Raw genomic sequence first — 57,671 nt, 5'->3', positions numbered from 1 at the left:
CCCAGAACGTCTCGCAAAGTTGTAAGCGCTCGGCTCACCTTTGATTGGGTCGTACTTAGCTTCTCTGCTACTGCACTACCATTTTTAAGTTCAACTAAACCAATAAATACCTGCAAAGTAAAATAATCAAGCCGACTGACTTGTTTCAACATTAGTCCTATCCTTTTGCTAACGATTGATATAGAAAAACTCCCCTTTTCTAATGGGGGCTTGCAACACAACGCATCAGTGGCTAAAGCTCCAATATATGATCTGTAACCATCCTTTTTAGCATCTAGACAAAACGAATACAGAGCGGCTTGTCACAATCTAATACTCAACTATACACCTTAATTTTAAATTTATATTTACCCTTTTAAATCAGGTTATTACCTATAAAAGTAAATACTTAAATAGAAAGATTTAATGCCAATGCTAATCATTTACATAGTGTTCGCATTCGCTTTTATAATGGTGGGTATTTCAGAAAATATTTGCTTCAGAGTGCTGGTATTAACAACAAAAATGACTCATTAAGGGGCAAAAAGTAGGATAAATAGAAGGATAGCGGGCATTATTTTGGCAATAAAAAGCCTGATGTTTAAATCAGGCGTTATCTTAGTTCATCAGCCTTAATGAACATGTCTAAAAAATCGGTTTGTTATTTCAACCCTGCTAACGCGGCCACTAATGCTATTTTTAGCTCTGGGTTTCTAAGTTCCTGCTTTTCCATATCAAAGTTATCGAAAAAGCTTGGGATAGAAAGCGAACCTTTTACATCGGCTGCAAAGTACGGTGCTGAACCAGAAGCCGCAGCCAGTACTGAGGATGCGCCACCAGGTCCAGGTGAAGTTGCAAGTAATACCATAGGGGTATTCTGGAACACTTTCATGTCAATACGTGAGGTCCAGTCAAACAAGTTTTTATACGCGGCAGTGTATGAACCGTTATGTTCAGCAAAAGAGATAATAATGGCATCGGCTTCACCTAACTTAGCAAAAAATGTTTGCGCAAGCTCCGGCTGACCTAATAGCTCCTCTCTATCTTGGCTAAAGATTGGCATCTCAAAATCATTGATGTCTAAGATTTCAACTTCAGCACCTTCGACTAAAGAAGCCGCGTAAGTGGCAAGTTGCTTGTTGATTGACTTAGTGCTGTTACTCGCTGCAAAGGCTAATAGTTTCATATTCTGACTCTCTATTCTGTTAACGCTACAGTTAAATCTGCAGCATATTAGGGTAAATTGTCGAAGTAACGATTAGCGACAATCCGATAGAGATAAGTGTATATTACAACTCATACGTGATTAATAACCTTAAAAGATAATAACTATTTCCATATGACTCTTAATAAACTGTTTGATGGCGTAGTAATATTTGCTCAAGTCGTAAAGAGTGGCGGTTTCTCTGCGGCGGCCGAAGCCATGGGCCATTCAACCTCTTATATCAGTAAAGAGGTGAATAAACTCGAAGCACGCCTCGGCGTTAGGCTACTCAACCGAACGACTCGCTCTATCAGGTTAACGCCTGAGGGTGATGCCTATTATCAACAGTGTCAGCAATTGATTACCGACGCCGAGCTGGCGATAGGCTTAATCACCCAGCATGATGTCAGCCCCCGAGGAATATTAAAACTAAGCTGCCCGATAGGTTTTGCGCAAAATCACCTTGAGCCCATCATTTCTGAATATCTGCAGCGCTACCCTAACGTCAGCTTAGAGTTGGACTTAAGTGATAAACGCACTGATGTGGTTGCCGATGGTTACGATCTTGCTATTCGAGCATCATCACAGCTTGATGAATCCAGCCTTATTTGTCGCAAGCTTTATTCCTGTAAAGCCTTTACTGTGGCTTCAAAAAACTATATTTCACGCCATGGTAAGCCTTACCATCCACGCGAGTTAGCCAATCATAATGGGATCTGTTATTCCAATCTAAAATCGCCGAGCCGCTGGGATTATATCGATAATGATGGTAAATCCTTCTCTGTAGATGTGCGTCCTAAAGTCCTCTGTAACAACGGCCATATGCAACTGGCGATGGTGCTTGAAGGTCATGGCGTAGCCAGGCTACCAAGCTTTTATATGCAAGAGGCGTTACAGAGTAATCAACTTGAAGTGCTGTTTGATAACTTTCCAACAATCGACGTTGACGTTTTTGTGATCTACCCGAGTCGAAAACATTTATCGCCAAAAGTTAGGGCCTTTATCGATCTCGCAGCTGAGAGATTGGGCTAACGTGGTTACACAAATAAAGCCGCGAACGCGGCTTTATGATCTCGCTATCTGTATATTTGAGTCATCACTTATCTTTCATCGATAGCTCATCCACTAACCTATATACGGTGTAAGTGGTGGAGTGAAAATTATCAGACCACGCTTTTAACGCCGCCCCAGCTTTAGCTTCATCACCCATATGGGTCGCTAATACTTCCGCAAATGACTTGTCTGGCGGCGTCATGCCAGCGTAATTGTTGTAGGGAATAACTAAACTAAGTCCCCCTTCACCACCAATAGAATCAGCCCATGACCAAGAATATGGCCACTTCATCGCCTTAGCATTGTCACTTAACAGCTTTTTACCCGCGGCAATACCTTTACTACTGCCCATCTTCTCTCGGTAATTGGTGACTGCAAAATACTTAAACTCTTCACTGTCTTGTGGCCAGTTACTATTTTCGATGTCTAAACGGCTGTAAAAGTGCTCATAATGATGAATATACTGCGCCACATTTGCGTACCAGTCATCGAGGATCTTGTTATCGGCCTGCCACTTTTGATAGCCATCAACATCATTCCACTGAGTACAACAGTAGCGAATAATATAGCGGTCCATGCCGGTGCCGATTGTAGGCCGATAGACTTTCCATGCTCTTGGGTCACCTTGACTTGCACGGAACTGAACATGTTTTATAAACGCGGTTTCAAATGCAGACTCTTGGCCATGGTTAGGTACCATAACCCATACATCAGCAAGTGAATCAGGCTTTGCATCAGCGGCAACGGCGGTATTCATCAACGCCATCATCGCCAATAAGCTACAGGTGAATATCTTAAATAGAATCTTTTTCATTTCTATAATCCTTTCAGTGAGTGAGTCGCAATCACGTCAACATTAAAAGTTAAGAAAACACATTAGAGAGAGTATGAGATTTGAAACATGCCAACATAATTACGCATAAAGCCTAGCAACTATTACTCAATTTGCGAGATCCTAGCGCATTTATTCGTCGCTAGTGGTAGATTTTATTGTTTTCAATTGAGCATCAATAACTGAATAAAAAGCGAGAACATGAGCGTAATACACTGTCTGTTAGAAGATCATTTTCAGCTTAGTAAGTAACGCTAACAATACTCAGCAGTAATGATTTTTTGTGTGACTAAAAAACCTTGAAGTCGCTGGTAAATCAAATTGTTAATACTAATGAGCAAACTTTAAAATATTTACTTTAAAGTTAAAGCTATCTATATCTATAATGAACATGGCTATGTCATACCAGCGCTAGCGTGGCTGAGCTTTAGCTAATATAGGACAGCGTAAACCAAGGTTAAAAACATTTTTAACCTTCAGGGTATTTCAATCGCTAAAACGAACATTTTCAGCTCTACTTTTAATCATTTGAGCTTACCACTAAAACTAAAATAATAATTGGATGGGATCGGTGCTAAAAAAAATACTAGCAATGACCAGCTCGACACAGATGTTAGTGGCCATGTTTTTGGGTTTCGGCGTTGGCCTATTCTTTGGTGAATCCGTAAGCTGGATGGGCACAATTGGCACCAGCGTGATATTACTCATGCAAATGACCGTTCTCCCTTATATCGTGGTCTCGCTGGTGGGCGGTATCGGTAAATTACAAAAGAATACTGCCAAGCTTATTTTCAGCCGCGCGGGACTTATCATGATACTGCTCTGGGGACTGGGGTTGCTCACAGTCGCCTTAATGCCACTTTCATTTCCAGTCGTTGAATCAGCTGCTTTCTTCAGCACCAGTAGCATTGAACCTGTAACCCCCATCAACTATTTCAAACTCTATATTCCATCAAACCCGTTCGAATCTATGGCGGGGGGCTATGTGCCCGCAATGGTGGTGTTCAGTATCGCCATGGGGCTTGCACTTATTGGCATGCAGGGCGAAAATAAACAGCAAATTTTAACCTTTATGCACACCAGTTCAGAGATATTTTCTCGCATCACTCAAGGCTTGGTCAAAGTACTTCCTATCGGAATTTTTGCCATGTCAGCCTCCGCAGCAGGCACTATGGGGGTTGATGAGTTTGCCAGTATGCAGGTGTATTTAATCAGCTACTTTGTGCTCTGTCTGCTACTCACCTTTTGGATTTTGCCGTGGATTGTCGCCTCTTTAACCCCTATCACTTTTGCACAAGCGCTACGGGTCTCAAAGGCGAGCTTAGTGACCGCATTTGCCACAGGGAACATCTTTATTGTTATTCCAGTGATTGTGGAAGAGTGCAAGCAGGTCATGCGTGAACACGATAAATTGAGTGAAGATGGCGCCACCTTGATAGAAATTTTGGTTCCGATTGCGTTCACGTTTCCTAATATTGGCAAGTTAACCGTGATCCTCTTTGTCCTCTTTGCGGGTTGGTTTAATGGCACGCCTGTTGATATCAGTAGTATTCCATCACTTTCTATTAGTGGCTTATTATCGCTATTTGGCAGTGTGTATGTGGCGATCCCCTTTATGCTGGATCTGGTCCATTTACCGTCAGATCTATTTCAGCTATTTGTGATGTCTGGCTTTATCACAGGAAAATTCAACTCCATCGCCGCCGTGATGAACCTGTTTGCACTGACGCTACTCACTGCTGCATTGTTTGAAAAGCACCTTACACTGCGTCCAACTCAATTGCTCAAAATGGGCTTGGGGATCGGCATAAGCCTTATTTTGACCTTGGTTGTATGCCGCGTGGGCATGGGGCTATTTATTCATAGCCCAGAGACCACCAGCGGCGTTATTGCGAATATGCAGGTGGCCGATAAAGTCCCAACAAAGGTCAGTAAACAGTTTCCGGTGATAGGAACAACTCCGCGATCCCCCATTGCTGGGATTAAAGAGATCCGCAGCAGAGGAATACTTAGAGTCGGCTATATACCCAGTAATGTGCCCTTTAGTTACTACAATAACACTGGCCATCTTGTTGGTTTTGATACAGCTATGGCGACTAAGCTCGCGGAAGATCTCAACGTTAAAGTCGGGTTTATTCCATTCAAGAAAAGCAAACTCGCTCAAGCGTTAGACGCGGGTTTTTTTGATATTGCCATGTCTGGTTTAGCCATGGATATTGAGCAGATGGATGCACTCAGCTATAGCAACCCGGTACTGGAGCTGAACTTAGCTCTGGCGACAAAAGATCACTTGGTAAATACCTTTAAAAGCACTGAAAAAATATTGGAACTGGACGCAGTCACTATCGCTTATGTAGAGCACAGCGACGTCGTTGAAGATGCTCGTTTAAAAGCGCCAAATATTAAATTTGTAAAAATAGACGGCTATAAAGATTTCTTTAGACAGAAAAAAGATAAATACGATGCAGTGGTGATCAGTGCTCAAGCAGGCTCAGCCTGGACACTATTCTTCCCAGGTTACGGTATTGCTTTGCTCGAAAGTAAATCACGTTACCCAGTAGCATACGCCGTTGCCCAATCAAACCAATCACTACTCAACTATGTCAATAACTGGCAGCGCTTGCGCAAAGTCGATGGTCACCAAGATGAGATCTATAACTATTGGATGCTGGGACAAGGTGCTGTTGAGAAGCTGCCTCGCTGGTCGATCATTCGCGACGTACTGCATTGGGTAGAGTAAGCCAGCAACGGCAGCGTCAAGCTGCCACCTTGGCTCTTTAATCAACACGAAAACTAATACACTAAAAAATTAACTCGCTCAAAATTACAGAAACTTGGCCACTTCATCGGGGGTAAGGTAGCGCCATTGAGCAAGTTCAACATCAAGTTGCAAGCTGCCAATTTGTTCACGGTGAAGACCATTAACTCGATTACCTACGGCGGCAAACATTCGCTTTACTTGGTGATACTTGCCTTCAGTGATCGTCAGCAGTACTTCATTTTCAGTCACAACCTTAAGATGCGCAGCCGCAGTAAGTTGTGACTCATTTTGCAGTTGAACACCCACTAAAAATTTAGCCGCAACATCGTCGCCAATAGCATCGCGCAGTGTGACTCGATAAGTTTTTGGGCACTGTTTTTCCGGTCTGATGATTTCAAATGACCAACGACCATCATCGGTCAGCAATACTAATCCAGAGGTGTCAGCATCTAAGCGTCCCACAATATGCAGATCCTCAGCTCTATCCACATCAATGCAACGAAATAGGCTCGGGTAATCACCATCGACATTCGAGCTCAAAGTATCAACGGGTTTATGCAGCATGATATAGCGTGAAGGCCGGGCGACTAATCGCCTGCCTTGCCAAACAACAGAGTTGTTCTCATGCACTTGAAATCTAGCTTCGGTAATAACCTTGTCATTCACGCTCACCTCGCCCAGCTCAATACATTGAGTAGCTGCAATACGGGTTAGCTCAGTACTTTTACACAAAAACTTATCAAGACGCATACAGATAAACATTCTTCTTTATAAATGACAGTAGAGGTTAACAGCCATCGGTGAAATAAGTAACTCTATAACGGTTTTCACAGACCGCTCTTTTTATAATCTGTTTGCGCGCCACTACAAAATTAGATTCATATCTACGGATAGGCTGGATCAACTCATAGAATATTGGCGAAACAAATATTTTCAAACAAGCCACGATAACAAGCTTAACGTTACTGTTATCTTCGCAGGTACTGCTATTAAGCAGAGGCGATTTCAGGCACAATATAGCTCGCAAAAATAGCATATAAGAAAGCACCTAATACTTTGTCGTAAACGCTTAGGAACCCTACATGACGCAGCTTACCCTACTGACACCAGACGATTGGCACCTTCATTTTCGTGATGGAGATATGTTGCAAGAAACCGTACCAGCAACCGCAAGATTGTTTAATCGCGCTATCGTGATGCCCAATCTGTTACCTCCTATCACAGATGCAAAGCTTGCCATTGCATACCGTGAGCGGATTTTAGCTGCTCGTCCAGCAGGTTCTAATTTTGAACCTCTAATGACCATTTTCCTAACCAACAATACGACAGAGCAAGACATCATCGATGCTAAAGCCGCGGGTATTGTTGCAGCAAAGCTTTACCCAGCGGGTGCCACCACCAATTCTGATGCGGCAGTAAAAGCGTTAGATTCGCTATTTCCTATATTTGAGGCAATGGCCAGACACGGTTTACTGCTGCTTGTTCATGGTGAAGTGACTGAATCACATATCGATATTTTTGATCGTGAAGCTCTCTTCATTGAGCGCTACCTAGCGCGTATCGTTGATGCCTTCCCAAACCTTAAAGTGGTGTTTGAACACATCACCACTAAAGAAGCTGCAGACTTTGTCATGTCAGCCGCAGATAATGTAGCAGCCACGATTACGCCACAGCATTTACTGCTTAACCGTAATGATCTACTGGTTGGTGGCGTGCGCCCACATAATTTCTGCTTACCGGTTTTAAAACGCAGTACTCATCAAGAAGCGCTGCGCGCTGCTGTGGCGACGGGTTCAAGTAAGTTCTTTTTAGGCACCGACTCTGCCCCACACGAAAAGCACCGTAAAGAATCTGCATGCGGCTGTGCAGGTTGTTATAGCGCTTGGAGCGCATTAGAGCTTTATGCTCAGGTGTTTGATGACTTAGGTGCGTTGGATAAGCTTGAAGGCTTTGCCAGTACTCATGGTCCAGACTTTTATGGTCTGCCACGCAACACGAGTACCGTCACGCTGATAAAAGAGACTTGGACAGTACCGTCAGAGATCATTCTGCCAAACGGCAACCCTATCGTCCCTTTCTTCGCTGGTGAAAAAGTTAATTGGAAAGTGAAGACCGCTTAACGGATCATTTTCACTGTCAGCCAGTTCGAGACCAAGCCCGCTAATGCGGGCTTTTTTGTCTCTAATATCAATATAATCTGTACTTTACTCTCGGCCTAACGCCTCACCCAAGGGTTCAAAATAATCAATCAACACACTGAATATTTGCTGTCGATGTTCGATCGTAGGATAACCGCCAGCATCAAAAAGGTCTGAATGTAAGGTTTCATCCACTAAATAAGGATTACTAATATCAGCATAGGATTCGATACAAGATTCAAACGCGCGCGCCATTAATTCGGTTGGTTTTGAAAAGTACTGCGTGCCATATTGCTTATCTAACGCAATCGCGCGGCAGACATAGTCATGCCCTTCCTCACCATCGTCGCTAAGCATACTCACTTCAAATACCCGTTCTAAGCGTTGGTTTAACGGATGTTTAATCGGCTTTACATCTGCAATCCAACTATGACTCGCAAAAGAGATTCTATTAGATGAGATATGAAATGATTTTGGAGCGATATAATGATCAAAGGCATGCCAAAACTCATGCGCAAGTGCCCCAGCACCCGCATTTTTAGCCAGTGCCAGTTCACGTCTATCCGGCGCATAATGCGCCTGCACTCCTTTTTGGCCACCGGTACCAAAAGCAAGGTTAAGTGTTTGCCGTAAACCGAGCGCTTTAGGCGGTAGCTTTAAAATAAAAGCAAGGTCCGCTAAGGAGTCAAAGATCAGATTTGCCGCTTTATCACGCTCCGCATTTTCTACCCACTTGCCTAAGCGGATATGACCTAAGCCAAACACCTCTTTGACATCAACAAAACTGACTTGCTCATCAAAACGGTAATCAGGACCAATGCGATGATATGCCTTAGACTTTAACACTCACTCTTCCAACTAACTTATATTCACCCATTATAATCAAGCAGCAAAGCGAGTCACTGACTATTGTGTGTTTTGCTTGCGCCACTGCAAAGGAGACAGCTGCATCCTATGTTTAAACGATTTAGAAAAAGCACTCACATCGCTAAAGCCCAACACCTCAGATAACAAGGTAATGTCAATTTGACTTGAGGTTAAATGCCAACAGGCAGAACTCACTCTAACGTCCATCAATAACTGCTTAAATGTTAGACCTTTACATCTTAAGCGCCGTTGAAGGGTGCGCCTATTCATATTCAACATTGACGCAATTTCATCAATATTCGCATCCCCCATCCCCATCGTTTGTAAAACTAAAGTTTTAACCTTACGCTCAATATCATCACCAAACTGTCCAATGAGGGCCTCTAAATAACCTTCAACTTGAGCTTTATCTTGCGCTGAAATCGATTGCGATTTCTGTGCTAAATAACTGTTATCGAGGACCAGTCGGTCATTTTCCTGATTAAACACCACAGAGCACTCAAAGTATTTTCGATATACCGCACTATCAGATATTGCGGTATGGGCGAACTCAAGTCGGTCCAATTTTACTTGAGGGCCAATAAGTGTTTTAACTAAGCCTAAACACACACCAAAAGATAACTCCTTGTACTGCTTTGCATGGCTTATATCTTGGAACACTTGATAACGTTCGATAAACGCCGATGAAGCAAACTCACGCAACATCCAATATTCACCCTGACTATGTATCGCCATATAACGCTGCGCATGAATCAAGGCTGCTCTCACTGTTTGGCTTGTCTGCATTATCATGCCTACCGCACCCAACATCTCAAGCCCTTGTGTCGCCGCTAAACGTAAACCAAAGTCTTTGCAATTTAACTGTTCTGCGCTCAGTTCAAGCAAGTTAATCATGTCCGCAACGGCAATCATATTATCGGGGTTAACAATGTCTTCAGCGGTTAAAGCGCATTGTAAAAGCAAGTGTTCAGCATCACCTCCCAGTTCGGTCACTAAGCCATCAAACCCCACTAACGAGCCACTACGAATGAGATAATCTTGCTGCATCAATACGTCACCTATCAACTAACTGTGATTAGATAATCGCCAATTTGTCACCAAATGACAAGAATGTTAATTAGCTAAGCCTTAATCTGAATGTGTCGAATCGATAAACATAATAAAAACGATTAACAACATTCGGAGTTTTCAATGTCTGCATACGATACCATTATCAAGGGAGCTCGCTATTTTGATGGCACTGGCGCAGCCTCATCTATTCAAAATATTGCGATAAAAAACGGCAGGATAGCCAAAGTATCTAGCTCAAACATTAGTGAAACCGGCTGCGATCATATTATTGATGCCGAAGATAAATGGCTGATGCCCGGTTTTATCGACACCCACACACACTATGATGCTGAGCTGATTGTCAGTCCGAGCTTATCGGAGTCAGTTCGCCATGGCATCACCACCGTTTTGGTCGGTAGTTGTTCATTGAGCATGGTGTGCAGTGAATATGAAGATGCCTCTGATATCTTTACTCGAGTTGAAACCGTTCCTCGTGAAAAAGTGTTGCCTATTCTAAAAAAATACAAAACCTGGCACACACCAAAGCAGTGGGTGACATTTGCTAAAAACCATCCGCTAGGCCCCAATGTCGTTAGCATGCTAGGCCACAGCGATATGCGAGTCGCCGTTATGGGTTTACACCGTGCCACTGATCGCAATGTAGTGCCCACTGAAGCTGAAATGGTACAGATGGAACGCCTGCTAAAAGAGTCTCTAGAGATTGGCTTTTTAGGATTATCAACCATGTGCCTTAAATGGGACAAACTTGACGGTAATCGTGAATGGTCCAAAAGCTTACCGAGCACCTACGCTAAGTGGAAAGAAGTTTCCCGCCTTAATAATTTAGTGCGCCAATATGACCGGGTGCATCAAGGGGCACCCAACGCAGCCGCCATTCTGCAAATAAATCAATACATGCGCGAATGCATCGGCATTTTCAAAAAGCCTTTAAAGACCACCTTAATTAGTCGAATGGATCTAAAAGGCAGCGTCTATTTGAGTAAAATCACCAACCTAGCCGCTCAAGTCACCAACTTCTTCAATGGTGATTTTCGCTGGCAAGTGCTACCAACCCCCTTCACTGTTTACGCTGACGGTATCGATGTGGTGTTTTTTGAAGAGTTCGGTGCCGGCGAACTGGCATTAGATCTAAAAGACAAAATAGCCCGTAACGCATTACTAAAAGATGAAAAATATCGCCGTGACTTTAGAAAATTCTACGGTGAAAAACTCAGCCCTAGAGTCTGGCAACGCGACTTTGGTGACGCCATTATTCTCGACTGCCCAGATGAATCCATCGTGGGTAAAAACTTTGCCGAAGTAGCCGATAAAAAACAGATCCATGTGGTCGACCTATTTCTCGACCTCGTTGTGGAATACGGTACTGATCTTCGCTGGTACACCACCGTCGCGAACCACCGTAAGCACATACTTAAAAACATGGTCAAAGATAAAAAGTCTTTAATCACCTTTAGCGATGCGGGTGCTCATATTCGGAATATGGCCTTTTATAACTTGCCATTAAGAATGCTAAAGCTCGTCAATGAAAGTATCGATGAAAACCAAGCCATTATGACAATGGAGCAAGCGGTATTTCGTATGACAGGCGATCAAGCGCAGTGGTTCAACATTGATGCCGGGCGCATTCACATGGGTGATAGAGCAGACATAGTGATTATCAATCCCGCCAAATTTACCCAAAACCTAGAGCAAGTCAGTTGGGCAGACATGGAAAACTTTGACCTACAACGCTTAGTTAACCGAAATCCGGGGCTAGTCGAACAGGTATTTATCAACGGGAATCTGGCCTGTGAACATGATGAGATCCACCCTGAACTTGGAAAAAGTATGGAGTACGGCACCTACTTGCCAGCCCATTAAATGCGCCTCATTGACTCAATAAAATACGGATATTAATTATGATAAGCATGATAAAAAGCCTGATTGTCAGCTCTATACTCATCAGTACCGCTAGCGCCGCAGAGCAACCCAATATTCTGGTGATATTTGGTGACGATATTGGCTACAGCAATATTTCCGCCTATAACAACGGCATGCTTGGCTATCAAACGCCAAACATCGATAGCATTGCCAATGAAGGCGCAATGCTTACCTCCTATTATGCAGAGCAGTCGTGCACTGCTGGTCGTTCGGTATTTATTACCGGACAAATGCCTGTTCGCACCGGACTCAGCAAAGTCGGCTTACCTGGTTCTAGCCAAGGAATACAGCCTCAAGATATAACCTTGGCGCAAACCCTTAAAGACTTAGGCTACGCAACCGGACAGTTTGGAAAGAATCACTTGGGCGATCGAGATGAGATGTTACCGACTAACCATGGTTTCGATGAGTTTATGGGTAACCTCTATCACTTGAATGCTGAAGAGGAACCTGAAAATGCCGATTACCCGAAAGACCCGGCCTTTAAAAAACGCTTTGGTCCGCGTGGCGTTATTCATTCCTACGCAGATGGAAAAATTGAAGATACCGGCCCGCTGACAAGTAAACGTATGGAAACCGTAGACGATGAAACCCTAGCAGCAGCCAATGACTTTATCAGCCGCCAAGTGAAGCAGAAAAAGCCCTTCTTCGTTTGGTATAACAGCACGCGAATGCATAACTACACTCACGTCAGCGATAAACATTCAGGTGTAACGGGCTTAGGAGACTACGCTGATGGTATGGTCGAACACGATAACCTGATAGGAGAGTTGCTGGCCCATTTATCCTCACTCGATATTGATGATAATACGCTGGTGATCTATACCACCGATAATGGCCCAATGAATGCCACCTGGCCAGACGCTGCCACAGGTCCCTTTAGAGGTGAAAAGAATACTGGCTGGGAGGGCGGATTTAGGGTGCCGGCGTTAGTAAAGTGGCCCAAGCACATTAAACCAAACTCCAAGTTTAACGGTATAATGTCGTCATCGGACTGGTTTCCAACCCTCACCAGCATCGCTGGTAACTCAGAGATAAAAAAGCAATTACTCGCGGGTTATACCGCCAAAAATGGTAAGCAATACCACAATCATTTAGATGGTTATAATCAAGTCGATTACCTCAGCCATCAAACTGATGAAAGCGCTCGAAAGCAGTTTTTCTATTGGTCTGATGATGGTGAATTACTTGCTATGCGGGATGGCCGTTGGAAATTTAATTTTAAGATCCAAGAAAGCAAAGGCATGGCTGTTTGGACTCAGTCTCAAACAACCTTAAGAATCCCTAAACTGTTTGATCTTGCTACTGACCCTTACGAAAAAGGTGATCAGGGCTTTGGTTACGATGACTGGTGGTATAAGCGTGCATTTGTTGCTGTTCCGGCACAGGTAAAAGTAAAACAAATGTTAGAAAGCTTTAAAGCATTTCCACCACGACAAGTACCCGGCAGTTTTACGGTCGATATCGACATGCAGGATCTTATCAATATCTCCAAGCAAGCTCAGTAAGCTCATCAGCAGCCTTACCGTAAGTAGACCTTCAGCTGCTTACGGTAAGCATTGCTAATATCAACCCTAGCCTCCCCCTTAGATTAAACGGTATAATCGGCCTATTAGTTTCATCATGACATAGGCCTAAACATGGCAAAAACGGCAGCTGCACTGCACATTTTGGTTAAGCATAAAGAGCTTGGCGAAGACATTATTAAACAATTGAACAAAGGCGTTAAGTTTGACGTGCTTGCTAAGAAACACTCTAGCTGTCCGTCGGGTAAAAAAGGCGGTAGTTTAGGCGAGTTCAAAAGAGGCCAAATGGTGCCGCAATTCGATAAGGTCTGCTTCAGCGGTGAGTTGATTACACCGCATTTAGTTAAAACCAAATTCGGTTGGCATGTGATTAAAGTGCTTTACAGGACGTAGAGGCGTATAGATATTGTAAGCTGACTTTCGAGTGTCTTAAACACTTTCTCATTGTGAAGCGCTGTAATAGTACATTGCAATGAGTACGTTATTAAAGTGCTTTACCGGACTTAATAGACTCGGTACTTTTTACTCGCTTGACTAAAGCAACGGCCTTACGGCCGAACAAGTCGTGGCACTTCGCCCCTTCTGTAGTAAACAGCAGTGCTAGAAAGACTGCTAATCTGATGTGAATCGATTCAAACATACCGAATATTCATGCTTTTATAACCCTTTTTTATAAAGAGTTACATCCAACCTGAGTTGTGTCTGCACATGCGCTGACCGCAGGTCATTGGAACCGAGTCTCTATCTAAAACACTTAAACTCTACTTCTTGTTCGCTGAGAAAGGCTTCGGCTTGAGCGCCTTCAAGCATCGCCATGGTTGCTAGCATACCTGCCATGACGCAGTTAGGGGCGAGGACGGTGACCGAACGGGGCGCTTTGACTATGGGATAGCCGGTTCTTGGATCGATGATATGGCCAAAACGCTGACCATTTTTTTCGATAAATCGGCGGGTATCACCGCTAGTGGCCAGTGCGCCTTGGCGAATTTCCAGTAACGCCGCAGCGCTATCGAGTCGTTGGGGATTTTCAATGCCCACTTGCCAAGGAGGGGCATCTGCCGCTTTAGAGACTGGGCAAGCGATATCACCGCCAAAGTTAACCAGCACCGAAATAGCGGGCCACTGCTCAGCAAGCAGATAAGCCACTCTATCGACGGCATACTCTTTAGCGATACCGCCAAAGTCGAGAGACATGCCTGCAGGAAACTGCAGTTGATGTTCGTTAAAGCTCACCTTTGAAAAATCGACTAACGCCCTCGCTCGCTCGATATCACTCGCCTTGGGGAACTGACTCCCATCGAAGCGCCACAGTGCCATTAAGGGACCGGCGCTGATGTCGAAACGCCCCTCACTGAGTTGATAACATTGGCGGGCAAACTGCAGCAAACTCGCTGTTTCGGCATCGATGGGAGAGGCTTTCCCCGCGGCATGATTGATTTTCCACAGAGGGTTATCTTTAATGAAGCGGCTAAATTTTTGTTCGATGCGTGCGGCTTCACAAGTGGCTAATTCCATCATGGCACGCGTAATATTTTCATCTTCGTTAGCGATGAGTAACTCACAGGGACTCGCCATCGCACGGAACGAACCTACATGCCCCCAGCTGCGACGACTCAATTGAAAATTAGATGATGCCCTTTGATGTTGAATACTCATTCTCCCGCTTTCAATTTCACTAGACCCAGAATGACTAAAACATCCGCTACAATCACCTTACATGATAGGAGAACGGCATGCTTATCGCTTAATTTACGCGAATTAAGTGAGCTAACATTTAAAACGAGTAACTCACCTGTGCCATGATGGCTTTCACCGCAGGAAACAGATCCTGATCTTGCAACTGGCCGACTAACTCGGTGCCGTTATTCTCTGGGTTCTGTTGATAGTACTCCAGTCGATAACTCATCTCATGACCGCCGGAGAGGCGCTGGCCAAACTTAAGCCCCAAAGTATAACTGCTCATATCACCGATACGGTAATCTGCACTGGCATATTCGGGAAGAGGTTCGTCAGCCATCAGGAAGGGACGATAAAAATTGGCGGCTTGTTGCTGATAATATCTCAGGTGCACCTGCCCATAGAAGCGCCCACTGAAATAGTAGCGATAATGGGTCTCCAGAGTATGGGAGTTTAAGTCCCAATCATCGGTACTATAACGGTAAGAAAAATCGACAACACCCGCATCTAGCGCCCCTTTCGTCATCATATAGAAGCTGTGTTTGAGACGAGAATCCGGACGATTCTCATATAAATAACCCTGCGACGTCCCAGTATCATCTACCTGGCTCAAGATTTTATAAGGATCCGTCATATAGCCCGATATGCTGGACAAGCCGTAGTTTGCCTGAAATACCCATCGACGACTCAGCACCTGGGTGATACTTAACATCATATCCATGGTTTTTTTGTCTTCAGTTCCCTCAACACGAGTCAGATCGAAAGCCGTTCTATATTCCTCTTCGGTATTATAATCTCCTCTGACTGCCATGGCCGAAAACGCTACGGGCTTGCCACCAACCGGATCTATGGTATCGAAGGTGTAAGCACCCGATAACACCAGTGTGGTGTTGTCTTTATTGAAGCTGCGCTCAATTCCAGCATTGAGACCCATAGAGAAATAATCAAACTCCTTAGATCCATTCACACCCACATTGGTTTTCCATACCGGAGACAAGGTTTCAGCCCAGTTTGCGCTTGCCTGCACTCGGGTATCATGAAAGGTATCATCGAGAGGCGTTTCACCTGGAGCAGTTTCATATTGACCATTACCGGAGGGGCGGGTAAAGGTTTGAGTTTCTGCCTGGGCGACAGCGCCAGACGCTGATGCACCGGTCAAGCTATCCACAACCAGTTTCATATCCAATAGAGACTCATCGCCAAATGCTTTCTGCACATTGCCGATAGCTTCAACGGCCTGGACTCTATCTTCCTCACCGTAGTACATGATGGCAGCATCAACTTTCCAATCATCCAACTTTTCTTCACTGGCTTGAACTTGGGCGCTTTGCCCAACCAGAGCGCAACTAGCAAGCGCTAATGCTTTAGCGATATTACTAGGATTCTTTAATTGCATCCGCATCCACCTCCCGCGAGTGAACGACCACCACTACTCCCCTCTTTACTAAAATAGATATGGTCATCAAGGGCTAAGTCTAATTTCTCGCTGTCGAGCGCCATATCGGCCCGAGCCAACTGATTTTTCTCCCAAGGCTCGACACCCAAGCTTGAACAAGCGGATAAACTGATCGCAATAGCAATAGCAATGATGGTTCGATTCATGAGTTACTCCTTCAGCAATTCAATAATTTCATTTTCATAATCTGCCGATTTTTCTTCAAAAAAACCCAGATGCATTTGTACTAACTCTCCCTGACGATTGAAGATATAGCTGCTTGGCATACCTTGCAGATCAAACTTGCTGGCGACATCTGCTTGCGGATCGAAACGGATATGAAAGTCGGCGGGTAATTTTGATAGGAATTTTTTAGCTAGCGCCTTATTTTCATCTAGGTTAATAGCAACAATGGCCAGTCCTTGTTGTTGGTATTTCTGATGCATTGCATTCATCCACGGAAAAGACTTACGGCAAGGCCCACACCAAGAGGCCCAAAAATCCAAATAGACCACTTTCCCCTTAAACTCATTAAGGCTAACCAATTTGTCTTGAAAATTTTGTACCTGGTAGTCCAACGAAGGCGCGGCACTTAAGCTAAACGCCATAAAGCTCAGTAACAGCAATAATTTTTTCATTATATATCCTGATTTATTATCATTAATCCGTTAACCAAATCGACACATAACCCTAACCCAGAAAATGTGAAAGAAATGTCAATGTTAACTTAGTATCAGCCAATGAAAGGAATATCAATAAAAGCAGGGCTGTCTCTATGTTGAATGAGCCAGAAAGATTAGTTTTAATCTAATGAACTACAGTGAAATTATCGAAACTAATCCTCTGTTGCCGCCGGCTAACAATGACAGCCACATAGAGATGATAAATGTGTCCATTATATCTGTGGCCTCCTTAATAAGGGCCGGTTGATGTAGATATACAGGTAAGTCTTATGAGCATAAAAACATAAAGAGGTTGCAGCTAATTAGGATTGATTACTGATTTTGATATTTCTATTAGCATCACTCTCCCATTAGCGCTTAAGTTCTAACAAGCTGTGGTTCAAAAACGAGTTAGTCATCCCAAAACCAGCTGAAAAAAAGCCCTGCTCCATTTCTGGAACAAGGCATGTTTATCGGTATAACACGACAATTAACGAATAGCTGAGACCAGATAATCGATAACTGCAGTATCGGCCGTAGCGGTATGCTGCAGTGCAAATAGCGGCACTGGTTTTTCCAGCATGTTTCGTTCGACCATTTCGTTAATAATAGGCAAATCGAGTAAACCAGCTTTACCTACCAGTAAGTTATCTAGCGGCATAGTTTTACTCAAGTTCACAATATCTCTAAAGCCTTTTAAATAAAGGAAGTCTTTGGTAAAACCACCACCGCGATAAACTCGCGTGGTTAAGGTAAATGCCTGCTCTGTTGTTTGACTATATTCGCGCATTAGAGTGTGGAACGTCATCGAAAAATCTCGCTGCTCCAGCATTAAGTTAACCGCTATCACTCGCATCGCCAGTATTTTCAATCGGCTCAAGGTTAAATTGCCAGAGCAATACTCGCTGTAAATCGCCAACCCCTCTTGAGTATGAGTATTGCCCACTAAGCCAAGAGACAATACCTTTAACTGCTGACGCCTAGCGTTAACCGTGGTCAACATATGCACTCCAAGCTCATGGTAAGCAAATGCAATCAGCTCTTTGCTACTGAACATGGCGTCTTTATTGATTAACAAGCTGCCCTTTTCATTATTAACCATTGCCTTGGCAACCAAGCGAGAAGATTTTTCGACCTTACACTTCAGCCCCCACTCATCCGCCTGCTTTTGGAATGACTCAACCGCATGGTCGGCATCAAAAATAGACGCGTCTTCATCAGCTTCAATGGCTGGCGCACGCAATAAGAACTGAGCATTTGCTATGTCATCTTTATCTGGCTGACCATAATATTTAAGCGAGTTATAAACAAAGTCATCAGTGCCAATAGAGCACAGCAGATCAATCTTTGTCGCTAAGTTATCAATCACATGCCGATAAAGCTGTTGAATGTCAGCATCCATCACGTTTTCGACGGGCAACTTATACAGCAGTTCTCGGAACTGGTACGGGTTCAAATTTAACTGTTTGTAGTTAAACTCAGGCGCAACAGCCCCTTTACGGGCTAAAAACTTTTTACGCTCGCTAGCGATATTAATCGGGTTAATATATTTCAGCGTGGCGACGTTATTGGCCAACTTAAACAAGCTCTTGTCGAGCGATAACAGCTCTGGCGGTAATGTCGATGATAATAGATCAATGCTCCTGACAGACTTACGCTTGCCAAAGCGGCGCATAAAATACGCTGCAGTTTCTGATATCGCTTGTTTAACGCCCGCTTTTAACTCCTCTAACACCAAGGGGTACAACTCGCCCGTGGTTTCGTCCATAAACACTTTCTTCACTTCCACTGGCAACACCAAGGTGTTGTCAAAGTGCGCGTTAATATGCGCAATTAAATAACCACGCCCTTGAAACACTTCATCGGTTGCTGCACGTACATCAAGGTTTGGTAGCGCTATTTTATTCAGCTGTTTTTCAAAATGTTGACAGGTCTCACCCCAGCGCTCAGTATCAATTTGACTAGTGCCAATATTAAATGTTGGCGTATTCGCCTCAATGCGTTGATGGTTGTATGAGTGCACATCAAACACAATGCTGTTTTTAAACTGCTTTTCTAAGCGAGCAACCAGTGCCCCGAGCACATTATAAAAAGACTGATGCTTAGCATGGCTCTCACCGCGCTGCTTTGGCGTTAATGGCTTTTGCCAAACCTGCTTATCCCACGCCGTTTTAAAATAGGTCGATAACGTTTTAGGGCGATTTAAGTCGTATTCAAAACGTGAATCGTTGCCTATCAATACAATGGGAAAAGATGACAATAACTCATCAGTGTATGGGTCTTCCTCATAGAAGCGCTCAGGCTTAGTGAGTAAGAAGCTCTTTTTCAGATCAGCTCTCAGGCGGTGTCCATTATGAATAGCCGTACACACGACTGGCGAGTATTCATCAATCTTAACGATGAATGAACCGCCATCGACCTCAGCGTGGAAGCACTCGCCTTTATTGATTAAAGCAATACACTCTTTTTCAGTTAATATGAGCATCGTCGATCGCCTTTCTAAACGCTGTTTTTCTGATGTTTAACGCTTCTTTGGCATTGACCACGCTTTCAACAAAATCAATGACCTTCTTTTGCAGCTTAACGTTGTTCAACTTGTTGATCCGCATGATGCCACCAGGGCTTTGCACGTTAACTTCAATCAACTTTTCGTTAATCACATCAATGCCGACAAAGAACAAACCATCACGCACCAACTTAGGACCGATGTGCTTGCAAAGGGCTTTTTCATTTTTGGTCAGTGTATGCTTAACCACACTGCCACCCGCATGAATATTTGAACGCACTTCACCTGAGGCCGGAATGCGCTTCATAGCACCAATGGGTTCGCCATTGAGCATTAAAATTCGCACATCACCTTGCTCGGCACCTTCGACATACTCTTGCAAAATAACGTAGTTACCGCCCTTACCGCTGTTAATGTAGAACTCGAGCAACGAGTGAAAACTCTTTTGCGCCGCCTTCTCCACCAAAATAACGCCTTGGCCGCCAAAGCCATCAAGTGGCTTCATAATCATCTTGTCGGTCTTTGACTCACGCAGTACTTCTTCTAAATACTCAGGTGTTTTTGACACGTGAGTCACCGGAATGAACTGATTGGTTGGATCGTCAAATGATGCGGTATACAGCTTATTATTAGCAATTCGAAGACCATCAATATCGTTCATGATAAAGACATCATCACGCACTGAATCAAGGAAATTGAGCCCGATGGTGTCTAGCGGCGGATTGGCACGCATAATAATGCTGTCAAAACCCGCTAACGGTAAACGCAGAGTTTTAAACTGCGCTTTTTTATAAAATGAAACGATATTATTTGGTACCGACTGCTCTTTACTAAACACACGGCAAAACGCACTCGCTTCACTGTCGCGCATGGTTAAATTGCTGGTAGTCGCTAGCGCAACAGTATAGCTGCGTGCAACGCACTCATGGATCAACCGAATGCTAGTATCGGTTTCAGGTTCGATGTTTTCCCATGGGTACATCAAAAATAAAATTTTCAATTGGATCTCTTAATAAAACGGAATGCTCTAAAGATCTTGGGCCAGGACTGGCTTGGGGAGGTGTAGAGTACTCAAAATAAACAACACAATAATTCGGGTGTAATCACCAGAATCCGACTATGACATCTATCTATCAATACAAGTTTGAACTAGATAAGGCGGCGTAATTTACACCGATTTTAAAAAAATGCAAATAAAAAATGCACTGATATTGAGTTTATTTATGGGGTGATAAATCATCTTAAAAATCCAACAACCATTTCATTTAGCCCCCCAAGAGCGCTAACAACTAAAACTCATTATAATCAGCAGATTGACTAGTAATTACACTCGGTTGACAACATACGTTATCAAGTTCACTTACCAGTCAAAATTATCGAATAAAGTGCTCAATTTGAGCTATCTAGCAGACGTCAGAAAAGTGATCGCCATAACTTAGTAATAAAGGCGCTTCAATGGTTAATATACTGACGTTACATTCATCGGATCCTCTTTCGACATTTCTTTCACAAGTGATTTAATAAACTCATGCCTCCGATATCAGTAGCCTTCCTAACAAGGCACGGTGAAAATAGGTATGGTTCCGATGCATAAAACAGTAGATGTTCAGCAACCTTTTTCTCTTGAGCGCCATATCAGCTACCCGCTAATGCTGTTTCTATTAGTGGCCGCCATTTTTGAATATTTCCAATTCGATCTTAATATTGCTCAGTATTTTTTTAGCCTAGAGGGCGGCGTTGATAGCTGGCCTTTAAGAGGCCAGTGGTTGAGTGAAAATGTATTGCACACCGGTGGTCGCAACTTAGTTATCGTATTAGGCACAGCATTACTGATTTCATTGGGATTAAGCTGTAAAAGCAAACGTTGGAACCAATACAGACGTAACTTACTCTGCTTAACGCTAAGCGTGCTGACCTCAATACTATTAGTAAAGTTTGCCAAAGAGTTCACTCACGTTAGTTGTCCGTGGGATGTGATTCAATTTGGTGGCCAATTTGCTTATGTACCCATTTTTAGCCCCTTACCTAATGGTGCTGAATTTGGACAATGTTTTCCTGGTGGACACTCAAGTGGTGGCTACGCTTGGGTTGCGCTGTATTACTTTGCATTGCAGCTCAAACCTAAACTACGCTGGTATGGATTAGCCTTTGGCATACTCTTGGGCGCGACATTTAGCTTAACTCAACAACTAAGAGGCGCACACTTCTTCTCCCATGGTTTATGGAGCCTGGCCATATCCTGGTTTACCGCCAGCAGCTATTATTATTTCCTATTTGTGAGAGCCAAAAAACAAAACCGCCTAGAGACGCCTGAAATGACTAGCCATTAAAACTGAACATAAATATATGATTTTAGAGAAATTACCCTTTATCCCCATTGCCATATAACATTAACAACATCAAGCTAACCCAAACCCAAAAACGCCAAGGAGCTAGACTCTAGCTCCTTGGATGAACGCCACAATGCAACTAACTAATAACTCCACGCTGCTAGTCTAAAGCAGGTGCAGCCGTTAATTCGGCCACCCTTGCCTCGCTGCTGGCAGACAGTGTTTTCATCACCCAAATACAACTAAAAATAAACAGTAGCATTGCCACTTCAACACCAATAACAGCTCTAAATCCATCGTGCCATAACTGTATTATTTACTCGCTAAATATCAGCCAATCAGCGAGTAAAGTCAGTATTAACACTGCAACGGTGGCGAAACCGTTACGACACGAAAACAGTTAACGTGGGCCAATCAAGTGTTAAAAGTTTCGAGCTCGAACTTAACTATCAGCTGAGTGACGAATTAGCTTTGTATGCATCTTTCGGCCAAGCTAAAAGTGAGCTTATTGATTTTGTCATCAGTATTCCTACTGAGACTGGTGCAGTTGTTAACGATCTCTCTGGTAGACAATTTACCGCGCCGGAATGGACTGGCAATGTGGGCGCGACCTACACTGCCGATAGCGGTATCTTTGCCAGCTTAAATGCCAACTATGCCAGCAGTACACCCAACCGTGTTAATCCATATCGAGAAGGACTAAAAGAAGGCGAAGCGGAGTTTGACCTACAAAATGACAGCCGCACCTTGGTCAATATGCAACTCGGTTATGAATGGCAAGATATCGGCCTTTACCTCCAAGGTAAGAACCTGTTTGATGAGGAATAATCACCACTAACTTCACCCGTACGCCGAGCCTAGGAGCCCCTAGGCAAGTTGCGCTAACACTGCGCGGCCAGTTTAGTTTATAAGTAGTAGCTAGATAAAAAAATTAGCCAGCTAACATTACTGCAGACGCTTATTGGCAGCTGATATAGCCGCTACCAATAAGTAAAAACGAACCTGAAAGGTTCGCTTTTTTATGGCTAACGTTATAGATAGAGCGAGTGCTACGGAGAAACTAGCGACAAACTTAATCAGTTAGTTACAAACACATTTTGCCGATTGTTCACAAGGCGCTGCAGCGGCAATAGTGCACATGCCACTGCTGTTGCCAGTGCCAACGCACCAAGCATTACAATCAAATTTATCTGGGTGGCCAGTATCATTAGTGTGTGCGTGCAGCACATCTTTACCTGGATTAGATTCGACAAGTAGGCCATCTTCCATGCAAGCTTCACCAAACATTCTGCCATTGGCAGTGCCTTTTTCATCGGTGCCAATATGACAACCGGCAACGCCAGGTGCGACGCCGTCGCTATCTTTCCACCAAGTCTTTTTTCCTTCCATCCAATCTCTGGGCTGAAAGGCAAATACCCCTTTAGCGCCGGGCATATCTTTAGCACCACTCGATGGGCTCGCATCATGGTCGTCACCTGCAATTGACATTGCAGAAAAAACAACACAAAAAAGCAGTACTATCGTTTTTAAATAAGTCATATCAATTCCTTTAATCTGTTTAATATCCACTATTATCGACAAGATTAATTAGGTTTATTGACCCAAACGACAAATCTTTATGCTGCATAAAATACTGTATTAAAAACTAGCAGTGGCGAGTTGTATTATCAAGTTAGATTATTTAAAGCCGCTTTATAGCGTACATTACAGCCTAGATAAGTCGTACCTTAATACACCATAGCCGCTTAGATTCGATAGTCGTGGTATCGCACAGCACGCTAAAAGAGACAATAAAGACAATCCGCTTCGCTACCACTTTAGCGTCACGTAGAAAACCCAGCTCGTTGTCTTTATACATAAAAAAGCCTGCATTAGCAGGCTTTTTTAATCAGTAAAACTATTAATCAATATTGATATCCGTGTCTTTATGATCGTACATATCAGGCGTTGTATGCAGATTGCCAGCAAAGCCCGCTTTTTCTAGCTTTTGCCGCACAGCTTTAACTTGTGCCGCGGTAACCGGTTCTTCTCGGCCGCCCAGATAGAGACGAACAAAACTAATTAATCCCGCTAACTCACTATCCGTTAATACATTCTGAAAGCTGGTCATTGGCATAAAGTTACGCTCTTCATCCAAATAGGTCGGCGCTAAGCCACGAATCGTCACCGCGATGGTATTGAATGGGTCGCTATGCATGATAATGCCGTTATGGAGCAACGTTGGCGCTATTGGATCGCGTCCTTTTCCATCTTCACCATGACAAGCACCACACGTATCCGCATACAAGGCGTAAGCACTAAACTGCTCTTGTGAGTAGGACTCTGCAACAAAGCCTGTGGGGGATAACTGCTGTTGCCCTTCAGGAATGGTGTTATGCACATCGCCCACCAGCAAGTAGCGTGAAATGGTTTCAATGTCATCACGAGTCATTAAGCTAGTACTGTTTTTCACCACATCAGCCATGCCAGCAAAAGCCGACCCTTTTGATGAATGTCCGGTGTGTAGAAAGTCTGTCAACGACTCTAAATCCCATCGATCTTCATACAGCTCCTGCGCCGTGATGTTGGGCGCATTCCAGCCATCAATGAGGTTACCTTGGAAGATCTTTTCAGGGATCAAGGCTTGCGCTAAATTCCTCGGTGTATGGCACTCAGAGCAATGACCTAGGCCCATCACCCAGTACTTACCTTGCTGCCACTGCTCGAGTTCATCTTCATTAAGCTGAACATGTTCGGGCGCAGAGTACGACAGCGGGTCAGTGTCCATAAATGCAATATTCCAGCCCAACAAACCCATACGGATATTAGAGGGGAAGATCATCGCATTTTTATCATTTTGCCTTGGTACGGCTGTAATCGATTGTAAATAGCTCCACAGATCTTGGGTATCTTGCTCGGTTAGATACTGATAAGAGGTGTACGGCATAGCCGGGTACAAATAACCATGTTTGCCTTTGCCGTCAAATAACGCTGCTTTAAAGTTTGCATAATCATTGTCACCAATACCTTCGCTAAGGTGGGGCGTAATATTGGTTGAGTAAACCGTGCCAAAGGGCGTTTTAAAAGGCAGGCCACCCGCAAAACGTTCACCACTTTCTGAACTATGACACGCTACACAATCCCCTGCATTGGCGAGATACTCACCTCTCGAAATTGATTCAGGGTCAAGTGCCGCAAGCTTTTCATCATACTGGTTTCTTTGCTCAGTGATGTAAGCTCCTATGGCTAAGATTTCATTACGGCTTAGCTGCTCAGAAAAAGCTGGCATCAAATTATTCAATCCAAATTCAATAGTGTGCTTTATCTCCTCAATACTACCGCCATGCAACCAAATATCATCGGACAATATTGGCGCCCCGATGTCAGTATTTGCTACCGTACCATCTCCATGACAACTCGAGCAGTACTGCATAAAAATGACTTTACCCAAATCAACTTTCACTTGGGGTGCATTAAGATTTCGACGCTGCAGCGATGCAATGTAATAAGACATTTTTAGAATTTCATCTTCCGACAGTATGTCTTTCCAGCCCGGCATTGCACCATGACGTCCATCTTCGATAGAGTGTAAAATGTCGACTTCCGTACCACCATATAACCAATCATGGTCAATCAAATTAGGAAAGTGCTTTTGTCCCTGTGCATTCGCGCGGTGACAGGCGCCACAGTGATTTTGAAACAATAATGCCCCGCTATTCGTGACGTCAGAGTTTCTCGCCAATGCAGTTAGACTGAGATCGGTTAACGGCGTCATTTGAATATCTAAATCAGTGACTGGCGAGCTAAGTGCATCGTCACTTTGCTCCCACCCCATTAAACCTGCCCAATTGCCAAGGCCCGGATACAGGACTAAAAAACCTGCGGAAATAATAAATGCGATGAGGTACGACAGATAAAATACCCGCGGTGGAGGTGCATCGTTTTCATCAATACCATCAAAAGTCTCAATGGTTCTATCTTTATCTGCTGTATGTTCAATGCGCCAATATTTAACGACAACCAACGCCATAAATGCGAGAAAAATCAAGATAAATACAATCACCCAGGTGTTCCAGAAAACAGTCATATCAACGCTCCTGATCGCTGGCAGTATCATTGCCTAAGCTTTGCAAATAGTGAATCAAAGCTTCACCTTTAGTCACTCCTTTCACGGCTAGACGCGATCGCTCTATTTCATTCTCGGTGTAAGGCACTCCCAATCCTTGTAAGACGCGCATCTTGGCTTCAATATCGTCCCCAGAAAGTGCTTGCTTGAATAACCATGGGTAAGCAGGCATCAAAGACGTCGGCACCACTTGCCTTGGGTCAATCAGATGCAAACGCTGCCACTGAGCAGAGTATTTTCGACCTAAATTAGTCAAATCCGGACCGGTTCTTTTCGAGCCCCAAAGGTTGGGGAATTCATAGATATCATCGCCCTCTTCGTTGGGTCGACCATCGCGTTTTACTTCGGGCTCAATGTTGCGCACCATTTGCGTATGGCAAACATGGCAACCTTCGCTGATGTAAACATCCCTACCCGAAACCTCTAAAGCCGTTAGGGGTTTAGCCAACGAGGTAGCCCTTATTTCATCAGTGCGAACTAAGCTAGGTACAATAAGCACCAATATAGAAAAACTGGCAACCACGGTGGTGGAAACGATGAGGATTAAGAGCGATTGCGTAAAGTCTTTACTTAGCATCGGCTGATCCCTCCTGCTCTAGCGAAACGGTTTTATAGAGATTAAATACCATCAGCAGCAGACCCAATACGAAACATGCGCCGCCAAAGAATCGAACAAATAACCAAGGGGCTTTAAAGTCCATCGCTTCAACAAAACTATAAGCGAGCGAACCATTCTCTTGTTGCGCCAGCCACATGTAACCTTCACCGATGCCAGCAACCCACAGTGCGATGGCATAAAGTGCAACCCCAAAATGGGCTATCCAGAAATGCCACTTAAGCAATCGATTCGACCAAAGCTTAGTCTTGCCCCACAGCCGTGGGATAAAGTAATAGAACATCGCGATGCCCGACATCGCGACCCAACCCAACGCGGCGGAATGCACATGGCCAATAATCCACTCAGTGTTGTGAGCCAGCATGTTAAACCAACGTATCGCCAGCAAAGGCCCTTCAAACGTCGCCAAACAGTAATAGAGTATCGCCGACATAAAGAACCACATAATGTAATCGGTTTTAAGCTTCTCTTTGTTTTGCAGCAAGGTCATAGCGCTGTTAAATGCACCCGCCCAGGAGGGTAACCATAGGATAAGAGACATCACAATGCCGATGTTCTGCAGCCATACAGGCACTGATGAATAGAGTAAATGATGCGTTCCCGCCCATGTATAGAACCCGACTAACCCCCAAAAATGGATTACAGATAAGCGATATGAATAAATGGGGCGTTCAGAAATTTTGGGAATGAAGTAATAGTTCATGCCGATGATGCCAGCGGTTAGCAAAAAGCCCACCGCGTTATGTCCCCACCACCATTGAACGATTGCATCCTGCGCCCCTGCAAATACCGAGTATGACTTCATTGCAGACACTGGCATCGCTAAATTATTAAGAATAAAAATAAGGGCGACAACAATAATAAAGGCACCGTAAAACCAATTGGAAACAAAGATGTGATTCACTTTACGTTTCGCTATGGTGCCAAAAAATAGCACCCCATAAAGCACCCAAACGAGTACAATTAACAAATCGATTGGCCACTCAAGTTCTGCATATTCTTTACTTGAGGTATATCCCATTGGTAAGGTCACTAGTGCTAAAAACAACACCAATTGCCATCCCCAAAAAACCATCCAAGACAGGCTTTGATTAAACAGCTTTGTTTGACCGGTTCTTTGTACTATGTACAAGGATGTTCCCATCAACATATTCACCACAAAACCGTAGATAACCCCAGAGGTATGCAAGGGTCTCAAACGGCCAAACTGGATATATTCAGAATTGAAATTCAGCACCGGCCAATAAAGCTGAGCTGCTAGCACCACTCCGATAAACATTCCCGCTATGGACCATGCCACCGCAGCCACAATAAAATACCGAACCACTTTGACATCATAAAGCTCCGTGCCTGGTGTCATATACTATTCCCCTTCCTTTTTTGTACCCAGAACCGAGAAGTAGTAAGCAATATCCTGAATATCTTGTTCTGATAAGGCATCAGCCTGCTGCTGCATTAAAATCGCTAAGCCACTGGTACGCTGTCGAGACTGATAGTCTTTTAAGGAGGAGATCAAATAACCCATCTTCTGACCACGTAGATTGGGATAGGGGTCGATAGTAGAAATTCCATCTTCACCATGGCATGTCATACAGACCTTGGCTTTTTGCTTACCAATTTCAAATGACGGCTCATAGTTGGCTTTGGCATCCATGGTGATGAGCGCAAGTACTACTAGCAGGATTATTCGGTTCATTAGCGATTCTCTTATGTTCTTATGCACCCTATTGAAACTAGTATGAATTGCTTAATTTGCCACAAATACCAGTAATAACACTCAAATAAGCATACGTCGCTGATAACGAATCGGTTCACTATAGATGGTCGTAGCCATTGCTAGGTAAGTGAGTACGGGTCAATTTATATGGCCAAATATTGGTGTGAACATTTGCGCTAGTCACATCACGTGAATCTCATAAATAGCAGCTAAACATTCTCATGTTCCTCCCAATAAAATTGCTGTTCGCTATCTTCAAAACACTATTGTTTGTGACCGACATCAAGTAATTATCGCTAAGACTGTGGGATATTGAGAACAAGTAACAGGATATATCTAGCAATTAGAAGAGAATTGAGATGGATTTTATTAAGCATGTTCCGGCATTATTTTATGTTTTATTGGGTATAGGTGCGGTTGAGGTGTTCGTCATTGGTCTTGGAGTGAGCATTAAGAAGCTCAAGAAGCGTTTCTCGAATAACTAACTAGAACAAAGCTTAACTAAACCAAACGGAAAAAGCCTACTCACGTAGGCTTTTTTGTTTTGAGGTGCATTATCAAACTAATATTGTTGTTAAACACCTAACTTATCGCGCATGGTGTAGTACCACGCGCCAATCGCACTAAAAGGCACTTGGAACCTATGGCCACCAGGGAAGGGGTAATGAGGTAGCCCTGCAAAGGCATCGAATCGAGTCGCCTGACCATTAATGGCTTCAGCCAAGATCTTACCCGCTAAATGGGTGTAAGTTACCCCGTGACCACTGCAGCCTTGAGAGTAATAAACGTTGCTGCCAATACGCCCTACCTGAGGTAAACGTGACAGCGTCAGCAGGAAGTTACCGGTCCAGCTATAGTCAATTTTGACATCTTTAAGTTGCGGAAATATTTTCAACATTTTAGGGGTGATAATAGACTTAATATCAGCGGGATCGCGAGCACCATACACCACGCCACCGCCATAAATTAGGCGGTTATCACCCGACAAGCGGAAGTAATCCAGTAGATAATTACAATCTTCAACACAGTAATTTTGCGGCAGTAAGCTTTTTGCAAGCTCATCGCTTAGCGGTGCTGTGGTGATCACTTGTGTGCCACAGGGCATCGCCTTGGCTTGCAGCTTTGGAATTAAGCCGCCCAAATATGCATTGCCTGCAACCACCACAAATTTAGATTTCACGCTGCCATGAGCAGTATGCACCACTGGACTCTCGCCCTCTTCTACCTTAATCACAGCAGAATCTTCGTAAATTTTGCCCCCCAAGGACTCCACGGCATTGGCTTCACCCAATGCGAGATTCAATGGATGAATATGGCCACCACTCTTGTCGAGCAAACCACCAACATACGCCTCGGTATTAACCACCTTACGGATATCATTTTTATCCAAAAGCTCTAGATGGTTCATATGGCCATGTTTTTCCCACAGCGACTTTTGCGACTGTAGATGCCCCATCTGCTTGTCGTTTAGTGCCGCAAACACACCACCATCTTGCAGATCGCACTGAATGTTATACTTGCTAATGCGCTCTTTAATTATCCGCGCACCTTCAAATGCCATTTCACCAAATAGCTTGCCAGCATCTTTACCAACCGTCTTTTCAATCGAATCGATATCGCGGCTAAAGCTATTGACTATCTGGCCACCATTGCGGCCTGATGCGCCCCAGCCAATACGAGCAGCTTCTAGCACAGTGACACTGTAACCCATCTCGAGTAGGTGCAATGCGGTCGATAGACCTGTGTATCCGGCACCGATAATACAAATGTCCGTGTCGATGTTGTCTTGTAGCTGTGCACGCTCTGTTTTGTCGTTGGCTGATGCCGCGTAATATGAATTTGCGTGTGGTGTACTGGTCATGGTTTCCGCCTGTCTTTCGTGACTAATTATTGACATAACTTCTGTCCTTTACGCTATAAAAGTAAATTTTTCGATCTCGATAGATGTGCTGATTAGCAACCCATCCCCCTCTACACCGCTCATCATTTTTTACCGCTGACAATGCAGAGCATGCTCTACATTGTCATGGGTTGTTGGCTATCCAGAGCCTGCCCGTTGTTTGGCTTCGGCTCTGCGGGCAAAGTACCAAGAGACAAATGCAATTAGCGAGACAATAAGGATAATCAAGGTCGCTAATGCGTTGATCTTCGGCGACACCCCCATTCTTACTGAAGAGAACACCACCATAGGTAGCGTCGTCGCACCAGGGCCAGAGGCAAAGCTGGCGATCACTAAATCATCGAGTGATAAGCTGAACGATAGTAACCAACCGGCGACTATCGCTGGCGAGATTATCGGTACCGTGATCTGAAAAAACGTCATTAACGGCGTTGCACCCAAATCCTGAGCAGCCTCTTCGATTGAACGGTCTATCTCACGCAGCCTCGCAGAGACAACGACTGCAACGTATGCCGCACAAAACGTCGAGTGAGCAATCCAGATGGTTAACATGCCACGTTCCGCTGGCCAACCTAGAAATTCAGCCATATGTACAAACAGCAGCAGCAATGACAAACCAGTGATCACTTCTGGCATCACCAGTGGCGCTGTGATCATATTAGACAAGGTCAGCTTGCCCCAACCCCGCGCAAAACGCGTCATCACAAATGCCGCCATGGTGCCAAGTATTACCGCCATCGTAGAGGCATAGAATGCCACCTGTAAGCTGGTACCTACCGCATCAAGGATCTGCTGATCGCGAAATAGTTCGCCATACCATTTGACCGAAAAACCACCCCAAACCGTCACCAATTTAGATTCGTTAAACGAGTAAAAGACCAGAACAAACATAGGGGCATAGAGAAAGAACATTCCAGCCCACAACATTACGGTAGAGAAACTTAACTTCTTCATGACCCTTTCTCCATTTCACGTGCCTGATAATGATGAAACAGCGTGATAGGGATAATCAATAATCCTAACATTACCATCGCTAGCGCAGAGGCAACGGGCCAATCTCGGTTATTAAAGAACTCTTGCCATAGCACTTTACCTATCATCAAGGTGTCTGGTCCCCCCAACAGTTCAGGGATCACAAACTCACCCACCACAGGAATAAACACCAACATCGAACCTGCAATTACGCCGCCCTTAGATAAAGGCAAGGTGATTTTCCAGAAGGTATTGAGACTACGCGATCCGAGATCTGATGCGGCTTCCAATAAGCTCATATCAAGCTGAGATAAGGTCGCATACAGAGGTAAAATCATAAACGGTAAGTAGGTATAGATAATGCCGATATACACCGCAATATTGGTGTTTAATATCTGCAGCGGCTCAGAGATAAGCCCCGTCCACATCAATATGTTATTGATAACGCCATTGTTGCTCAAGATCCCCATCCACGCATAAACCCGGATAAGAAACGAGGTCCATGATGGCAGCATAACCAATAAAATCAGCAAGGTTTGACTACTCTTTGGCGCTCTAGCAATGGCATAAGCCATCGGATAACCAATCAGCAAACAACCAATGGTGGAAATGGCTGCCATCTTCAGGGAGCTCAAATAAGCGTTGTAATACAGTGAATCATCAAGGATCAGCAAATAATTGCCAAAATTGAGCATGATATTAAGCGATTCTTCAGCGTACTCTAATAGCGGTTCGTAGGGCGGTATCGCCATAAGTGGCGTCGAGAAACTAATCTTAAGTACAATCGCGAAGGGCAGTGCGAAAAACATTAGTAGCCAAAAATAGGGGACACCGATGGTCCAGCATTGGCCTTTGGGTAATCGAAATTTTAACGGCTTTTTCATGATCGATTCCTTATGTTCTAAGGACCACTCCGCTGGTGGCCTCCCAGCTAATGAAAACTGCTTCTTCCCACGTTGGAGGGTCTGAACGACGTTCACGGTTGGTCATGATGGTTTGGATTAACTGCTTATTGGGTAGGCGGATGTAATACACCGAAATTCCTCCTAAATAGGCAATATCTTCAACCACACCGCTCGACCAGTTATACTCACCTTCAGGTTGCTCGCGAGTAATACGGGTCTTTTCTGGACGCACTGCAACCCAAACGGTTTTATCTTCTACGCTGGTTGATACCCCATGCTCAATAAATATTTTTTGTGCCAAGCCTTGGCTTTCAATAATAATATGGTCAAATTTATCGACAGCTATTTCGCCTTCAAATAGATTTACGCTACCAATAAATTCAGCCACCATGCGGCTATTAGGACTTTCATAAATATCAGTTGGTGATCCAGTCTGTGCGATCCAACCATCATTCATAATCGAAATTCGCGCTGCCATAGTCATCGCTTCTTCTTGGTCGTGGGTCACCATCACACACGTCACCCCTACAGCTTCGAGAATATCGACCACCTCTAGTTGCATCTGCGTACGCAACTTTTTATCGAGTGCGCCCATTGGCTCATCGAGTAACAATAATTTAGGACGCTTAGCTAACGAGCGTGCTAACGCCACACGCTGACGTTGTCCACCCGATAATTGATTAGGTCTGCGTTTAGCATAAGCTTCCATATGGACTAGCTTTAGCATCTCTTGCACACGCGCTTCAATGTCTGCTTTTGATAACTTGTCTTGCTTCAGTCCAAACGCAATATTCTGCGCCACGGACATATGTGGAAATAACGCATAAGACTGGAACATCATGTTGATAGGTCGTTCATGTGGCGGCATATCGGTAATGTCTTCACCATCAAGAAAAATACGCCCTTCAGACGGTTTTTCAAAGCCAGCAAGGATGCGAAGTAAAGTTGATTTACCCGAGCCTGAACCGCCTAATAGTGCAAAAATTTCGCCTTTTCTAATACTCAGTGACACATCATCTACTGCGCGCACTTCGTCAAATAATTTACTGACTCGGTCGATCTGAAGTAGCACTTCTCCCTGCGTCTTTATAATCGGTTTATTGGTGACGTCCAAGGTACTAGCCATATTACTTCTCCAACAGATACGCCTTAAGGTCAAAGGCTCATCTCTTTAATATTGTGTCTATTTTTGCCGTTGATCAAAAAGGGCAAGGTAAACACCTTGCCCAAATTCTGATTAATAACCCGATTTCACTTTAGTCCATACACGTGTCAGTGCACGTTGTGATTTCATTGGACGTACATCACCGACGTAAAGGCGATCTAACACCTCTTTTGTGGGGTAGATTGAAGTGTTGGTACGCACCTCTTCATCAACCAACGGCAATGCCGGTACGTTCGCGTTAGCGTAAGCAACATAGTTACTAATAGGCGCTATCACTTCTGGACGAAGGAGATAATTAATAAAGGTGTGAGCATTTTTCACGTTAGCGGCATCTGCTGGGATCGCTAACATATCAAACCATAGGTTTGAACCCTCTTTCGGAATTGAGTACTCAATGACATTTCCATTTCCCGCTTCTTCAGCACGCGCTGCCGCTTGGAAAATATCACCTGAATAACCGAAGGCAACACAGACGTCACCATTGGCTAAATCGGTGATATAACGCGAAGAGTGAAAATAGGTAATATAAGGGCGAACTTTAGCTAAGACCTCACCGGCCTTCTTAAAGTCATCAGATTTAATGCTGTTAGGGTCAAGCCCTAAATAGATGAGTGCCATAGGGATCATCTCATCGGCACTATCCAGTACCGATAAACCACATTTAGACAACTTCTCAGCGTACTTAGGGTTAAAGATCAGCTCTAACGAATCAACGGGGGCATCGTCACCTAATACAGCTTTCACTTTATCGACGTTATAACCAATACCATTTGTGCCCCAAAGATAGGGTACAGAATACTGATTACCTGGATCGGCAGTCTCAAGCTGTGTCATTAACTCAGGGCTCAAGTTTTTATGATTTGATAGCTGGTTTGAATCGAGTTTTTGGAAGGCGCCGGCTTTAATTTGCTTTGCTAAAAAACTATTTGATGGCACAACGATGTCGTAACCTGAACGGCCTGAAAGCAGTTTTGCTTCAACCACTTCATTACTGTCAAACACATCATAAATGACGCGGATCCCTGTTTCTTTATAGAAATTATCTAGCGTGTCTTCGGCAATATAGTCAGACCAATTATAAACTCGAACGACTTCCTCAGCGTAAGTGACGCTGCTGGCCAAGACACTTACTGTGACGAGGGCTAAAGTGGTCACCTTTTTAAAAAGTTTCATGCTATCTCCTGTTTAGCGTAGCAGCAGATAAACCGCTTCTGCTGTTGCTGCATTGTGTTGCCGATTTATCGGCTTTAGTTCTTATTGTTGACCAATGCTACACCTGAAAAACGGCATCGGCAGTGCGTACTGCTTTAGCTTTCATATAGATAACGCTCAATACTCAAACAGCACTATCTATATGAATGACTCCTTTGTATCTGTTGATATTTCTTGTTCAAAAGCACCACTGCTATTCATCCCCAAAATCAATACCAGCGGTGACTATGTTTAAACGGTTAGCAGGAGGAATTTACGTTCCCAAGAGCTAATCACTTGACGATAGTTTTCTAAATCGGCTTGCTTCACCGCAATATAACCATTGGTAAAGGTCTCACCTAAATACTCACGACAAGCTGAGCTTTCAGCCATCACAGCCAGTGCTTCTTCAAGCGTTAACGGCAGAGTAATTCCGCTGCGTGTTTCATTGGCGCGCCCTTGTACTGGAGTCGAAGGCTTAACGTCTTCAACCATGCCCATATAACCACACAGTAAGCTCGCCGCTATTGACAGGTAGCTGTTGGTATCGGCGCCTGCAATACGGTTTTCAACACGCAGGTTTTGCGGAGAAGATTCTGGAATGCGTAGACCACAAGTGCGGTTTTCTTCACCCCATTCCAAGTTAACCGGTGCTGAAGTCCCCGGTAGAAAACGACGGAATGAGTTAACATTGGGTGCAAATAACGGCAGTAACTCAGGAATGAATTTCTGTAGGCCACCAATGTAACTGTAGAAAAGTGGGCCTTTAGTGCCATCTCCATTACTGAAAATATTTTTACCCGACTTAATATCAATGATACTTTGATGCAAATGCATCGCACTGCCAGGCTCATTAGTGATAGGTTTTGCCATAAATGTAGCGCAGACTTTGTGCTTAAGAGCCGCTTCACGCAAGGTACGCTTAAATACAAACACCTGATCGGCTAGCGACAGAGCATCACCATGAGAGAAGTTAATCTCCATTTGAGCGGTGCCCTCTTCATGGATCAAGGTATCAATATCTAATCCTTGGATCTCGCACCAATCATACATATCTTCAAATAACGGATCGTATTCATTCGCAGCATCAATTGAAAAAGACTGACGTCCTGATTCTTGACGGCCAGAGCGGCCAATAGGCGGAATAAGCGCTTGATCTGGGTCTTCATTAATACGAGTAAGATAGAACTCCATCTCCGGAGCAACAACAGGCTTCCAGCCTTTATCTTCGTATAACTTAAGTACTTTTTTAAGTAGGTTACGTGGCGATAACTCAATAGGGTTACCCATTTTGTCATACGTATCATGAATGACCTGCGCAGTAGCTTCGATAGTCCAAGGCAGTTTAAAAACCGCATTTTCATCAGGAACACAAACAAAGTCGATATCGGCGGCATCTAATAAAGCATCATACGAGGCATCATCAACATAATCACCTGTCACCGTCTGTAGCAACACGCTTTCTGGTAAGCGCATACCTTTTTCATCAATAAACTTAGCAACCGGAGCAATCTTACCTCTGGCAATACCTGTCATATCACAGACAACACATTCTACTTCAGTGATCTTTTCGTCTTTTAAATAACTAATTAACTTTTTCATTATTATTTTACTCTACTGGCTGCACGGCGCTGGCAAGCCTGGCTAAAGGCTTTAAACATTGCGGTATAAAAAGGGTTATCTAACACTTTCCACTCGGGATGCCACTGAACGCCTAATGCGAAATTTTTCGCGTCTTTAACAGAAAATGCTTCTATTAAACCATCATTTGAATACGCTTCTGGCCGCAACCCAACACCCAAGCGATCAACGCCTTGTGTGTGCACAGAGTTCACCTCTGCGGAGTTGCGGCCCCATGCATCGTGAAGCAACCCCCCAGGTTCTATTTGAACCTCATGCGAAATACCGTATTGCTCTTCAACAGGCGCTGTTTTATCTTCACGATGTTCAATAAAGCCACCGACGTCGTGCAGTTTTTGATGCAAGCTGCCACCAAATGCCACATTCATCTCTTGAAAACCACGGCAAATACCCAGTACTGGAACCCCAGCTTTAATTGCCGCATGAATTAACGGTAAGGTGGTAGCGTCTCGTTTTGGATCATGATGGCTTCCCGCTTCACTTGCAGGGCCATCGAAATGATGGGGTTCAATATTAGAGGGGGAACCTGTAAATAAAATGCCGTCTAACCGTGATAACACGGTTTCTGCTGGGCAATGGCCCAGTGCAGGAATAATTAATGGCCATGATTGCGTTGCATCAGCAATCGCTAATAAATATTTTTCGCCAACAATGTTAAATGGATGCAACCCCAATTGCTGATTGCATGCCGTCACACCGACTACCGCGAGCCCTTCTTCCAACATATAACACCTTCAATCCTTCGTATTCAGAGTTTTTCAATGGTTTTTATAATAGTTTTCATCTTGATTTACGAAATCATTTAATAATGAACAGCTACAACCCGAATGTTCATTTTTTCACACACTACACTTAATTTACAAACTAGGCAAGATCTTAACAGGAAGGAATGAAAATAATCATCAAGCATAAATCGTGATCCATTTAAAACAATAGCTTAGACTAACTTATGGTTATTTAGCAGACACATTAACAAGTTATCACAGCAATACTCGAGTACTTTAGTCGTGTTTAATGTTATTGACACAGCTCACACTAAAATTGAAGCTTTGCTTTATATTATTTACACAAATGACAGCCGTTATCATCGAAATGGAGCAGCGCTAGTACGAAGATCGGAAATTTAGGCATAAAAAAGCCTCAGCAACCAGATAATTAATCTAGCGACTAAGGCGGGTATTACATAGGTAGCAGTCTAGAAATTTGCAGGGGTGGTGGCACTCACAATGCGACACGGTGCATCAAAAGGATTACGAAAACGATGGGGTAACTCACTATTAAAATAGTAACTGTCGCCTTCGCAAAGCTCAAATACCTCTTCGCCCACAGTCAACTCGAGTTTACCTTCAATCACCATCGCCGCTTCTTGACCTTCGTGCTTAAGCATCTCTATCCCGGTGTCTGCACCTGGTGGATAGGTCTCGCTCATGACAGACATTGCTCGATTAGGAAAGTCTCGACCAATCAATTTAAAGTCTAAAACGCCATCACCAATATCCAGTAATTCATCGCTACGATAAACCACCTTTTGCTCGCTTGCAGTCTCATCTTCTATTGAAAAAAATTCCACCAATGACAATGGCAATCCTGATAGGACCTTTTTCAATGAACTGACTGACGGGCTGACACTGTTTTTCTCAATCATAGAGATGGTGCTGTTAGTCACGCCAGCACGCTTAGCAAGTTCACGCTGCGATAAGCCTTTTGATTTTCTGACCGTTTTAAGGTTTGCTCCAATATCCAAATTCTTTCCCCTAATTGAAGTTGTCGTTCTATGCCTCCAACAACATGCAGAACAATAAAACGCACCGATTCGCCCCAAAACAATATTGGCTAACTCAAGTCAACATTGCCTATTCTGTTGCGCTAGGTTTGTATTCTACAGGAAAGCGTGTTAAAAATAATGAACATCTGTAAATAATTTATTCATATTCTCTTGAGTATACTGTCACAAGTCCAATTTACAATAAAAACAAATATTTGGAGTAACGATGTCAACTAAAAGCCCGGTGCATAGCGAGCAATATCCCGCCTCATACTACTTTTCAACAGCAAAAGAGTTACACCAATCGCCTCGATTAGAAGAGGTGTTAGATGTTGACGTATGCGTTGTGGGTGGTGGCTTTAGTGGCTTAAATACCGCAATTGAATTGGCTCAAAAAGGCTTTTCGGTGGCTCTGTTAGAAGCCAAAAGGATCGGCTGGGGCGCATCGGGACGTAACGGCGGTGAACTCATTAGAGGCATTGGTCATAATATTGAACAGTTTGAAAACATTATTGGCCGCGAAGGTGTTAATGCCATTGAGCAGATGGGCTTTGAAGCCGTCGATATCGTTAGGAAACGGGTAAAAGAGCACAACATCGACTGTAACTTACAGATGGGTTATTGCGACTTGGCGATCAAGCCAAAACATATGCGAGAGCTTGAAGAGGACTTAGAGCATCTCAATAAGATTGGCTACGGCCACAACATGACTCTGCTCGACAAGTCTCGGGTTGGCGAAGTGGTCGGCTCTGACTTTTATCATGGTGCATTGGTCGACATGGCAAGTGGCCACTTACACCCGCTTAACTTAGCCTTAGGCGAAGCCAAGGTCGCTCGCAGCCTTGGCGTAAAAATGTATGAATATAGCGCCGCTGAGAAAATTATTAAAGGTGATAAGCCTAAGGTGATCACCGCACATGGCGAAGTAAACTGCCAATACTTAGTACTGGCTGGCAACGCCTATCTGGGTCATAAGCTTGAAAGTGATATTGGCGGAAAAGTGCTGCCTGCAGGCACCTATATTCTTGCTACTGAGCCACTAACCCAAGAGCAGTGCGACAGCATCATTCCAAAAAATATGGCATTTGCCGATCTCAGAGTCGACCTCGACTACTACCACCTATCGGAAGATAACCGGTTACTCTTCGGTGGTTTATGTACCTACTCGGGTAAAGATCCTAAAGATATTGAAGCCGCGTTGCGTCCTAACCTTGAAAAAGTATTCCCGCAATTAAAAGGCATTCGTATCGATTATGAATGGGGCGGCATGATAGGAATTGGTGCCAACCGATTACCACAAATAGGCCGCTTGCCCGATGCTAAAAATGTATTTTATGCGCAGGCTTATGCTGGACATGGCGTGAATGCTACTCATATGGCGGCAAAACTGATTGCCGAAGCGATTACCGCGCAAGCAGAACGCTTCGATATCTTCGCCCAAATTCCTCATATGACATTCCCGGGTGGGCCGCATCTGCGTTCACCTCTGCTCGCCATGGGCATGCTTTATCATCGATTCAAAGATATCTTTTAAATAATGGCTCACCTGCAGGTGTTATTAAGAGTAAAAATACCTGCAGGGCCGTGCTGAAATCTGCAACTAGAACAAGGGTAATTGCCCCCCAGCACTCCCCTATACAGACTATCGTGCGGGAGATATTTCCACAGTGACTTATTCAAATAAGCGATGACTGGCAGCTGTTCACTCTTTGTCGAAGCTATCAACAACAATAGCGCCCATAGAAGCAGGCATAGTGATAACAATAATTCGCCTGAGTGACACTAACGGATCTTCAAATAACGGCAGTTTATTCAAACAAAATAGCACCAATGCAACGACCATTGCCGTTATCAAATAAGCGATAAAAATACGTGAAACAAAAACAATTTTACGAGACTTTATATTCTTTTGGAATACACTCTGATAAGTAAATAACCCGAGAAAAACAACCGATAATATCGATAGCATCAGCAAATTAGGAAAAGGCAAGGTTTCACCTAAGCGCCACGCTTCTTCTGAAAAAGAGATCGGCACAGCAAGTGCAAATGCCCCGACAAAGATTTGACTAGCATCTTCAAAATTAAAGCTCAATTTCATCTGAATCTCCCATATTTTGAATATGCCGTATAAACATGATCGCCGCCTATATTGTTAGCGACTTTTATTGCTGCTCATGCGAAACCAAATTTCGAGGTGATGATTGCTGACCCAAGTCGAGGTAGAAAAACAAGTTTAGCAATATAATTGATAAACTTAGAGGTTAAACCTTCTCAAAAAACACCATTAATAGCGACAACTTAGAGTAAGACTTTACCGGCAACAGCCTCAAGTGTGAGCGCTAATAATCGCTGTCGAACTCCTTAAGATTAATGCTGGTTTGTATTTTTAATCACGAGTACAAAGAACCAATACAGGTGAGTCACTGCCCACTAACAAAGCGAGCAAGTGTTTATCCACAACAGCCTTCACCTTGCTGTATTGGCGGGCACGCAACGTTACCAAAAGAGCAATACACGCAACAATCACCCTTCTTGGGGCGCAATATTTTTCTGCATCCCTTACATTCATAAAAAAACTGGCAATAATCAGTAGGCATGCTCTCTAGCTCTTGATGCCCACACTCCGGACAGGTGATCATAGACTCTAGCGTTAGCTCACTCATTTGCATATCCTAATGTAATGTGATGAAAGTAGATGCCCGCGATAGAAAATAAAGCATAGATGTCAGCATCATGCCCTCTCCTCTATGGGTATCTACCGCCCGAACAAGTGCGCTAACAAACTCAGTGGAATCCTACTAGCACATGGTATCTAACCTGCAGTATAGCGCTTACTCTTGAGATGATTTAATGAGTGCAATAAAGCCGCCATAAACATCAGCACCACAAAGCCAAGTAATATATACCCAGCAATATAATTCTTTTTCAGCTGCTTAGCTCTTAAAGCACTTTCCTCTCTTGTATGACTTGGAACTTGCTATTAAATGCCACTACTTTTTGCGCTATGGTATCTTTAGAACTAGATTTTTATCGCTTGTAATTACAAATGAAGACGCTCCAACACGAGTGCAAAGTCACCTTTGAAAGCATCGATGGTGTATTTGTAATTAGCTGATGAAAATGTCTCACTTTCAAAGCCTAAGTTCAATACCGCATTACAACCAGCCTCATTTTCAAGCAGCTTTATATGGCAGTGCCCTTCATTTGGATCTTTAAAAAATTAAGGCTAACACTGCCGGCGTTGATTGCAGTGGCAACACCTACTCGGAGACATTTGCAGTAGATACACTTAAATGATGACAAGCATAATGCTGCTGTTAATTCTGCGACTATCGATGCAGCTACCGAGTCAATTCCAGCCATCAAATAACTGATTAACGATGTTTGATGGTATCAAGCCCCTATAGCGCCGTTAGCTCTGTTAACGTTTCAATAGTCGTCGTTGGCGTTTGCCCCCAGGGGTCAAAAATGGCAGTGGCTGTACGCTTAACCCAAACCGCTTTTAAGCCTGATGACATCGCCCCGAGTACATCGAACGGATTACTTGAAACGAGATACACTTCTTGGTGGCCAGCTTGACTGCTCATATGAGCATGCGCTGCAGTAACATCCAATAAATGGCGATAAACCGCAGGATCAGGTTTAAACGACTTCACATCCTCACTGCTAACAATAGCGCTGAAGTATTCGCGCAATCCAGCATGAGTGAGCAGTGATTCAACTGCAGCACGCTCACCATTTGAGAAAGCAAACATCGGCACACCCATCGCTTTAAGTTGTGCTAGAGCAGGTTTAACATCATCGAAAGCTGGCAAGGTTAAATAGCTCGCGAGCAGTTGCACTTGCTGCGTATCAGATAGCTCGATTTGATAGTACTGGCAGCTGTATTGCAGCGCATCCGCTGTGCACTGAGAAAACCCTTGGTATGTTTGCATTAAGCCGCGACGAAATGAGTACTCTAACTGCTTATCACGCCATGTGTGACTGAAGGCTGTGGCTTGTGAGCCTATCCATTTATCGAGCATGACCACGACACCATGGGTATTAATCAAGGTGCCGTAAACATCAAATGCTAATACCTTTTTCATCCCACTCTCCTTTATACCAATAAACTACGCCCTATAAACGAGGCGCTGTAACCTAATTATTTTTACCAAAAGCGGCTAAAACAAAAATGCCCACCGATAAGGTGAGCATTTAGTGTCGGCCTATAAACGGCTGGCGTCTAGCGCTTTACTGAAGATGTTTGCGTTGAGTGTAGCGATTATCAGCATGACACAATCCCAGCATTCTTTAAAAAGCTCAACAAAATTATTCGTTGCTATTTATTTCCAAGCGAACTGTTCAAACATCTTATCGACTGGGGTTTGCGCAACATGATTTACGTAGTTGCTGATCACTTTCTGTGATAGACCTAAAATGATTTCAAGTACTTGTTGCTGACCATAACCTGCTGCATAAAATGCTTCTAGCTCAGCTTGGGACACGTTGCCACGGTTACGCACCATGCTCAATGTTAAGTCCTGCAGTGCTTGTAGTTTTGGCGTAGGCATTGGCTCGCGATTACGTAGCGCATCAGTTAATGCGCCATCAACTTTCATTGAATGTGCAATGCCAGTATGCGCTGGCACGCAGTAATGACATTGATGTTCAACATTAATGGTTTGCCATACAACAGTGAGCTCTTCTGCATTAAAAGATGAACTGGCGAATTGCTGGTGCAACTGCGTATAGGCTTCTAAGGTGTTAGGAGATTCAGCCATTACCGCAAACAAGCCTGGAACTGCTCCCATTTGCTTTGCAGCATTCTCTAGAATTGGCTTACTTTTTGCTGGTGCTGTTTCAACTGTATGTAATTTAAAGTGGCTCATAAGGGGTTTCCTATTGTTAGTTTTGCTTAACTTACAAATTCGTTAGCAACAGATCTAGTGGGTCTGTTCCTTGGTATGCAAATAATATAACTAGATTTGAACAATCGTTCAAGTTAAAATTGAACAATCGTTCAAAGCTATTTTAAGTGAGCCCATTTTATGAGAAAGAATGCTAAGTTCGATCGGGAACAAGTTATTGATAAAGCGACAAATTTATATTGGGAGAAAGGCTTTCATGCCACCTCAATGCGTAATTTGCAGGATGTTATTGATATGCGTCCCGGCAGTATTTACGCCACCTTTGGTAGTAAGGAGGGTTTATTTAAAGAAGCATTAGCTCGCTATACTCAAGCTGGCATCGATCAACTGGCACTTTCTAGCGCCGAGGCAAGCTCGCCTATTGAGGCATTAAAAGCCTTTATGAAACTGATTATCGTTGAAAAGCAAGGCAGCGCGCCAAGCGCTATGTGCATGCTCGCTAAAACGGTCGCCGAGCTAACCGATGAACATCTAGAGCTTTTAGAGGCTGCAAAACAGTCATTAAAGGTAATGGAACATGAGTTCGAAAAACTAGTAGTAGAAGCACAAGCTATGGGCGAGGTCAGTACAGACAAAGACGCTAAACAACTAGCACGCCATATTCAGGTGCAGATCTCAGGCCTACGCACCTACAGCAGAGCATCCGATGGCGATGCACCACTGGCGCAGATGATTGACGATATATTTGCTCACTACCCTTTTTAGCGGTTCTACCACATTCGCTTTCTAGCAAGAGCGAGCAACACATTACCGTTGTCGAAGGACTAAGACTAAAACCAGGCTAATGTCGTAAACAATAGTGATTTTACGATTCTACGCTTATGATGAAAATAGTGAGTATGAGTAAGTATCTTGTAATGAGTCGTTTTAAGTGAGTATCTTTGACTAACCCAAAATACAGCACGATTGCAGCTTGGTCCTTAGCGATCGCTCGCGCGCTAAGTGCCAGTAATATTAACGCCAGTGCTGTATTTAGTGATGTAGGATTAAGCCTTGCCAAGTTAGAATCCGAGCCTGATTCTCGAGTCGCCATCGATAAAATGACCTTGCTTTGGCAAGCAGCTGAACATGCATCAGGCTCATTGTCCTTTGGTTTAACTGTGGGCCAATATGCTTACCCAATACACTTTCGCTCACTGGGTGCATTGATGATGAGCAGCGATACCTTAGCGCAAGCCTTCGAAACCCTTCCTGATTATTCTGCCTTAGTCAGTAACTCTGCCGTGATTAGTTTACAACGCACACCGCACTTGCTCGGTTTCACTATTATTCCGCTTAATGGCGTTGAGATTAGTGCCTTGGCCATAGATGCATTTTTTTCCAGCTTAATGCTGCACGGCAAACAGATGATTGGCCATAACGACTTTGTGCGGAAAGTAGAGTTAATTAGACCCGCGCCTAAATCACAACAAGCTTGGTTAGATCTCTTTGATTGCCCAGTGGTTATGGCCGCTGCTGATAACTGTATGTGGATGGACCGCGCTATGCTTGAGCAAACTGTTATCAGCAAAGACCCGCTATTAGCCCGGCACAATGAAAAGGCGGTACGCCAATATTTAGATAAGATGCAGGCGTTAAATTGGCAGGAAAAGACCAGCCAAGGGATCCATGCATTATTGGTGAATGAAGAGCCCACCGCATTGAAAATTGCACAGATGTATAATATCAGCGAGCGCAGCTTAAGCCGTTATCTGCACCTTGAAGGCACGGGGTTTAGAGACTTACTGAAGTTAAAGCGTCAAGAGCTCGCGCACCATTATCTCGCCAATACTCAAATGCCAATCAGCAGCTTATCTGACACTCTAGGCTACAGCAACGTGAGTAATTTCAGCCGTTTTTTCCATGCTTGGAAAGGCATTAGCCCGTCAGATTATCGTAAGCGCAGCAGCCGCTAATTTTCGGTCGCCAGCATAATTGGCGGAAAATGATAACGGACTAGTGAACAACTTGTAATAACTTATCAGTAATTGTTAATTTACTTACCTGTGAGTGCGCCCATGCCGACTAACACCTTACCGCAACGCCCCTTTAAGCTCAGACCGAATAGGCAGTTATTCATTGGCAGCTTAGCGGCAATGTTCCTGCTTGGTTGTCAGCCCACTCAGACAGAGACTCATGATCAAAATGCTGATGATTTTGGTTTTACCCCAGCAAGCACTCACACTATCGACGCCAATAATGCGGTGTTAGCAGAGCTACCCTTTGCCAACAAACAAGACTTTGAAGATGCTAAGCGTGGCTTTATAGCCAGATTACCGCAATTGATTGTTGTTGATGAGCAAGGCAACAAAATCTGGGATAGAACAAGTTACGACTTCATTGAGGGTGATGCGCCCAACAGTGTTAACCCCAGCCTTTGGCGACAAGCAACACTGAATAATATTGATGGTCTATTTGAAGTCACCACCGGGGTATACCAGCTGCGTGGATTTGATTTAGCCAATATGACCGTGATTGCCGGTAAAACAGGCTGGATAATTGTCGACCCTCTTACCACGGCCGAAACCGCCAAGGTGGCATTGGAATTCATAAACCAACAGTTAGGAAAGCGGCCTATAGCGGCGATTATCTTTACCCATAGCCATATGGATCATTTTGGCGGCGCACTAGGCTTACTTGAAAACATTACGCTTGGAAGCAATGCACTTAAAAACAGTGCGATCGAAGAGATTGATATTATCGCCCCAGCAGGCTTTATGCATGAAGCCACCAGCGAGAATGTCATGGCCGGTACGGCAATGAGTCGACGCGCCATGTATATGTATGGCAAGCAGTTACCACGCTCACCCCGAGGGCACATTGACTCTGGCTTAGGCAAAGAACCCGCTTTTGGTCAGTTCGGGATCTTAAGCCCAACCACGGTTATCGCTCAAGATTCAGCACAGCTTATTGATGGTGTTCCGTTTGAGTTTCAGATTGTTTCTGGCTCAGAAGCCCCTGCAGAGTTTACCTTTTACTTACCAGAACAGCAGGCGTATTGCGGCGCAGAATTAGTGTCGAAAAACATGCACAACCTTTATACGCTGCGCGGCGCCAAGGTTCGCGATGCGCTCACCTGGAGCAGCGCGATTGACTCAGCACTTACCGCACAGCGCGATACTCAGGTTTACTTTGGCAGTCATCACTGGCCAATCTGGGGCCAAGAGGCAATCAACAGCTTTTTGGAAAAGCAGCGTGATACCTATAAATATATCCATGACCAGTCAGTGCGGATGCTCAATGCAGGTTTGACTCCAGCAGAGATCGCCGAGGCGATTGAAATGCCACCCGCCTTATCTAACACCTTTGCCAGTCGCGGCTATTACGGCACCGCTAAGCATAATGCCAAAGCGGTTTATCAGGCTTATTTAGGTTGGTATGACGCCAACCCCGTAAACCTAGATCCTCTGCCAGCAGTGGCTTCAGCAGCAAAATATGTCAAGTTGATAGGCGGCGCTGACAAGGTGATTGAGCAAGCCAATATCGCGCTTGATGCCGGTGAATACCGTTGGGCGGCAGAGCTGATTAATCATCTTGTCGTTGCTGATGACGGCAACAACCCCGCAAAAGCCTTGCTGGCGAGCGCTTATGATCAGCTCGGTTATCAAGCCGAGTCCGCACCTTGGCGCGACGTATACCTAAGCGCCGCCTATGAACTACGCCACGGTAGCCCAGAAAAGGGCATCGATTTAGCGTCAATGAAACAGATTTTACTGCGTTCACCCGTGGAAAACTTCCTGCAATCAATGGCATCAAGGGTGATTGGCCCAGAGGCGTTTGGCGAAGAGTTTGAGCTTAATATCAACTTCACCGATCTGGATAAGAACTACGTACTGACGCTGAAAAATGCAGTGTTACACCACAAACTAGCCCCCAAGTCAGCCACCGCTAATGCCACACTCAACATCAGTCACGAACTGTTTATCGACCTGATTATTGGCAGCGCAGGAGTGTCAGATGTGTTGTTCTCGGACGATTTGGAGATTGAGGGCAGTAAAATAGATTTAGCCAGTTTTTTCTCCAAACTCGACAAGCCTAAAGGGGTGTTTAATATCGTCACGCCATAAGGTTAGTGGTTATGTTTTTGTGGGGCTAACTCATTATTTGCTTCACTGGGAGTTAGCCGATGAGTTAGCCAGATTAATCTTGAAAAACATAATGCCACGACTTTGACTTTTCTTAAAATTAAGGCGCTACTTGATGTATTTGTGGTTCCAATTGCCTGCGGCAACGTATGTGCAGACGCAACTGAGGCTCGCTGCAAGCACGTCTAACCTCCAAGGACGGAGGAAATGCCAAATTCTGTCTGGAACAGAATTGGCCTTGTTTTCAACGGCCTCAGCCGCATCTACACTGGTTTCGAAAAGCACAATTATTTGGCATTTGAGTTTTCAACTTAAAAACCAAAATCCCAAGCCCCTTAAAAGCTAGTAAATAGCATTCGCTCCCCATCGGCTATCGAAGTTACCAAAGTTGCTTAGGAAACTGTCGACCGACAAGCTTAATGATCACAGTCTAGCGCTGGAAGTATAAAGCTGTTTGTAAAGGAACTGGTGCATTAACTAAAGAAGAGTCAATAAACCTCTAACGTGCTGATATAGAAATAATTAGTTCACAACCGCAAGGCTAAGGGATCATCATAACTATCAAAATAGATCCCCTGAAACATCTCCTCAAACAGAACCTGCTCTCGTTCTATCATTTGCATAATACAGAATGTTTATAAACCTCAGGCTTGTTCAACAAATAAGGATAGGTCACGGCTTCGCCTTATTTGTTATGCTTACGCCGCATCCTTAACCACTAGCTCGCGCTTTTTACATTGGGAAAATTGATACTTTAAAGAACGTAGCTGATCAGTAAATATACCTTCAGAATTGTATTCAGTAAGCTTTTCGATAACCTCTTCAAAGTGTTTAAATATGTCGTCATTATGCTCAATATCCTTTTTATTAAGGTTAGGTAAACAATTATCACTCATCATATTAGTAACACGACGTAAATTTAAATTATCTTCTCCTTTAATGTAGGAGAAGGAAGCCCCTACAAAACTATCGAAAGCACGAAGATAATAATTTTGGTTTAGGTCACTATACCCTGAAACATGGCCAATCCCACCTTTAGCTTTATCAACTTCTTTATGTAATTCTACTTTCATTTTTGCAATTTGAGATTCAAAATATTTTTCTTTTTCTTCATATTCTGTACGTATTTCTTCTACTGCACTTTCAATCCTCTCATTCATTTTTTTAGTTAAAGAGTTTTCAATTACTTCATGATCTAATTTAAATAATCTTTTTTGATAAATAGTCATTAATATAGGAAGTACAATCCCGGCAAACGCCAACACAGCAACAGTTATGTTAATTAATTGATTGATTAAAAGACTGTGAATAAAAGTTATTTACAGTTTCTAAAATTTTTAATGAATCTTGCATTGATTATCCTTATAAAAATAACGTTGCATTAAGCGGGACAGAACTGTTGTTTATAAATATGTAGCGAAGCGAAATCAACTGTTTTAGCGTCCATTTAAGCAATTTATTTAACGAAGCGATTTCCGGCGGAAAAACAAAGCACGCACTATTTTTTTCATACTAAATACTGACTATTACAGGCCTTACCAGGCCACTTACACTAAGAGTATTGTCATGAACATATCCAACAGCAACGCTTTGACTCTCTTTATCAACAACATCTTACCAACTTAACTCTGCAAGGCAAGCGACCCTCTACCATCAATGCATATAGTCGTGCAGTCAGGCGTATCGCGGCTAACTTTGACTCCAGCCCTGAGAACCTCAGTACCGATGATTTGAAGCGCTATTTTGGCTATTTAATCGATTAACACTCATGGAGCACCGTTAAGCTCGACCGTAACAGGCTGCAGTGTTTCCATGATGATCCAAGGTGAAACGGGCTTTAGGAAAAAAGAGTCAAATCAGCAGTAGGTAGAAAGACACAAACTCTAGGCATTTGAGCTTCTAATTTAAAGACACAAATCTAAGCACATACCTTCTCGCTAACGAATAACACCCAATCCAAAGGGGTATGGGCGAAGCGCCACGACTTTCTCGGCCGTAAGGCCGTATTTACGACAGAGTCATCAATGATGATTGAAATTACCTTTCTTAGCTATGCTTCCAATTATCGCCGCTAGATACACATGCTGAAACTTCTGCCACAACAACAAAAAAGCCAGTCATAAAAATGACTGGCTTATGACAAAGCTAATGACTACAAAAGTTTAATCTAGCGAAATCCAAGTGGCTTTGATTTCGGTGTATTTGTCAAAAGCATGCAGTGACTTATCACGACCATTACCCGACTGTTTATAGCCACCGAAAGGCGCTGTCATATCACCGCCATCGTAATGGTTAATCCACACCATGCCACTGCGCAACGCTTTGGCGGTCTTATGGGCTTTGTTGATATCTGCCGTCCAAACGCCAGCAGCTAAGCCATAGATACTGTCGTTAGCAATGGCAATCGCTTGCTCCATTCCCTCAAAAGTGATCACCGATAACACTGGACCAAAAATCTCCTCTTTGGCGATAATCATCTTATTATCAACGTCCGAGAAGATAGTCGGTTCAATATAGACGCCACCTGAATCTTGCATCACTTGGCGACCACCAAAGTTGAGCGTAGCGCCTTCATCTTTACCGGATTGAATGTAACCCAATACGTTATCAAGCTGCTGCTTATCGACCACTGCACCTGATGTGGTGTTTGGATCTAATGGATGACCCGGCTGCCAGCTTTGTAACTCTTCAGCAATCAGTCCGATAAGCTCATCTTTTACGCCCGCTTCAACTAACAAGCGAGAACCTGCAGTACACACTTCACCTTGATTAAAGGCTATCGCAGCTGCCGCGGCTTGGGCCGCTTTCTTTAGATCTGGGGTGTCGTTAAACACAATATTAGGGCTCTTGCCGCCCGCTTCTAGCCAAACACGTTTCATGTTCGACTCACCCGCATAGACCATTAACTGTTTAGCAATCTTGGTTGAACCAGTAAACACTAAGGTATCGACATCCATATGCAGTGCCAGTGCTTTGCCGACAGTGTGACCAAAACCTGGCAGTACGTTGAGTACACCTTTAGGAATACCGGCTTCGATGGCGATTTGCGCGATACGAATAGCGGTTAAAGGTGACTTTTCTGATGGCTTTAATATCACACTATTACCCGTTGCCAATGCAGGCCCAAGTTTCCAGCACGCCATTAATAGCGGAAAATTCCAAGGGACAATCGCGGCAACCACACCAACAGCTTCACGGGTGATCATACCGATCTCATTATGTGCAGTGGGTGCTATTTCATCATAAACCTTATCGATAGCTTCGCCAGACCAGCGAATAGAGCGAGCTGCGCCAGCAACATCGACAGCGCGAGAATACTGAATTGGTTTACCCATATCTAAGGTTTCAAGCAGGGCCAGCTCATCAATATTTTCATCTAGCAAATCAGCAAAACGAATCATTATCTGCTTACGTTTTACAGGAGGAAGATGCGCCCACACACCACTTTCAAATGTTTCTCTGGCATTGCTAACTGCAATATTGGCGTCAGCCTCATCACAACTAGCCACTTTAGCCAGTACTTTACCGTCGATAGGACTGATGCAATCAAAGGTCTCTTTAGACTGTGATTCAACGTAATCACCCGCAATAAATGCTGCGCCGTTAATTGACATTGTATCTGCGAGTGTTTGCCACTGACTGCGATTTTCTGGTGTGCTCATGAAGGCCTCTTAACACTGAATTTAATTATTAGAATTGTTTTCAATACGGTAATTTTGCCTATAAATAGCAAATTCCCGCAGTAAGGTGTTGCCCAAGATTACGCTTAATGACGCCTAAGTTTCAATATATTTTACAAAAAGTTCACTTTTGCTATAAATAAATGCACAAAAAGCTTTCATGTTCATTATTTCTGACATAGCATAGCAAATATCAACCGCTTGATTAAAAAAGCAACAGATACAAAAAAACAACAATAATTAAACTGAATCAAGGTAGATGATATGGCAGATTCACAGACGCAACATCACAGCGAAACACCGTCTTTATCAAATTACTGGATGCCTTTTACGGCCAATAGACAATTTAAGTCTAATCCACGAATGTTGGCCCAAGCCGAAGGTATGTATTATAGAGACACCGCTGGTCGCCCCATATTAGATGGCACTGCAGGATTATGGTGCTGCAATGCCGGTCATGGACGCAAAGAGATCTCAGAAGCGGTGTCTAAACAGATCCACCAACTGGACTTCGCCCCCTCCTTTCAGATGGGACACCCACTTGCATTTGAACTCGCTGAACGCCTAGCGCAGATAAGCCCTGAAGGTCTTAATAAAGTTTTCTTTACTAACTCAGGTTCTGAATCTGTCGATAGCGCACTTAAAATCGCACTCACCTATCACCGTGCCAATGGTCAGGCAACTCGAACGCGCTTTATCGGCCGTGAGCTTGGCTATCATGGCGTAGGCTTTGGGGGTATTTCAGTGGGCGGTATTGGGAATAATCGTAAGACATTTAGCCAACAGTTACTACAAGGTGTTGATCACCTTCCGCACACATTAGACATGAAAGAAAACGCGTTTTGTCGCGGTATGCCTAAAACCGGTGCTGAAAAAGCAGAAGCACTTGAACAGCTTGTTGCGCTTCATGGCGCAGAGAATATCGCGGCTGTGATTGTTGAACCTATGTCAGGCTCTGCTGGCGTTATCTTGCCACCAGAAGGCTATCTGAAAAAACTACGAGAAATCACTAAAAAGTACGGCATCTTATTAATTTTCGATGAAGTGATTACCGGCTTTGGCCGGGTGGGCGATGCATTTGCTAGCCAACGTTGGGGTGTGACTCCCGATATGATCACCACAGCTAAAGCACTCAATAATGGTGCGATCCCTATGGGGGCGGTACTGATTGATGACAATATTTACGACGCCTGTATGCAGGGACCTGAAAATGCCATTGAACTGTTTCATGGTTACACCTATTCCGGTCACCCCGTTGCGGCAGCCGCAGCTATTGCCACTCTTAATATCTACGAAAATGAAAAACTATTTGAACGTAGCCGCGAGCTTGAAGGCTACTTTGAAGATGCGGTGCATAGCTTAAAAGGCTTACCGAATGTTATCGATATTCGTAACATAGGCTTAGTCGGCGGCATTCAGTTTTCTCCCAGTGACAAAGGCGCAGGTAAGCGAGGCTTCGGTATATTTGAGCATTGCTTTGATAATGGCACATTAGTGCGCGCGACTGGCGATATCATTGCGATCTCCCCACCTTTAATTATCGATAAACACCAGATCGATACCATCATTAACACCTTATCGGATGCGATTACCGCTGTCGGTTAATCTCTGTGCCTATTGCATGTTGTCGCGCCAGTTTGCGCGACTGATGTCATAGGCGGATCCATTAACACTCATTAACACCCTTGGTTCCCAGCAGGGAATAACATTAGGATTTTGCGCTATGCACACGATTAACCATTACATTAATGGCGGCCACACATCGCCTAGCCAACGTACACAAGCGATTTTTGAACCCGCAACGGGAGAGCAACGCGCTACCGTTTCTTTAGCCAGCGCAGCGGATGTTGTAGATGCAATTGAAATAGCAAAAAAGGCCCATGAGTCTTGGTCTAAAGTCACCCCGCTAAACCGGGCGCGCGTCCTGTTTAAGTTCAAGGCGTTAGTCGAAGCCAATATGGATCAGATGGCCGAACTTATCACCCGCGAACACGGAAAAGTGCTTGATGATGCCAAAGGTGAAATTATTCGTGGTCTTGAAGTGGTTGAGTTTGCCTGTGGTATTCCTCATCTACTCAAAGGCGAACATACCGAGCAAGTTGGCGGTGGCGTTGATGCTTGGACACTCAATCAATCATTGGGCGTGGTAGCGGGTATTGCCCCGTTTAACTTCCCGGTGATGGTGCCAATGTGGATGTTCCCTATCGCAATTGCCTGCGGTAATAGCTTTATCATGAAGCCGTCTGAAAAAGATCCAAGCTCAGTCATGCGTATGGCTGAACTCCTTACCGAAGCGGGCTTACCAGATGGTGTATTCAACGTTGTTAACGGTGACAAAGAAGCGGTAGATACGCTACTCACCCATAAAGATGTACATGCTATTAGCTTTGTCGGCTCCACCCCAATTGCGGAATATATTTACGCAACGGCATCGGCACACGGTAAACGCGTCCAAGCATTGGGCGGGGCTAAAAACCATATGGTGCTGATGCCAGATGCTGATTTAGATCAGGCCGTTGGCTCACTAATGGGCGCTGCATACGGCAGTGCTGGCGAGCGTTGTATGGCGATATCTGTGGTACTGGCAGTGGGTGATTCAGGTGATGCTTTAGTCGAAAAACTATTGCCTCAAATCAAGTCGCTAAAAGTCGGCAACGGTGTCACCCCTGAGATGGACATGGGACCACTTATCTCTGCTCAGCATTTAGAGAAAGTCACTAACTATATTGAAACGGGCGTGAACGAAGGCGCCAAGTTACTCGCCGATGGTCGTCAGCTAACAGTGACGGATCATGAACAAGGCTACTTCTTAGGTGGCTGCTTATTTGACCATGTCACACCAGAAATGACTATCTACAAAGAAGAGATTTTTGGCCCTGTACTCGCCATTGTGCGCGTCAAAGATTACGCCGAAGCGCTGCAACTCATCAACGACCATGAGTTTGGTAACGGCACTGCGATCTTTACCCAAAGCGGTGAAGCGGCGCGCCATTTCTGTCACCACGTACAAGTGGGTATGGTCGGCGTCAATGTCCCTATCCCTGTACCGATGGCGTTCCATAGTTTTGGCGGTTGGAAACGTTCGCTATTTGGTCCTTTGCATATGCATGGTCCAGATGGAGTCCGCTTTTACACCAAGCGCAAAGCGATTACCGCGCGCTGGCCTCAGCCAAGCAAGCAATCAAAAGCTGAGTTTGTAATGCCAACGATGAAATAGCCCCTAGATGCGCAGTTAACGCTGCGCATTTGCTATTTGAATATAGGAATAAAATGGACAGTTCAATGACCATAGGTATCGACTCAATCATTAATTTTGCAGCGATCAATACTGCTGTTGAACGTTACAAACTCAGTGCCGAAAAAGTATTGCAGGGCGACCCTGAGCAGCACTTACAGAATCATTACTCAAGTGACTGCGATCAATTCCATGTCGGTGTTTGGCAGGGTGATATAGGTCGCTGGAAAGTTGCTTATAGCGAACATGAATATTGTGAAATTCTATCGGGTGCCAGTGTTATCACTGACAGTAACGGTACTCAAATGACCGTTAGAACGGGTGATAGATTTGTGATCCCAGCCGGGTTTAAAGGTACTTGGGAGGTACTTGAGAGCTGCCGTAAAGTATATGTGATTTTCGAGCCTAATCAGCAGTAAAGGAATGTGAAATCATTATTTAGCCATGAGGTCGTAGCTAACGCTGCTGTTTGGCAAACCGAAAGATGCTTAAAACATAAAAATAGAGCATCTAAGTCAACATAGTAAATGGAGAAACTACCGTGTATAAAAAATTCAATAAAAAACGGATTGCCCTAGTTGTCGGTCTTACCTTATCAACAGCGCTAATTGCACCTCTAGCCCAAGCTGAAGTGTCAGGCGAAATTGGCGTCACCAATGATTATCGCTTTCGCGGTGTGTCACAAACCGCCGGTGACTTTGCCGTGCAAGGCAGCGTCGATTTCAGCATGGACAACGGCCTATTTTTAGGTGCTTGGGCAAGTAACGTAGATGATGACAGTTATGATGCTGATGTCGAAATCGATATCTATGCGGGCTACGCTGGCGCTTTTGGCGAAGATGATGCCGTAGAATACGATGTCACTTTGACTTACTACACTTATCCAGGACAAGATGAAAGCACACAGTATTTAGAAGCCTCTGTGGGTCTTTACTTTGCTGATTTTCATCTAGCGCAGTGGTACACCAACGACTACTCCAATAAAGACATATCACTTAACTATACCGAGCTAAACTACTCTTATGAAATTGCTGAAAACTGGAGTATTGATGCTCACGTAGGTTATAGCTATGGTGACGGTGCTGACTATGATTGGGGCGAAAACTATGCTGATTATTCTATTGGCGTCTCGACAGAGTTGGGCGGCGTGGCGTTGTCTGTAGCCTGGCTAGACACTAACCTAAGCAGCGAAAATATCATCGACTCTTCAGAGCCTTGGAGAAATGACGGTACTGTTTTAGCATCAGCAAGTTACGCTTTCTAAGCCCGTTGTTGCGAACCTGATCCCCTCCCTATAAAAACCGCCTAATGGCGGTTTTTTTATGCGACATTCACCAAAGCTCAGAGTGATGACCTTAACTTGGGTATTAAAATAGCCTCGCCATTGCAGAGCAGTTAACTAACCTTGCACTAATACTTACTTAAATTAGCATGTTCCTCACTGCGTTCTGAAAAACCCGCGTTTGATTATCTATTAGGTCAGCCTACTACTGACACAACACCGATCACCCTTGTATGTTTGAAGCGATCATACTTTTTCATCCTTTACAGAAAATAGACCGACACACTAAATCCCTTGACTACACTAAAGTAGATCCTAGTGATCGAAAGATTACAAATCTTGGCAAACTGTGCTCTGGCTACTTTAAAAAAATGACCAGCCAGAGTATCTTAGCCTTAAGGCTCAAGGTTTAAAAATTGGATTAAAGCAAAAGGAATAAATATGACGCCAACACTAGTTAAAATCGCTGTTATTGCTCTCGGTATTTTTTTGGTCTACAAATTGATTTTCAGCGGTAAGAAAGGATTAACTGTATTTGAGATGCACTTTAAAGAGGGCCGACTCAGCTCCCACAAAGGTAAGATCCCAGAAAAGTTTGAAAAAGAGTGTCGCGCTATCGCTAAATCTAACAAGCTCACTTGCACCGTTAGAGCGGAAAAGCTCGGTGGAGTCAGGCTGCATGTGTCGGCGAATGTCGGCGATGACGTCACTCAAAGGATCAGAAATATGTTCCCGTTTGAGTATTATGATAAAAAGCAGGTCGATAATAGCCGTAAAACATCTTAACGATTGCGAGCTTGAGAGCGTAAATTTGATTTACGCTCGATTGACTTTTTGCCTATTTTCTCTCTTTCTCTTCCGCTTCTTTGGTCAGTTCGTCATTAATGATAGGCGTACTATCATTTACCATAGGCGCCTGCCTTGAACTCATCACGTCGTCATCAGAACTGGCTGAGACAGAATAACTGGCATTGGAACCACAGGCCGACAATACAAAAAGCGCTGATAAAATAGCGACAAATTTCATTAACAATTCCTTTTTAATAACTTAAACTTATAACCTTGAGTCCGTAATTAAGAGTTCGTCATTAAGGCTTTCTAATTAAGAGTTCAGTTGAATACCCTAACGGTTACCCTACATGAATTATTGGCTGATAGTAAATGCGATTTCTTACTATTATTCAGGTCGGCTCAATCCACTGCTATGGTCAAATCGGAAAAATCTGCCGTTGGTTGCTTGGTGATAACCAACGTGACTTGTGCCATGGTAATGCCAAACTTGATAATATCGCTGCGATTGATAATGGTATTTTCATCTACTAGATACATCCAATCATCGAAGCGTACTTGATATTCACTGTCATCAACGGGCAATAACATTTCATACTCCCACTGCAGTGCCATGCCAACAGCGCGGCCAGTGGCATCACCTAAAATATCATTTGCCCCACCAGAATAGTTGCCCTCACCTAAGCTAACGATATTCCAAATGCGAGTTTGCTTCTCGCCGTCATCATAGATAAACCACTCTTTTATCTCGCCGTTATCACCGTCCCAGCGGGCAAACATTTTGACGGTGAAACGCCGTACAACATGGCCACTAAAATCCTCAACCACACCGTGGGCCGTTAGCGAACCATCAAAAAACTGCTTTAAATCCAAGTTTGGAGTGCTATCTTGGTAATCTTCAATATCGCGACTGGTGCACGCATTAAGTAATAGTGCGACGCACAGGGTAAACAAAACCCTAAATGACGCGATAGCCAAAAATCTGATGTCTTTCTGTTTGCTTAACAATCGCATGCGACCTCCCCGAGTAACTGTTTTCTAAGGTCTGGGCGACTGGTTTGATCCGACAACCAAATCGATAAGAAGTCGTCACTAAAACCTGCAGGCATCGCCTTGGACAGTGGTTTTCCGTTGAAATAAAATTGGCTAACTTGCGGACTCATCACCTTAAGGCTCAACTTGTCACCTTCTGTAACATCAGGCCAAAGCTCACTAAGAGTGGTTTGCCACAGCAGCTGACGGTTGTCGTCTAGGCCGAGATGCTGCCATTGATCTAACGTTGCTTCGAGCAAACGTGAACTAGGGATATCTTGGTAGTACTCAATGTCTAATACTAGCGGATACTGCCCTTGCCTATAAGCGCCATCAGGCGTCAGTAACCTTGCTCGGTAAAGTGTAAACCACCACCACTGCATCTCGCCTCGCCCCACTTCTTGAAATGATGCAACACTGGCTGCAAAACTCTGCTCAACTTGAGCGTCTACTGTAGAGGGTAAATCTGGCGTGGGATTAGGAGGAATGGTGTCAGTCAGCTCCTCAACCGGCCCCTCTTGCGCAAGGCAAGCAGCGCTAAACATGAAGACGGTCAATAAGATAGTGCGATTTACAACAGAATAACCCATGTTAACCATTCCTATAAAATCATCCAGAGAACAAACGGGGCGTTAATCCTTGAGCATTCGCCTGCTGATATTGACGAATATAGGGAATATTACGATCCAGATGGCAAACAAGATCATTGCACTGCTTAAATACTCCAGCGGCAGGTGAACG

The 57,671-nt window shown here is 44.1% G+C and carries 56 protein-coding genes (2 of these 56 cut by a window edge); 19 read left to right on the top strand and 37 right to left on the bottom strand.

All coding sequences use genetic code 11. The annotated features are described in order from the left end of the window. Together CXF82_RS20475 and CXF82_RS20470 are read right to left on the bottom strand one after the other, a co-directional pair. A protein-coding gene (locus tag CXF82_RS20475) for a LysR family transcriptional regulator (RefSeq protein ID WP_101091311.1) crosses the window boundary here: on the bottom strand, positions 1–152 show its 5' portion. It extends 922 nt beyond the left edge of the window; only the first 152 of its 1,074 coding nucleotides appear in the window; the start codon lies at positions 150–152; its stop codon lies off the left edge, out of view. Positions 153–640: 488 nt separating this feature from the next. Continuing rightward, on the bottom strand, positions 641–1,165 hold the full coding sequence (locus CXF82_RS20470) for an NADPH-dependent FMN reductase (RefSeq protein ID WP_102038398.1): 525 nt from the start codon (positions 1,163–1,165) through the stop codon (positions 641–643). Positions 1,166–1,318: 153 nt separating this feature from the next. Between CXF82_RS20470 and CXF82_RS20465 the strand changes: the two genes are divergently transcribed. Further along, positions 1,319–2,215 carry a LysR family transcriptional regulator gene (locus CXF82_RS20465; RefSeq protein WP_102044848.1) on the top strand — a complete coding sequence of 299 codons (897 nt, stop codon included), beginning with the start codon at positions 1,319–1,321 and terminating at the stop codon, positions 2,213–2,215. A gap of 64 nt (positions 2,216–2,279) precedes the next feature. On the opposite strand, the gene CXF82_RS20460 is transcribed toward CXF82_RS20465, so the two are convergent. Beyond that, positions 2,280–3,050, bottom strand: coding sequence for a hypothetical protein (locus CXF82_RS20460; RefSeq protein ID WP_102044847.1), 771 nt, complete (start codon positions 3,048–3,050; stop codon positions 2,280–2,282). Positions 3,051–3,630: 580 nt separating this feature from the next. Here CXF82_RS20460 and CXF82_RS20455 point away from each other — a divergent pair. Next, the gene (locus CXF82_RS20455) at positions 3,631–5,808 is read left to right on the top strand and encodes a cation:dicarboxylate symporter family transporter (RefSeq protein WP_257982833.1); all 2,178 of its coding nucleotides are present in this window, start codon (positions 3,631–3,633) and stop codon (positions 5,806–5,808) included. Between the two features lie 84 nt (positions 5,809–5,892). On the opposite strand, the gene CXF82_RS20450 is transcribed toward CXF82_RS20455, so the two are convergent. Beyond that, positions 5,893–6,579: a pseudouridine synthase gene (locus tag CXF82_RS20450; RefSeq protein WP_101091306.1), complete on the bottom strand. Its 687-nt coding sequence runs from the start codon at positions 6,577–6,579 to the stop codon at positions 5,893–5,895. A gap of 332 nt (positions 6,580–6,911) precedes the next feature. On the opposite strand from CXF82_RS20450, the gene pyrC reads away from it, so the two are divergent. After that, positions 6,912–7,949: a dihydroorotase gene (pyrC, locus tag CXF82_RS20445; RefSeq protein ID WP_101091305.1), complete on the top strand. Its 1,038-nt coding sequence runs from the start codon at positions 6,912–6,914 to the stop codon at positions 7,947–7,949. Positions 7,950–8,033: 84 nt separating this feature from the next. On the opposite strand, the gene CXF82_RS20440 is transcribed toward pyrC, so the two are convergent. Both CXF82_RS20440 and CXF82_RS20435 read right to left on the bottom strand, forming a co-directional pair. Then, positions 8,034–8,813, bottom strand: a complete 780-nt coding sequence (locus CXF82_RS20440; RefSeq protein WP_101091304.1) for a CLCA_X family protein — start codon at positions 8,811–8,813, stop codon at positions 8,034–8,036. Positions 8,814–8,873: 60 nt separating this feature from the next. Further along, positions 8,874–9,881, bottom strand: coding sequence for an AraC family transcriptional regulator (locus tag CXF82_RS20435; RefSeq protein ID WP_101091303.1), 1,008 nt, complete (start codon positions 9,879–9,881; stop codon positions 8,874–8,876). Positions 9,882–10,025: 144 nt separating this feature from the next. Here CXF82_RS20435 and CXF82_RS20430 point away from each other — a divergent pair, with 144 nt between their 5' ends. The 3 genes from CXF82_RS20430 to ppiC all read left to right on the top strand — a co-directional run bounded on the left by CXF82_RS20430 (position 10,026) and on the right by ppiC (position 13,744). Then, complete coding sequence (locus tag CXF82_RS20430) at positions 10,026–11,765, top strand: N-acyl-D-amino-acid deacylase family protein (protein ID WP_102038402.1); 1,740 nt, start codon at positions 10,026–10,028, stop codon at positions 11,763–11,765. A 38-nt stretch (positions 11,766–11,803) separates the two neighbouring features. Beyond that, positions 11,804–13,333: an arylsulfatase gene (locus tag CXF82_RS20425; RefSeq protein WP_102038403.1), complete on the top strand. Its 1,530-nt coding sequence runs from the start codon at positions 11,804–11,806 to the stop codon at positions 13,331–13,333. A 132-nt stretch (positions 13,334–13,465) separates the two neighbouring features. Further along, complete coding sequence (ppiC, locus tag CXF82_RS20420) at positions 13,466–13,744, top strand: peptidylprolyl isomerase PpiC (RefSeq protein WP_101091300.1); 279 nt, start codon at positions 13,466–13,468, stop codon at positions 13,742–13,744. A 91-nt stretch (positions 13,745–13,835) separates the two neighbouring features. On the opposite strand, the gene CXF82_RS22415 is transcribed toward ppiC, so the two are convergent. The 7 genes from CXF82_RS22415 to gshB all read right to left on the bottom strand — a co-directional run bounded on the left by CXF82_RS22415 (position 13,836) and on the right by gshB (position 20,631). Beyond that, positions 13,836–13,991, bottom strand: a complete 156-nt coding sequence (locus CXF82_RS22415) for a hypothetical protein (RefSeq protein WP_180961236.1) — start codon at positions 13,989–13,991, stop codon at positions 13,836–13,838. Positions 13,992–14,092: 101 nt separating this feature from the next. Further along, complete coding sequence (locus CXF82_RS20415; RefSeq protein WP_101091299.1) at positions 14,093–15,007, bottom strand: FAD:protein FMN transferase; 915 nt, start codon at positions 15,005–15,007, stop codon at positions 14,093–14,095. Between the two features lie 118 nt (positions 15,008–15,125). Continuing rightward, positions 15,126–16,424 (bottom strand): DUF3570 domain-containing protein, encoded by a 1,299-nt coding sequence (locus CXF82_RS20410; RefSeq protein WP_102044845.1) that lies wholly within the window; start codon positions 16,422–16,424, stop codon positions 15,126–15,128. Further along, on the bottom strand, positions 16,415–16,630 hold the full coding sequence (locus tag CXF82_RS20405; protein ID WP_101091297.1) for a DUF4266 domain-containing protein: 216 nt from the start codon (positions 16,628–16,630) through the stop codon (positions 16,415–16,417). Before CXF82_RS20405 ends, CXF82_RS20410 begins: the two co-directional genes overlap by 10 nt. A 3-nt stretch (positions 16,631–16,633) precedes the next feature. Beyond that, on the bottom strand, positions 16,634–17,101 hold the full coding sequence (locus CXF82_RS20400; protein ID WP_101091296.1) for a TlpA family protein disulfide reductase: 468 nt from the start codon (positions 17,099–17,101) through the stop codon (positions 16,634–16,636). Positions 17,102–17,615: 514 nt separating this feature from the next. Next, positions 17,616–19,610, bottom strand: coding sequence for a flavohemoglobin expression-modulating QEGLA motif protein (locus tag CXF82_RS20395; protein WP_101091295.1), 1,995 nt, complete (start codon positions 19,608–19,610; stop codon positions 17,616–17,618). Continuing rightward, positions 19,594–20,631: a glutathione synthase gene (gshB, locus tag CXF82_RS20390; protein ID WP_102044844.1), complete on the bottom strand. Its 1,038-nt coding sequence runs from the start codon at positions 20,629–20,631 to the stop codon at positions 19,594–19,596. The genes CXF82_RS20395 and gshB overlap by 17 nt, the downstream gene beginning before the upstream one ends. Before the next feature lie 586 nt (positions 20,632–21,217). On the opposite strand from gshB, the gene CXF82_RS20385 reads away from it, so the two are divergent. After that, positions 21,218–21,961: a phosphatase PAP2 family protein gene (locus CXF82_RS20385; RefSeq protein WP_257982832.1), complete on the top strand. Its 744-nt coding sequence runs from the start codon at positions 21,218–21,220 to the stop codon at positions 21,959–21,961. Positions 21,962–22,288: 327 nt separating this feature from the next. Further along, positions 22,289–22,789: a TonB-dependent receptor domain-containing protein gene (locus CXF82_RS20380; RefSeq protein WP_101091292.1), complete on the top strand. Its 501-nt coding sequence runs from the start codon at positions 22,289–22,291 to the stop codon at positions 22,787–22,789. Between the two features lie 252 nt (positions 22,790–23,041). Here CXF82_RS20380 and CXF82_RS20375 read toward each other — a convergent pair whose 3' ends face one another. The 6 genes from CXF82_RS20375 to CXF82_RS20355 all read right to left on the bottom strand — a co-directional run bounded on the left by CXF82_RS20375 (position 23,042) and on the right by CXF82_RS20355 (position 28,378). Further along, positions 23,042–23,500 (bottom strand): hypothetical protein, encoded by a 459-nt coding sequence (locus tag CXF82_RS20375; RefSeq protein ID WP_232775040.1) that lies wholly within the window; start codon positions 23,498–23,500, stop codon positions 23,042–23,044. 172 nt (positions 23,501–23,672) lie between these two features. Continuing rightward, on the bottom strand, positions 23,673–23,819 hold the full coding sequence (locus CXF82_RS22410; RefSeq protein ID WP_157822914.1) for a hypothetical protein: 147 nt from the start codon (positions 23,817–23,819) through the stop codon (positions 23,673–23,675). A gap of 42 nt (positions 23,820–23,861) precedes the next feature. Continuing rightward, positions 23,862–26,027 carry a c-type cytochrome gene (locus CXF82_RS20370; RefSeq protein ID WP_101091291.1) on the bottom strand — a complete coding sequence of 722 codons (2,166 nt, stop codon included), beginning with the start codon at positions 26,025–26,027 and terminating at the stop codon, positions 23,862–23,864. A gap of 1 nt (position 26,028) precedes the next feature. Beyond that, the gene (locus tag CXF82_RS20365; protein ID WP_101091290.1) at positions 26,029–26,643 is read right to left on the bottom strand and encodes a cbb3-type cytochrome c oxidase subunit II; all 615 of its coding nucleotides are present in this window, start codon (positions 26,641–26,643) and stop codon (positions 26,029–26,031) included. Next, the gene (gene ccoN / locus CXF82_RS20360) at positions 26,633–28,042 is read right to left on the bottom strand and encodes a cytochrome-c oxidase, cbb3-type subunit I (protein WP_102044843.1); all 1,410 of its coding nucleotides are present in this window, start codon (positions 28,040–28,042) and stop codon (positions 26,633–26,635) included. The genes CXF82_RS20365 and ccoN overlap by 11 nt, the downstream gene beginning before the upstream one ends. A gap of 3 nt (positions 28,043–28,045) precedes the next feature. Next, positions 28,046–28,378, bottom strand: coding sequence for a c-type cytochrome (locus CXF82_RS20355; protein ID WP_101091288.1), 333 nt, complete (start codon positions 28,376–28,378; stop codon positions 28,046–28,048). A gap of 380 nt (positions 28,379–28,758) precedes the next feature. Between CXF82_RS20355 and CXF82_RS22680 the strand changes: the two genes are divergently transcribed. Next, complete coding sequence (locus tag CXF82_RS22680; RefSeq protein WP_257982831.1) at positions 28,759–28,884, top strand: hypothetical protein; 126 nt, start codon at positions 28,759–28,761, stop codon at positions 28,882–28,884. Positions 28,885–28,973: 89 nt separating this feature from the next. On the opposite strand, the gene CXF82_RS20350 is transcribed toward CXF82_RS22680, so the two are convergent. The 8 genes from CXF82_RS20350 to CXF82_RS20315 all read right to left on the bottom strand — a co-directional run bounded on the left by CXF82_RS20350 (position 28,974) and on the right by CXF82_RS20315 (position 37,917). Continuing rightward, positions 28,974–30,260 carry an NAD(P)/FAD-dependent oxidoreductase gene (locus CXF82_RS20350; RefSeq protein WP_102038470.1) on the bottom strand — a complete coding sequence of 429 codons (1,287 nt, stop codon included), beginning with the start codon at positions 30,258–30,260 and terminating at the stop codon, positions 28,974–28,976. A 177-nt stretch (positions 30,261–30,437) separates the two neighbouring features. After that, positions 30,438–31,253: an ABC transporter permease subunit gene (locus tag CXF82_RS20345; RefSeq protein WP_102044842.1), complete on the bottom strand. Its 816-nt coding sequence runs from the start codon at positions 31,251–31,253 to the stop codon at positions 30,438–30,440. Then, on the bottom strand, positions 31,250–32,155 hold the full coding sequence (locus CXF82_RS20340; protein ID WP_101091285.1) for an ABC transporter permease subunit: 906 nt from the start codon (positions 32,153–32,155) through the stop codon (positions 31,250–31,252). The genes CXF82_RS20345 and CXF82_RS20340 overlap by 4 nt, the downstream gene beginning before the upstream one ends. A gap of 10 nt (positions 32,156–32,165) precedes the next feature. Then, positions 32,166–33,302 (bottom strand): polyamine ABC transporter ATP-binding protein, encoded by a 1,137-nt coding sequence (potA, locus tag CXF82_RS20335; RefSeq protein WP_101091284.1) that lies wholly within the window; start codon positions 33,300–33,302, stop codon positions 32,166–32,168. A 111-nt stretch (positions 33,303–33,413) separates the two neighbouring features. Further along, positions 33,414–34,514 carry a polyamine ABC transporter substrate-binding protein gene (locus CXF82_RS20330; RefSeq protein ID WP_101091283.1) on the bottom strand — a complete coding sequence of 367 codons (1,101 nt, stop codon included), beginning with the start codon at positions 34,512–34,514 and terminating at the stop codon, positions 33,414–33,416. Between the two features lie 270 nt (positions 34,515–34,784). Then, a complete protein-coding gene (locus tag CXF82_RS20325; RefSeq protein ID WP_102038410.1) occupies positions 34,785–36,134 on the bottom strand; it encodes a glutamine synthetase family protein in 1,350 nt (449 codons plus the stop codon). A gap of 2 nt (positions 36,135–36,136) precedes the next feature. Then, positions 36,137–36,898, bottom strand: a complete 762-nt coding sequence (locus CXF82_RS20320; RefSeq protein ID WP_101091281.1) for a gamma-glutamyl-gamma-aminobutyrate hydrolase family protein — start codon at positions 36,896–36,898, stop codon at positions 36,137–36,139. A 470-nt stretch (positions 36,899–37,368) separates the two neighbouring features. Further along, positions 37,369–37,917 carry a cupin domain-containing protein gene (locus tag CXF82_RS20315; RefSeq protein ID WP_101091280.1) on the bottom strand — a complete coding sequence of 183 codons (549 nt, stop codon included), beginning with the start codon at positions 37,915–37,917 and terminating at the stop codon, positions 37,369–37,371. Between the two features lie 247 nt (positions 37,918–38,164). Between CXF82_RS20315 and CXF82_RS20310 the strand changes: the two genes are divergently transcribed. Continuing rightward, the gene (locus tag CXF82_RS20310; protein ID WP_101091279.1) at positions 38,165–39,472 is read left to right on the top strand and encodes an NAD(P)/FAD-dependent oxidoreductase; all 1,308 of its coding nucleotides are present in this window, start codon (positions 38,165–38,167) and stop codon (positions 39,470–39,472) included. A gap of 168 nt (positions 39,473–39,640) precedes the next feature. Here the strand turns inward: CXF82_RS20310 and CXF82_RS20305 are convergent, their stop codons facing one another. The 4 genes from CXF82_RS20305 to CXF82_RS20290 form a co-directional block, all read right to left on the bottom strand. Continuing rightward, positions 39,641–40,036 carry a DUF2391 family protein gene (locus CXF82_RS20305; protein ID WP_101091278.1) on the bottom strand — a complete coding sequence of 132 codons (396 nt, stop codon included), beginning with the start codon at positions 40,034–40,036 and terminating at the stop codon, positions 39,641–39,643. Positions 40,037–40,388: 352 nt separating this feature from the next. Next, positions 40,389–40,601 (bottom strand): GDCCVxC domain-containing (seleno)protein, encoded by a 213-nt coding sequence (locus tag CXF82_RS22675; RefSeq protein ID WP_102044841.1) that lies wholly within the window; start codon positions 40,599–40,601, stop codon positions 40,389–40,391. Between the two features lie 738 nt (positions 40,602–41,339). Next, positions 41,340–42,026: a haloacid dehalogenase type II gene (locus CXF82_RS20295; RefSeq protein ID WP_102038411.1), complete on the bottom strand. Its 687-nt coding sequence runs from the start codon at positions 42,024–42,026 to the stop codon at positions 41,340–41,342. A gap of 237 nt (positions 42,027–42,263) precedes the next feature. Further along, entirely contained in the window at positions 42,264–42,809 is a 546-nt protein-coding gene (locus CXF82_RS20290) for a carboxymuconolactone decarboxylase family protein (RefSeq protein WP_101091274.1), read from the bottom strand. 159 nt (positions 42,810–42,968) lie between these two features. On the opposite strand from CXF82_RS20290, the gene CXF82_RS20285 reads away from it, so the two are divergent. The 3 genes from CXF82_RS20285 to CXF82_RS20275 all read left to right on the top strand — a co-directional run bounded on the left by CXF82_RS20285 (position 42,969) and on the right by CXF82_RS20275 (position 46,894). After that, complete coding sequence (locus tag CXF82_RS20285; protein ID WP_102038413.1) at positions 42,969–43,553, top strand: TetR/AcrR family transcriptional regulator; 585 nt, start codon at positions 42,969–42,971, stop codon at positions 43,551–43,553. A gap of 176 nt (positions 43,554–43,729) precedes the next feature. Then, positions 43,730–44,743, top strand: a complete 1,014-nt coding sequence (locus tag CXF82_RS20280; protein ID WP_102038414.1) for an AraC family transcriptional regulator — start codon at positions 43,730–43,732, stop codon at positions 44,741–44,743. A 180-nt stretch (positions 44,744–44,923) separates the two neighbouring features. Beyond that, complete coding sequence (locus CXF82_RS20275) at positions 44,924–46,894, top strand: alkyl/aryl-sulfatase (protein ID WP_374702381.1); 1,971 nt, start codon at positions 44,924–44,926, stop codon at positions 46,892–46,894. 716 nt (positions 46,895–47,610) lie between these two features. Here the strand turns inward: CXF82_RS20275 and CXF82_RS20265 are convergent. Next, the gene (locus CXF82_RS20265; protein ID WP_145991708.1) at positions 47,611–48,177 is read right to left on the bottom strand and encodes a hypothetical protein; all 567 of its coding nucleotides are present in this window, start codon (positions 48,175–48,177) and stop codon (positions 47,611–47,613) included. Between the two features lie 309 nt (positions 48,178–48,486). Here CXF82_RS20265 and CXF82_RS20260 point away from each other — a divergent pair, with 309 nt between their 5' ends. Further along, a complete protein-coding gene (locus tag CXF82_RS20260; RefSeq protein WP_102044852.1) occupies positions 48,487–48,675 on the top strand; it encodes a phage integrase N-terminal SAM-like domain-containing protein in 189 nt (62 codons plus the stop codon). Positions 48,676–49,074: 399 nt separating this feature from the next. Here CXF82_RS20260 and CXF82_RS20255 read toward each other — a convergent pair whose 3' ends face one another. Beyond that, a complete protein-coding gene (locus tag CXF82_RS20255; RefSeq protein WP_102038417.1) occupies positions 49,075–50,574 on the bottom strand; it encodes an aldehyde dehydrogenase in 1,500 nt (499 codons plus the stop codon). 282 nt (positions 50,575–50,856) lie between these two features. On the opposite strand from CXF82_RS20255, the gene CXF82_RS20250 reads away from it, so the two are divergent. The 5 genes from CXF82_RS20250 (at position 50,857) to CXF82_RS20230 (ending at position 55,895) form a co-directional block, all read left to right on the top strand. Then, positions 50,857–52,197, top strand: coding sequence for an omega-aminotransferase AptA (locus tag CXF82_RS20250; protein WP_102044837.1), 1,341 nt, complete (start codon positions 50,857–50,859; stop codon positions 52,195–52,197). 118 nt (positions 52,198–52,315) lie between these two features. After that, positions 52,316–53,809 carry a CoA-acylating methylmalonate-semialdehyde dehydrogenase gene (locus CXF82_RS20245; protein ID WP_102038418.1) on the top strand — a complete coding sequence of 498 codons (1,494 nt, stop codon included), beginning with the start codon at positions 52,316–52,318 and terminating at the stop codon, positions 53,807–53,809. Between the two features lie 65 nt (positions 53,810–53,874). Next, positions 53,875–54,246 (top strand): cupin domain-containing protein, encoded by a 372-nt coding sequence (locus CXF82_RS20240; protein WP_219621796.1) that lies wholly within the window; start codon positions 53,875–53,877, stop codon positions 54,244–54,246. A 122-nt stretch (positions 54,247–54,368) separates the two neighbouring features. Then, positions 54,369–55,091: a TorF family putative porin gene (locus CXF82_RS20235; RefSeq protein WP_101091266.1), complete on the top strand. Its 723-nt coding sequence runs from the start codon at positions 54,369–54,371 to the stop codon at positions 55,089–55,091. Between the two features lie 459 nt (positions 55,092–55,550). After that, positions 55,551–55,895 (top strand): DUF3634 family protein, encoded by a 345-nt coding sequence (locus tag CXF82_RS20230; protein WP_101091265.1) that lies wholly within the window; start codon positions 55,551–55,553, stop codon positions 55,893–55,895. A gap of 52 nt (positions 55,896–55,947) precedes the next feature. Here CXF82_RS20230 and CXF82_RS20225 read toward each other — a convergent pair whose 3' ends face one another. From CXF82_RS20225 to CXF82_RS20210, 4 genes are all read right to left on the bottom strand, one after another. Next, positions 55,948–56,136 (bottom strand): hypothetical protein, encoded by a 189-nt coding sequence (locus tag CXF82_RS20225; protein WP_102044836.1) that lies wholly within the window; start codon positions 56,134–56,136, stop codon positions 55,948–55,950. Positions 56,137–56,300: 164 nt separating this feature from the next. After that, positions 56,301–56,885, bottom strand: coding sequence for a DUF3833 domain-containing protein (locus CXF82_RS20220; protein ID WP_180961237.1), 585 nt, complete (start codon positions 56,883–56,885; stop codon positions 56,301–56,303). A gap of 14 nt (positions 56,886–56,899) precedes the next feature. Beyond that, a complete protein-coding gene (locus tag CXF82_RS20215) occupies positions 56,900–57,520 on the bottom strand; it encodes a chalcone isomerase family protein (protein WP_180961235.1) in 621 nt (206 codons plus the stop codon). 42 nt (positions 57,521–57,562) lie between these two features. After that, positions 57,563–57,671, bottom strand: the end of a protein-coding gene (locus tag CXF82_RS20210; protein ID WP_101091261.1) for a DUF2878 domain-containing protein. The gene runs 407 nt beyond the window's last position; only the last 109 of its 516 coding nucleotides appear in the window; its start codon lies beyond the right edge, outside the window; the stop codon is at positions 57,563–57,565.

The organism is Shewanella sp. GutDb-MelDb, assembly GCF_002836075.1.
Classification (GTDB): Bacteria; Pseudomonadota; Gammaproteobacteria; order Enterobacterales; family Shewanellaceae; genus Shewanella.
The sequence above is the reverse complement of the archived record's forward strand: the minus strand, read 5'-3'. Positions and strand labels throughout refer to the sequence as shown.

Coding starts and splice junctions, on each gene's coding strand:
- CXF82_RS20470 (WP_102038398.1), bottom strand. CDS start 1,165: ATGAAACTATTAGCCTTTGCAGCGAGTAACAGCACTAAGTCAATCAAC.
- CXF82_RS20465 (WP_102044848.1), top strand. CDS start 1,319: ATGACTCTTAATAAACTGTTTGATGGCGTAGTAATATTTGCTCAAGTC.
- CXF82_RS20460 (WP_102044847.1), bottom strand. CDS start 3,050: ATGAAAAAGATTCTATTTAAGATATTCACCTGTAGCTTATTGGCGATG.
- CXF82_RS20455 (WP_257982833.1), top strand. CDS start 3,631: ATGGGATCGGTGCTAAAAAAAATACTAGCAATGACCAGCTCGACACAG.
- CXF82_RS20450 (WP_101091306.1), bottom strand. CDS start 6,579: ATGCGTCTTGATAAGTTTTTGTGTAAAAGTACTGAGCTAACCCGTATT.
- pyrC (WP_101091305.1), top strand. CDS start 6,912: ATGACGCAGCTTACCCTACTGACACCAGACGATTGGCACCTTCATTTT.
- CXF82_RS20435 (WP_101091303.1), bottom strand. CDS start 9,881: ATGCAGCAAGATTATCTCATTCGTAGTGGCTCGTTAGTGGGGTTTGAT.
- CXF82_RS20430 (WP_102038402.1), top strand. CDS start 10,026: ATGTCTGCATACGATACCATTATCAAGGGAGCTCGCTATTTTGATGGC.
- CXF82_RS20425 (WP_102038403.1), top strand. CDS start 11,804: ATGATAAGCATGATAAAAAGCCTGATTGTCAGCTCTATACTCATCAGT.
- ppiC (WP_101091300.1), top strand. CDS start 13,466: ATGGCAAAAACGGCAGCTGCACTGCACATTTTGGTTAAGCATAAAGAG.
- CXF82_RS22415 (WP_180961236.1), bottom strand. CDS start 13,991: ATGTTTGAATCGATTCACATCAGATTAGCAGTCTTTCTAGCACTGCTG.
- CXF82_RS20415 (WP_101091299.1), bottom strand. CDS start 15,007: ATGAGTATTCAACATCAAAGGGCATCATCTAATTTTCAATTGAGTCGT.
- CXF82_RS20410 (WP_102044845.1), bottom strand. CDS start 16,424: ATGCAATTAAAGAATCCTAGTAATATCGCTAAAGCATTAGCGCTTGCT.
- CXF82_RS20405 (WP_101091297.1), bottom strand. CDS start 16,630: ATGAATCGAACCATCATTGCTATTGCTATTGCGATCAGTTTATCCGCT.
- CXF82_RS20400 (WP_101091296.1), bottom strand. CDS start 17,101: ATGAAAAAATTATTGCTGTTACTGAGCTTTATGGCGTTTAGCTTAAGT.
- CXF82_RS20395 (WP_101091295.1), bottom strand. CDS start 19,610: ATGCTCATATTAACTGAAAAAGAGTGTATTGCTTTAATCAATAAAGGC.
- CXF82_RS20385 (WP_257982832.1), top strand. CDS start 21,218: ATGCATAAAACAGTAGATGTTCAGCAACCTTTTTCTCTTGAGCGCCAT.
- CXF82_RS20375 (WP_232775040.1), bottom strand. CDS start 23,500: ATGACTTATTTAAAAACGATAGTACTGCTTTTTTGTGTTGTTTTTTCT.
- CXF82_RS22410 (WP_157822914.1), bottom strand. CDS start 23,819: ATGTATAAAGACAACGAGCTGGGTTTTCTACGTGACGCTAAAGTGGTA.
- CXF82_RS20370 (WP_101091291.1), bottom strand. CDS start 26,027: ATGACTGTTTTCTGGAACACCTGGGTGATTGTATTTATCTTGATTTTT.
- CXF82_RS20365 (WP_101091290.1), bottom strand. CDS start 26,643: ATGCTAAGTAAAGACTTTACGCAATCGCTCTTAATCCTCATCGTTTCC.
- ccoN (WP_102044843.1), bottom strand. CDS start 28,042: ATGACACCAGGCACGGAGCTTTATGATGTCAAAGTGGTTCGGTATTTT.
- CXF82_RS20355 (WP_101091288.1), bottom strand. CDS start 28,378: ATGAACCGAATAATCCTGCTAGTAGTACTTGCGCTCATCACCATGGAT.
- CXF82_RS22680 (WP_257982831.1), top strand. CDS start 28,759: ATGGATTTTATTAAGCATGTTCCGGCATTATTTTATGTTTTATTGGGT.
- CXF82_RS20350 (WP_102038470.1), bottom strand. CDS start 30,260: ATGACCAGTACACCACACGCAAATTCATATTACGCGGCATCAGCCAAC.
- CXF82_RS20345 (WP_102044842.1), bottom strand. CDS start 31,253: ATGAAGAAGTTAAGTTTCTCTACCGTAATGTTGTGGGCTGGAATGTTC.
- CXF82_RS20340 (WP_101091285.1), bottom strand. CDS start 32,155: ATGAAAAAGCCGTTAAAATTTCGATTACCCAAAGGCCAATGCTGGACC.
- potA (WP_101091284.1), bottom strand. CDS start 33,302: ATGGCTAGTACCTTGGACGTCACCAATAAACCGATTATAAAGACGCAG.
- CXF82_RS20330 (WP_101091283.1), bottom strand. CDS start 34,514: ATGAAACTTTTTAAAAAGGTGACCACTTTAGCCCTCGTCACAGTAAGT.
- CXF82_RS20325 (WP_102038410.1), bottom strand. CDS start 36,134: ATGAAAAAGTTAATTAGTTATTTAAAAGACGAAAAGATCACTGAAGTA.
- CXF82_RS20320 (WP_101091281.1), bottom strand. CDS start 36,898: ATGTTGGAAGAAGGGCTCGCGGTAGTCGGTGTGACGGCATGCAATCAG.
- CXF82_RS20310 (WP_101091279.1), top strand. CDS start 38,165: ATGTCAACTAAAAGCCCGGTGCATAGCGAGCAATATCCCGCCTCATAC.
- CXF82_RS20305 (WP_101091278.1), bottom strand. CDS start 40,036: ATGAAATTGAGCTTTAATTTTGAAGATGCTAGTCAAATCTTTGTCGGG.
- CXF82_RS22675 (WP_102044841.1), bottom strand. CDS start 40,601: ATGAGTGAGCTAACGCTAGAGTCTATGATCACCTGTCCGGAGTGTGGG.
- CXF82_RS20295 (WP_102038411.1), bottom strand. CDS start 42,026: ATGAAAAAGGTATTAGCATTTGATGTTTACGGCACCTTGATTAATACC.
- CXF82_RS20290 (WP_101091274.1), bottom strand. CDS start 42,809: ATGAGCCACTTTAAATTACATACAGTTGAAACAGCACCAGCAAAAAGT.
- CXF82_RS20285 (WP_102038413.1), top strand. CDS start 42,969: ATGAGAAAGAATGCTAAGTTCGATCGGGAACAAGTTATTGATAAAGCG.
- CXF82_RS20275 (WP_374702381.1), top strand. CDS start 44,924: ATGTTCCTGCTTGGTTGTCAGCCCACTCAGACAGAGACTCATGATCAA.
- CXF82_RS20255 (WP_102038417.1), bottom strand. CDS start 50,574: ATGAGCACACCAGAAAATCGCAGTCAGTGGCAAACACTCGCAGATACA.
- CXF82_RS20250 (WP_102044837.1), top strand. CDS start 50,857: ATGGCAGATTCACAGACGCAACATCACAGCGAAACACCGTCTTTATCA.
- CXF82_RS20245 (WP_102038418.1), top strand. CDS start 52,316: ATGCACACGATTAACCATTACATTAATGGCGGCCACACATCGCCTAGC.
- CXF82_RS20240 (WP_219621796.1), top strand. CDS start 53,875: ATGACCATAGGTATCGACTCAATCATTAATTTTGCAGCGATCAATACT.
- CXF82_RS20230 (WP_101091265.1), top strand. CDS start 55,551: ATGACGCCAACACTAGTTAAAATCGCTGTTATTGCTCTCGGTATTTTT.
- CXF82_RS20225 (WP_102044836.1), bottom strand. CDS start 56,136: ATGAAATTTGTCGCTATTTTATCAGCGCTTTTTGTATTGTCGGCCTGT.
- CXF82_RS20215 (WP_180961235.1), bottom strand. CDS start 57,520: ATGGGTTATTCTGTTGTAAATCGCACTATCTTATTGACCGTCTTCATG.